The organism is Mucilaginibacter ginsenosidivorans (assembly GCF_007971025.1).
Classification (GTDB): Bacteria; Bacteroidota; Bacteroidia; order Sphingobacteriales; family Sphingobacteriaceae; genus Mucilaginibacter; species Mucilaginibacter ginsenosidivorans.
This window is the reverse complement of sequence record NZ_CP042436.1, coordinates 4,898,449-4,955,313: the sequence shown is the minus strand read 5'-3', so window position 1 is coordinate 4,955,313 and position 56,865 is coordinate 4,898,449. Positions and strand designations below refer to the sequence as shown.

Genomic DNA, 56,865 nt, shown 5'->3' with positions numbered 1-56,865 from the left:
CGGCATTATGGCTACGGTGGTTGCGGTGAACCGGGGCTGGATTGGTCGCGATACCGCTTTGAAGCGTTTGGTGAAGATCGTCGATTTTTTAGCAAAGGCCGATTGTTACCACGGCATTTACCCGCACTTTATGAACGGGGTAACAGGCAAGACCATACCTTTTGGCCGCCTCGACGATGGCGCTGATATTGTGGAAACCTCCTACCTGTTTATGGGACTGCTTACCGCAAGAGAGTATTTTAATAAGGACGTTCCGCTTGAGAAATACTTTCGTAACCGCGTTGCAGAAATGTGGCGCGATGCCGACTGGAACTGGCACAGCAAGGGCGACAACAAAGCGCTTTACTGGCACTGGAGCCCCAGGAATGATTTCGACATGAACTTCCCGGTGTTTGGGTACGACGAGGCATTGATCACGTACATTGTTGCTGCTTCATCCGAAACGCACCCGATATCCAAAGAATTATATGAAAACTCGTGGGTGAAAAGTGGCGGCTGGAAGAACGGTAAATCGTACTACGGCATTAGGCTTCCGCTTGGTAATTACGAAAAAGGCGGGCCTTTGTTCTTTGAACAATATACCTACATGGGGATCGACCCGAACGGGTTGAAAGATGACCATGGGATAGATTATGCCGAGCAGGTAAAAAATCATACCCTTATCAATCGAGCTTATTGCATTGAAAATCCAAAGAAATTTAAAGGTTATGGCGCTAATTGCTGGGGCCTTACCGCCGGCGACAGCTGGAAAGGCTACGTGGCCCATTGTCCAGAGGATGACCGCGGGGTAATTCAACCTACTGCAACTTTATCATCGTTCCCCTACACGCCTGAATATTCCATGCAGGCGCTGAAGCATTTCTATTACGACCTGGGCGATAAAATTTGGGGCCCTTACGGCTTTGCCGATGGTTTCAGCGAAACGCATAACTGGTACGCCAAAACTCATTTGGCAATAGACCAGGGGCCAATAGTGGTGATGATAGAGAACTACCGCACCGGGCTGATATGGAAATTGTTTATGAATTGCCCTGAGATAAAAAAAGGGTTGAAGGATTTGGGGTTTGAGAGTAAGTATAATTAAGTTAAACATTAGGAGCTCCCGTTAAATACGGAGCTCCGGTATATGATGGGCCACAATGCTGTGGAAATGAATGTTCAGCAATTATGCTGTATCTCGACATTGGAGCAAACCGAGTTGCCTTTGATAACCAGCAACTTGTCGGAATTGCGGCTTTTGTAAATGTCGTTGCGGTAATCGTCTACAGATGCGAGCACTTGACTAAGATCGGTTTCCACGCGCCAGTCGCAGGGAACGGTGATGCTGATAGCGCCGAAGGCCAGTGATAGGTCGAGCACGGCGTGACCTTGCAGGTCGGCGTTGGTAAAATCCAGCTCGGTATTGCCAAACACATTGGTAATATGCCCGCCCTTGAAATCTTTTGACAGGATAGTTTTTTCGATGTTGCTGAAAACTGAATTCAGGAAGACCATATCTTCCTCGTTGGGTATCACTGTTGACTCGTAATTCATGGCTTTGCGTTTTAACATGATCAAAACTACAACACGCCCGTTAAGCCGGGTAGCCCTACTTTGTAAAGGAATAAAAATTCCCGGTGAACGGCAGGATTGGGTCGGTGAAAGTTTTTCCTATCTTGTGGTATGAATAAATACCTAACCCTCGTTATCCTGTTCTTCGCAGGCCTTATCATTTCGGCAATAAACCCACATGATTACTTTACCTGGATACTGGAAGTTTTTCCTGCTATATTGGGCTTCCTGGCGTTATTGCTTACATTTAAGCGGTTCAGGTTCACTTATCTAACCTATGTTTTTATCCTGCTGCATTGCTACGTGCTGTTTATCGGCGGGCATTACACTTATGCGATGGTGCCTGCGTTCGACTGGATACGCGATGTGTTCCATCAAACACGGAACAACTATGACAAAGTGGGCCATTTTTTCCAGGGATTTGTTCCGGCAATGATCATCAGGGAAATATTCATACGGCGCGATGTTATTCAAAGAAAAGGCTGGATAGCTTTCCTTACCATTTGTGTTTGCGCCACTATCAGCGTATTATATGAACTGTTGGAATGGTTGGTATCTGTCACATCCGGTTCGGCGGGCGATTCGTTCCTTGGCACACAGGGCGATATATGGGATACACAGTCAGATATGTTGTTCGCAATTATCGGCGCAACTTGTATGGTGCTGCTGTTATCAAAGGTACAGGACCTGCGTATATCCAAAATGCAAACCTGACAAAAAGTTGTTTTCCACAGCATATTTGGTTAAGTGGAAATGTTATTTAAGTAAAAAGCAGGCAATTAGCCTACTCCAGGTGGATAATTGTGGATAACTCATCGCTGAATATTACCGGAATCTTGCCGAATTTGCTGTTCAGTAAATAGACTACCCCAGGAATGTTTGAAAACAGGATGAAGACGCTGGCCGAATTGCAGAAGGAAGCAAGCGAAATTCAATTGAAGATTCGACGACTTTTACTGAATAACTACAACTACGACGATGGTATTGCCGACCAGCTTACCAAAATAGCCACTATTGCCGATCTTCGTAAGAAATTCGTTGCCCTTGAGCGTGAGATAAGGGAACGGACCGGCGAATAAGGCTGTCTCATCCTAACTCGTCTTGCAAAAAAATATCGTTTATTACAAATCAAAGTCCTCTCCTTTGGAGAGGATTTAGGTGAGGCCATTTATTTGTTTTTCTCAGCGTAATCCATCGCTTCTTTAAAAGTTGCTACCCAAATATTCTTTTTATTTTCTTTCAGGTAATTCAGTAACTCGCGGTGCGCCGCTGCTGATGTGGTGATATAATCGCCGCCCACGCCGTGGAACATAAAAATACCCATGCCGCCGCTTTGCTCTACTTTTTTTACAAATTCGATTAGCTTTTCTCCGGATGTTCCCTGTTCCAAACCATACGAAGGGACTTTTAAAGGGTCAAGATCTTTGAAATCGGTTATAATCGCGTTGGTATCGCCACCGATGCGGGCATACCTGACAGTACTATATTTCCGGATAGAATCCACATAATCTTTGCCGCCCACGCTTGTTTCAGTACAAGGGTAGGCATAGGTATAACTGCTTCTGCCATCCACGGCATACAGCAGGTGGTTCATTACCTCCATTTCGTGAATGATCTGGTGCACGGTATAATGGTTTGATGCCACGGGGTTGTCTTCGCCGCTAAGGCAGGGGTGAAACAAAGTATGGTTAGCCAGTTCGTGCCCCTCTTTGCTTGCTTTGCGCCAGCGCGGAATGGTGAGGCTGTTGATCTCGCCGGTAAGGAAAAAGGTACCCTTTAAACCTGCTGAATCGAGTTGGGGGATGGCAACATCCAGTTGGGAGGCGATGGCATCATCATACGTCAGCACGATGCACGCCTTGGCATGTTTTGGCCAGGTCATTTTTTGCTGGGCCTGTGCAGCAAAATTCAGCAACAACAATAGCAATGTGAGTTTTTTCATAAAGATGATAATTGGTGGTTAAATATAACAATTACTTAATTCTATGCTTTTTTCAAAACCCCTACATTTAACGCTTTAAAAAAGGCAGCTATTATGCGTATTCACTATAAGTTATTAACGGTATTGCTATTGGTATCCTTTCATGGATTCTCCCAAAACCGGGTAAAGAAAGCCGTGTTCATCATAGCCGATGGCATTCCGGCCGATGTGATAGAACAAGTGAATACACCCAATTTGAAAGCAATTGCCGCAAAAGGGTGCTATATGCGGGCTTATGTGGGTGGTGAGAAGGGCGGCTATTCGCAGACGCCAACCATTTCGGCCAATGGCTATAACAGCTTGCTTACTGCTACCTGGGTTAATAAGCATAACGTTTGGGGTAACGAGATTAAAGCGCCAAATTATAACTACTGGACTATTTTCAGGATGGTAAAGAATGCGGATGCCGCAAGAAAGATAGCTGTTTTCTCGAGTTGGACCGATAACCGTACTAAGCTGATGGGAGAGGGTTTGCCACAGACCAACAATTTGAAGACGGATTTTAAAGCCGACGGGTTCGAACTGGATACCAATAAATTTCCCCATGATAAGGCAGGCAATTATATGCATTTGATTGATGAAAAAGTATCGGAAGAAGGGGCCGGATGCATTAAACAAAACGGACCGGACCTAAGCTGGGTTTACCTGGAATATACCGATGACATGGGGCACGCGCACGGTGATAGTCCGCAGTTTGAAGATGCGATAAGGAAGATGGATGTACAGGTTGGCCGTATATGGGATGCCATACAATACCGGGAGAAAAACTTTAAGGAGGATTGGCTGATATTTATCACTACCGACCACGGCAGGAGTGAACTAAATGGCAGGGATCATGGCGGGCAATCGCCACGGCAGCGCAGCACCTGGATGGTGACCAATGCGCATTTGCTTAATGACTATGCACGGTATTATACGCCTGGGATCATCGACATAACACCATCCATACTCAGATTTATGAATATCCGGGTACCCGAAGAGCAGCAACGCGAAATGGATGGCACTTCGTTGATAGGGCCGGTATCTGTCGCCGCGCCGCAGGCAAATTTTATACAGGGCAAGCTGGATATTGCGTGGAAGGCACTCGATGTAAAAGGCAATGCTAAAATATTAGTTGCGGCCACCAACGATTTTAAGGAAGGCAAAAAAGACGGTTACCAATTGCTTGCCGAAGTGCCGGTTAGTGATGCGCATGTCAAAGTAGATGTGAGTAAGATGCCTTCCCAGTTTTATAAGGTTTGCATACAGGCGCCGGGAAACACCGTAAACCGATGGGTTATACTGCCATCAAAACCAGCGACTAAATAAGTATAACCTGCAAACACAGGGCATTACTTATCTCCAATAAAATGCGATGCAATAGAAAGACTACGAAAAAGGCGCCTGTTCTTGAAATTGTTTTTGCGCCCACGTTTCAGGATGTCTTTCAAAGTGTGCAGCACTTGGAGGGTGTAATCTCCTTTGTTTATCATCACGCAATCGGCCTGAGCAGCATGGGCAGCATCGGTAATTTCACCGCGCGTAGCTATGCCTTGTTTCTGCATATTTTCCAAAACCTGCGTGGCCCATACCACAGGCGTATGCGCCGCCTCGCATATCCACAATATCTCGTCCTGTATCTCACTCATTCGTTCAAAGCCGATCTCGATAGCCATATCACCCCTGGCCACCATCACACCGGTCGGCCCCTGTTTCATGCCCTGCAAAATTATTTCGGGCAGATGGTCGACGGCCTGCTTTGTTTCTATTTTTGCAATAACAGGGAACGCGGACTTATTTAACCGGGACAACTCCCTTTGTAATGCCTTCATATCAGCGGCGCTGTTTACAAATGAGAACCCCAGCATATCCGCATGCTGTACAATAAAAGGCAGGCACTCCAGATCATATTTTGTAACCGGCGTGACGCTAAAACCGGTATCAGGGAAATTTATTCCCTTATCACTTTTAATAACCGGTTTTTTTGTGGCGATGTGGGTGATCATCAGTACTGCAGATTTATTTTCGGCGTTTTGTACCACCGCTTCAAACAAGCCATCGTCAAAAAATACCCGGTGCCCGGGCTGCAGGTATTCCACTATACCCGGCAGGGTACAATGGATAACTTTTTCCGACTTCTTAAAATGATTTTCCTGGTCCGTCAGGATCACTTCGTCTCCTTCAGCTACCTTCAGCTTACCCCGCTGATGTTTACGGCCGACGATGTGTGTCCGTATTTTTGGTCCGGCCAGGTCCATATACAATTTGCAGGGCTGGGCAGTTTGTTTTTTTGCCTGCTCAAGGTTAAGGATCATCCTGGTCCAGGTTTCCGGGTTGTCGTGGGCGCAGTTAATGCGGGCTACGCGCATGCCGTTTTCCAACAAGCTGCAAATCAAATCAAAATCATTCTCAAAATTAGTATCGAAAGTAACCATCACCGGGATAGTCTGATCGGTGGGGGCACCTCCGAGTAACCCGGTAATATTATGTTGTAAATGCCTGATGCCACTTTCTACATCCACCTCGCAGCCGCAGGACGGTTTATCGCCCAGCCGTTCCATTACCTGCATTAATTGCGATTTGATATGGCTCTCGCTGCTTGCCAGCGATGATAAACCGCTTTCATGGAGCTTTACCTGTAAAGTTTCAACATTTTTTGACCGAAGTGACAAGTAGTCGATGAGGTTAATTGCACTGTTACGATAGCAGACTTTAACTCCTTGTATGGTATCCCGGTGTTTCAGCTCGGCGTCGAGCATTTCTTCATAAATCTTTTTGAGGTCCTTCAGCACTTCTTCGGTGTGCTTCATCGGTGCGGTATCAAGTTGTTCTATTAACATATATCGTGACAAGTGGTTGTTTTATTGAGGTTGATTTAATTAAAGGCAGATAAAAAACTCCCCGGAAATTCTCCCGGGGAGCCTAGCACATGATCTGTTCTTTACCCATGGTCCAGATCATTCTTCGTTGGTCAATATCACCTTGAGAGCTTTTTCTTTTGCCGCATTGCCGAAGGTTTCGTAAGCATCCATTACGCGGTCGAGCCGGAAATGGTGTGTTATCAGCTTATTAGGATTCAGTTTTTTAGATTTTACGGTTTTTAACAGCATCGGAGTGGTTACCGTATCCACGAGCCGTGTGGTTATCGTAATGTTTTTTGCCCAAAGCGTTTCGAGATGAAGTGTTGCGCTTTTTCCATGAACACCGATGTTGGCAACATGACCGCCCGGCGCTATGATATCCGTACAAAGTTCGAACGTTACCGGTATTCCCACCGCTTCAATGGCAGTATCAACTCCTTTACCTCCCGTAAGACTTTTGATCCGTTCCAATACGTTTTCGGTGCTGTTGTTGATCACCTGTGTGGCACCAAATGTTTTGGCTACATTTAGCCTGTTGTCGTCGGGGTCAATCATAATAATTTCGCCCGGAGAATAAAATTGGGCCGTTAGCAAAGCTGCCAAACCTATTGGCCCCGAACCTACTATTGCTACAGTATCGCCGGGCTTTACCTGTCCATTTAAAACGCCGCATTCAAAACCCGTAGGTAAAATATCGCTTAGCATAACCAGTGCCTCTTCATCAGCGCCTGCAGGGATGGGATATAAACTGTTATCGGCATGCGGTATCCGCACATATTCGGCCTGGGTGCCATCGATCAGGTGACCCAGTATCCATCCGCCGTCCTCGCAATGCGAATACATACCTTTTTTGCAATACTCGCATTTGCCGCAGGATGTAATGCACGAGATAAGCACGTGGTCGCCTTTTTTGAAATTGCCTACGGCGCTCCCGGTTTCTTCTACAATGCCTACACCTTCGTGTCCGATGATCCGACCGTCGGTAACTTCAGGCACATCGCCCTTCATAATATGCAGGTCGGTACCGCAAATGGTGGTTTTAAGTATTTTCACTATCGCATCGGTAGGTTTGACGATCGTCGGTATTGGCTTTTCTTCCCATGCTTTTCTACCAGGCCCGTGATAAACCAGGGCATGCATTGTTCCGGCGAAGTTTACTTCGGGCGATTTTTCGTCCGGCTGATATACTAAAGTTTCCATGATTGAATGTTTAATGTCATAAATAATGATGATGATGATACAAATGTCGGGTGTTATGGTCCCGAAATAAATGATGGCTGTCATTTCAGAAGGTGATCTTTGCTTTGTTTACCGCCCGGTTCAGCGGCCGCACCGGACTTTGTAACAGCCTTGAGACCATAAGCTTAAAACAAAAGGCAATAAATCGTACTTTGTATTAAGCTTTATGCCACGCACGCTAAAAATAATTTTGAAGGTAATTGCAGCATTTGTTGTGGTTATCATCCTGCTGTTCTTCGGCAGCCTGTGGTATATTACACATAATAAGAGTAAAGTTTTAAAGCTGGTAAATGACGAACTGAACGCCAAGTTCGACGGCACCGTTATCATAGGCGATATGAAGCCAAATTTTTTCCAGCATTTCCCTAATATTTCGCTCGGCCTTAAAGATGTGCTGATACGCGATAAGCGCTTTGCCGAACATCACCGCACCCTGCTGGATGCTAAAGACTTTTCGATATCGGTAAAAGCCTGGCCGCTGTTTACGGGTAGTCTCGATATAAATCACATCGATATCAGCAATGCTACGGTCGACCTGTTTACCGATAGTACCGGGTATAGTAACCGCTCGGTTTTCAGGAGCGGGCATCCAAAAAGGAAGGATACATCATCGACAAATAATTACGATTCGCAGCTGGGCCGGTTTTCGCTAACTAATGTCAATTTTATAGTAGAGGACCTCCATAAAAAAAAGCGTTTCGACTTTATCGCCAACCGGCTGAACGGTACAATGCGTAACCCGGATACAGGCTGGAATGCGGCTTTCCACATGGATGTAACTGCCAAAAGCATGGCATTCAATACAAAAAATGGCAGCTTTATAAAAAATAAGGTGCTGGAAGGCGACCTGACCGCAGGCTATAACAGCGAAACCGGCAGGCTCTGGGTCAAATCACCCTCGCTGGATATTGCAGACGATCCGTTTGTGGTGAACGCTGTTTTCCAGACGTTGAAACAGCCTTCGAGCTTCAATATTCACCTGGAAGCAAAAAAGGCAATGTGGAGGCGTGTTTCGGCTTTACTTTCGGAAAATATTCAAAAGAAGCTCGACCAATTTAATATTACACAACCCATAGCGGTCAGGGGAATTATTTCGGGCAGTTTTGCCGGCGGGGGCGATCCCTCGTTGTACGTTACTGCTACTGTTAAAGATAATACCGTAATAACACCAGGCGGCACGATAGAACATTGCAGTTTTGGCGGTGTGTTCAGCAACGAATATAAAAAGGGCGCAGGATTTAGCGACGATAACTCAGTCATCAGGCTCGTTAATTTCCAGGGTACTTACCTTCAGATGCCATTTTGGATGGCCGAAGGAGATATTATTGATCTAAAGCAGCCTATAGCCATGGGCGATTTTAACGCCGACTTTCCGCTGTCTTATGCAAATGGCGTAATGGCAAAAAGTGTCGCCCGGTTTACCCGCGGTCGCGCCATTATGCATCTTAAGTACAGGGGCGACATCGTAAACTACCAGTTAAATAAACCGGTTGTTGCAGGCAGCATTATTTTAAGGAACGCCAACTTTAAATATCTGCCCGAAAATATCAGCTTTGTAAATAGCGCCATTTCCCTTCTTATTAAAAAGAACGATCTTTTTCTGCGGAATATTCGCCTGCAAAGCGGTAAAAGTGTGGTGAGCATGGAGGGAAGGGTTAATAATTTTATGAACCTGTATTACAGCGCGCCCGAAAAAATACTGGTACACTGCGATATAAGCAGCCCGCAGCTTTACCTGGGCGAGTTTTTAGGCGTTATAAGTGGCAACGCGCAGGACGGCACCCCAACAGAACAGCCAGCCGGGGATGATAACAGCGGCAATGTAGTTACGCAACTGAACACCGTATTGCAAAAATCACGTGTTGATATGAACCTGAAAGTGAACAACGTTTACTATAAAAAATTTGTAGCGACGGATGTGCACGCGGAAGTGCTTACATCGGAAGATAAAGTTGTTATCCGGGACGTAGGATTAAAACACGCGGGCGGCTCTTTAAAGATGAACGGATCGGTGTCCAAAGGGCGAAAATCAAACCAGCTGGACCTGAACACAGTAATAAGCCATGTAAATATCCGGGAGTTTTTTAGCGCGTTCGATAATTTCGGGTTGCAGGATTTTACAGCCGACAACCTGAAAGGATATTTGTCAGCTAAAACACAGATAGCCGCTTCGATGTCGGATCAGGGCAAATTAATGCCTAAATCTATTAACGGCACGCTCGATCTGAACCTGCAGGACGGCGCCCTTGTGAATTTTAATCCAATAGGCAGCATAGCCAAATTTGCGTTCCCGCGGCGCGATCTGAAAAACATCCAGGTACGCGAACTGAACGGCCGCTTTGACGTGCACGGTGATATGATAACGGTTTACCCGTTAAAATTCAGCTCGAGCGTGTTGAATATGGATGTGGCTGGTGTATATGGCTTAAATGGCGGAACAAACCTGGCGCTGGATGTACCGCTGCGTAACCCCAAGAACGATACAACCATAACCAACCAGGCCAAACTCGAAAAGAAAAGGTACAAAGGCATTGTGCTGCATATCCGCGCGATATCCGATTCGACAGGCAGGATCAAGATCGGCTGGAACAAGGACCGGAAAAAAGAAGAAGGTAAATAAGTTACGGCCAGCTAAATATGGTCCAACGCTTTGCGCAAGTGGATCCCTTGTGTTTTGAATTGTGACGGCGTTAACCCGGTAACTTTTTTGAATTGCGCCGATAAATGAGCAACACTGCTGTAGCCTAATTTGTAAGAGATCTCGTTCAGGTTCATTTGGTTATAAGCCAGTAGTTCCTTAACTTTTTCTATTTTCTGCTGTATCACGTAATGTTCTATAGTGATGCCTTCAGTTTCTGAAAATAGTTTGCTTAATTGTGAATACTCCTTGTTAAGCTCGCGGGACAACACTTTGGGGAAAGAGAATTTTTCATCTTCGAGGTAATGAATATGATCGACTATGATGGATTTTATCTTTACGATCAACTGGCTGCGGTTGTCATCCAGCAATTCAAAACCAGCCTGCGACAATTGGGCCCTGAATCGCTCGGTGTCGCCCGGCGAAAGGGGTTGAGTTAACAGGACCTCGCCCAGGCGGATATCTGCAATGCCGGCATCCAGGTTACCAAGGATACTTTCTACCGCTTTAACGCAGCGCAGGCAAACCATATTTTTAATATAATATTTCAAGGTCTGATAATATGAAATGAAGATAGTAGCAAAATACGGGTTATTTATAACCGATTCAATTTGTTTTGTCTCATAAAGCAGTTTAATAAAATAGCCACCCCGGTGTGGAGCGGCTATCTGAACCAAATTCGAAACACATATTATTTGCAATTTTTGCAGGTGCAATTGTCACCGCAGTTGCAGTTTGTGCAAGTGCAATTTGGGTTTGAACATTTTTGCCCGTTTTTCTGAGATATTTCACTCACGCTGATTTCTGATTTCATGATCTTTTTTTAATTATTTGATGGAACAAATGTCGCTGCACCGGGGCACTTCGCTATTATATCGTGTTGGGAAAGATTTACAGAATTCGGGCGAAAATGCTTTTATGCTACCTGTCTCCTTTCTATGGTTTCATCTGCTTTTTTATTACCTTCTATTCCCCTTAATATCGTTCGATAGAACTGGGAGAGGGCAAACGCCGAAACACGGCTTCCGCTGATGCAGATATAATCGGCAAAAAAGAACTTGAGTACTTCAACGAATATTTCTTCCTTGCTGTTGAAATATTTACGTATGGTTTGTTTTGTTACGCCTGCCTGGTCGGCAATTTCTTTGACAGAAACTTGTTTGTGATTCTTACTAAGAAATAATCTTAAAGAAGATGTAAGAATGTGTTGACGTTCGTTTGTCATTGTAATAGGTTATTGATCGTTAATAGGACTTGCCTGAACGACTTCGTTAAATTGAATTGATTATTGATTGGATTAATTGCTGCCGGCAAAACAGGTGAGCCTGATACCTGTTGACGACCCGGGGTTTGATCGGAGACTGTTGACGGAGCAGATGGGGTGCGTTAATCTATTACTACGTTTTGTGTTTGGAATTAGCTTTCAAAACCCGGCCGGTGCGATGCCCGGCTGGGTTAAAACTGAATTAACTATTACTTGCTTATTTTCAAAAATCCAAATAGTCCATGAGTTTCTTCTTTAGGACCGGCGGTAAAATACAAGGGGTCATTGACACTCGCGTTGGTTTTCAGGAAGTCGAGCGCCCATAAGCCCTCGATACCTAAGGTATGACCATTACTTTGCAATTGCCCTTTGTACTTTCCAGACATGTCGAATATGTTTACGCGCCCGTCGCCAAAGTTACCTACCAGGATAGTAGCTCCGTCGCCGGCAAAACCCGCTGGTGCCTGGGTAATACCCCAGGGCGAATTTAGCGTGCCTTGCGAAGCAAAGCGCTTCACCAGGGTGCCGTCAGGTTTGAAAATATTAATGTATCCATTTCCGGGTGCCGCATCGTCATCTTCGTTATCCGGCCCTTTCAGTTTGGCATAGGAAACGTACAGCATACCTCCGATATTCTGGATGTTAAACGGCCCGAAACCATCCGGTAAATTAGGGTCGGTGAAAGGTTTAGTTGTTAAATATTGGAAATTGCTGTCGAAGACATCGATTTTTTTGCCCTTAAAATTGGCAGCATACAAAAAATCGGCATTCCCGTCCTTCGCCATTGCTAAACCTTTGTATACGGCAGCAAATTGCGAGCGGTCTGCGACTTTTTTTGCACTGTCGTTCATTATCCAGGCTGTTATAATGCCATCCTCACCAGCGAAAATAAATTTGTTACTTCCAAATGAAGTTCCGCCATTAAATACGATACCGGTGGGCGAGCCCGGTTGATGTGCGTCAATTGAGGGTATCAAAGCAGGCTCCCGCAGCGCCTGGCCTGTTTGATTATAAATTGTGCTGAGCCCTTTGTGATTGGATACGGCCCATATGATACCATTGGGATTCGCAGCCAGGCCCCAGGCATTGACAAGATCTGTGTCTATTTTTGCGGCATTATACCCGGCAGTGTCGGCTACAAGATTAGTTTGAATGACATCGATCAGTTGCTGCTGACGCGGCGGCTGATTTTTTTTGCACGAATAGGTGCACACGACAGTTGCGAGGCCTGCAAGCAGGGCTTTGGTAATGTTTAATTTTTTCATTCTATATAAATTTGTTGTTAATCAGCCGTGGCATACCATAGTATGCTGCTTAACATCCCGTGCATAAGTGTCCCTCTCAGCGGTCCTTTACGATCACATTAAATTGCTTTTCGTTATCGGGCAAATGTTGTCAAGCATAAAGATCAATCCGAAGAAAATCTTTATGCTGCTAAAGAAGATAAAAGGGAGAATTGAGGTAAATTATTTACACAAAACAGCCAATATTCTTGACAAATGAGATGGTCACAGCCGCTTTGGTTCAAACGGCTTCTTCTTAAATAACACTTTCAGCCGTTTTGTTGAAACATGCCCAGCATGTGGTCAAGTCCATCAGGCGAATGCAGTGCTGCGGTCTGTTCCATGGTCATGCGCGCGGTTTCAACTGCGCGAATACGCATTTTGCTTTCATAGGCCGCTATCGCACAATGGACACTGGGAATGTCTTTGCTTAGTAGACATTCGGCAAGTTCCAAAGCATCCAGCATAGCCATATTTACGCCTTCCCCGGCATAGGGCGGCATCAGGTGAGCAGCATCGCCCAGCATAGTAAGGTTCGGCAGGGCAATCCAGTTCTGGTCGAACGGCATACAATATTGCAGGCGGGGAGTAAATATAAAAGAGTTTTCAAACAGTTCGTCCCATATATCGGCCCACCCGGCAAACTCTTTTTTGAACCAGGCGAGCACCTGTTTGTTGTTCGAAAAATCGACTCCGCAATCTTTTGCCCACGATTCGTCGGCATAAAAACCGGCATAAAACACAAGGCTGCCGTCGCCTTTGGAACTTACGATGAGTGATTTTCCGTCGGCCAGGGCAAATATCTTTCCCCCGCTTAATAGTTGATGAATATTGGGGCTCACACTTTCAGAATTATAAACGGCACCTTCCAATGCTGTAATGCCCGCGTAAAATGGTTTAACAGGGGTGATATATGGGCGTATTTTTGAATTGGCGCCATCGGCTGCGATCACAATGTCGGCGAATGCTTCGGAGCCGTTCTTAAAGTCCAACCTGAAAGCGCCGTTCTGTTCGTTCATCGAAACGAAGTTGCTGTCCCAAATCACGGTTCCTGACTGCAAAGAATCGAGCAATATTTCACGCAGCGGCCCGCGGTCTATTTCGGGTCGGGCTAATTCGTCATCGTCGGTTGCCGCAAAATCATCCTCAAAAAGTATGGTTGCATCCTCGCCCGTTATGCGTGTCTTGTCGGCGCCGGGGCGATAGTTGGCTTTAAAATGGTCCATGAGACCGGCTTTGGACAGCGCTTTTAAGCCCGAATCGTAGTGCAGATCGAGCGTAGCGCCCTGCACCCGTACCGAGCGGTTTTCGTCGCGCTCATAAACTTTTACATCGGCGTCGTTCATTTGTAATAGGCGTGCCAGTGTCAACCCACCGGGGCCGCCGCCAACAATCGCTATGCTTTTATCCTGTATAGAATTCATTTTGTGAGTTTTCATATCCTTACTTAGTGAGACGAACGATCAGTAAAAACATTTTAACTTTTCCAAAGAAAAGCACCCGAAATAGACGCCTAAAAAACATCCTCGGGATTCAATAATCAGAAGTGCACCGCAACTATGTCATGTGCCTGGTAAGTCCAGGAAATTGCCGGTAAAGAGAGGTGTTAACAAATTGGAGCTGTCTTATATTAAAAAATTTGCATGTTTCATTTTTATTGGTAAGTTTGTACTTACGGTAAGTTTATACTTACTAATTGATGAAATTTTATGAGCGCAAGTGAAAGAGCATTCAACGCCCTCGGTGACCCCACACGCAGGGCGATCTTCGAGAAATTACGCGATCGGCCCCTGGCGGTGGTAAATATTGCCGACGGTTTGCCTGTGAGCCGGCCGGCGGTGTCGCAGCACCTTAAGGTGCTAAAGGAAGCGAAACTCATCAGCATTAAAACCCATGGCACCAGGAACGTTTACGAAGTGAACCGCGAAGGTATTTTGGCGATGCGTGAATACCTCGACAAATTTTGGGATGAAGCACTGGTCAATTTTAAAAAACTTGTTGAAAACACTGAAAAAGAAAATAGCAAACCCCAATGAGTATGGAAACCATCAGCTTAACTTCTATCAAAAAAGAGTTCACGGTAGCGGCCACCCAGGAAACGGCCTTTAAAGTTTTTACAGAACAAATGGATATGTGGTGGCCGCGAACACACCACATCGGCAGTGCCGATATGACCGAAATTGTAGTGGAGCCTTTTGTTAACGGACGCTGGTATTCTAAACACGCCGACGGTAGCGAAGCCAATATCGGCTATGTTTCAACTTACCAGCCTTACGACCTGTTTGTGCTGGCCTGGCAGATAAACGGCGAGTTTAAGTGCGACCCTAATCTTATTACAGAAGTAGTGACGCAGTTTATCCCCGAAGGACCGAATATGACACGTGTGAAATTTGAACATAAGGACCTCCATAAGCTGGGCAGCGGTAAAGCCGTGGAAAGCATGAATGAAGGCTGGGGAACCATCATGGAACTTTACAAAAAGCAAGCTGAACAGTGAAGCCGAAAATTTTATTGCGCATAGCGAGCATTATTATGCTGCTGCATACACTTGGGCATACTATGGGTGCCCTAACCTGGAAGGACGCGCCAAATGCGGCCGTGAAACAGGTGATAGACGGGATGCTTGGTAACCGCTTCGATTTTATGGGGTGGTCGGTAAGTATGGGAGATTTTTTTGCGGGTTATGGTTACGGTATGATCGGCGTATTATTGCTGATCAGCATTTTATTGTGGCTTTTGTCTGCCGAACCAAACCGTCGCTTCATTTTGGCATTGGGCTTGTTTTTACTGTTCTTGTCTATTATCGAATTTATTTATTTCTTCCCTTTTGCTGCTGCGTTTTCGTTCGTGGCGGGCATAGCAACTTTATTGGGTATGAGTGGGGGTGTAAGAAAGTCAAACATTTGAATTGAAATCAATTTCTAACATTTAAAATCATGGTAAAAGTAATTTTTAACAACTATTCTACGGTTGCTGAAAGAAGCAATGCGGAGGCAATGAAAGGGGGCAGCTATGAATGAACATGATTTCACTACAAGCTTCCTGGTTGATCAAAGTCCGAAAGACGCTTTTGAAGCGATCGCAAATGTCCGCGGCTGGTGGACAGAAGGGGTGGACGGCAACACTGAAAAACTAAATGACGAGTTTTCGGTCCAATTCTGGGATGTGCATTATTCCAGGCAAAAACTGGTAGAAGTTGTTCCGTATACCAGGATAGTTTGGCAGATAACCGACAGTAAGCTCACTTTCATTGCAGATGAAAGCGAATGGACCGGTACTAAGATCATTTTTGATATTGCCGAAAAAGGTGATCAAACCGAAGTGCGGTTTACGCAGATCGGCCTGGTACCTGAAATCGAATGTTATAAGGATTGTTCAAACGCCTGGGGAGGCTATATCAACGGCAGTTTGAAAAGCCTTATCGCCACTGGTAAAGGAAAGCCGACAACCAAAGAAGAACTGAATCGATAATCGTCAATAATTCACGATTCGTTGGTCCGCCGGCGTTTTAGTGGTTGGCTAAAGCAACAAGTTCTTTCATTGCCTTCTATGTTGTGATTTGTACGACCTGGTAAAAATCCGTGCGGCAGTCTTTAAGGTTTCTTACACTGACTTAAGCGTGCAACTGGTCCAATAATTTTAGGTCGACATCCGCTATCAGGATCATTTCTACATTGGCAGTGGCCTCGCTTTTTACGGCGTTGGACAGAAAAGCGAAATTGCTGGGTGGGAGCAGGTAGTTTGCGGACACCGTTGCGGGACAAACAATCATTCCGTATTAACCTCCCAAACCTTCGGTTATTCCCTCAAATTTGATATTTTCGGCCTTTGGAATAACCAATATGCTTACAGTAGAAAAGATCGGCGGTACTTCGATGAGTGCGCTTGCCGAAGTGATCGATAATATTATTTGCTATAACCGTACGGCTGCTGAATTTGGCAACCGGGTATTTGTGGTGTCTGCTTTTTCGGGCGTGACCAACCGGCTGCTGGAGAACAAAAAGACCAAGGCGCCCGGCGTTTACCATAAGCTGGCCAACGGCGAGGATTACCATGAGGCTATCGCCGAAATGGGAACATACCTAAGAGGGCTTAATCATCAATACGCCCATTTGGGGCTGGAAATACAGAAGGCAGACGACTTTATCGATGCGCATATTGCCAAGGCGCTATCTTACCTGGAGAGCGCTACGACCATGCTTGCATCGGGCTACCTGAACGAGGGCATCCTGCTGGCGGCAAGGGAGATCCTGGCTTCGATAGGGGAAACACATTCGGGCTATGTGCTGGCAAGCATACTGCAGCAGCGCGGTATGCCGGCAAAATTTATAGACCTGGCCGGTTTTGATGACCGCCGGGCTTTAACCATCAGCGAGCGGATATCGGATGCTTTTAAAGATGTGGACCTGGAAAGTTGTGTTTGCATTGCGACAGGTTACGCCAAAGGCACCGAGGGTATTATGCGCGAGTTTGACCGGGGTTATTCTGAAGTTACTTTCAGCAAGATAGCGGAGATATTAAAACCGCAGGAGGCCATTATCCATAAAGAATATCATTTATCGACCGCCGACCCGGCGTTGGTGGGCATTGAAAACGTGCAGCCGGTTGGTAATACCAATTATGATATTGCCGACCAATTGGCGGATGTGGGTATGGAGGCCATCCATCCCAAAGCCGCAAAACCGCTGGAGATGGGGGGCATACACCTGCGGATTAAAAATACTTTCGAACCCGCACATCCCGGAACGCTGATCACCCGCGACTATGTGTCGAAAATAAAACGAGTGGAAGTTATTACCGGAAGCGAACAGCAACTGCTTATCGACATCTACGATCCGCGTATGACGGGTAACGTGGGCAGCGATCTGCAAATAATGCAGCTTTTTTACACGCATGGCATCAGTTATACCTTCAAAGTAACCAGCGCCAACAGTATCAGTATTGTTATATGGGAAAGTGACTTTAAACCCGGACTGATCGACGATCTGCAATTGCAGTTTGAGAAAGTGACCACCGAACCCGTTGCCATGGTTTGCCTGCTCGGAACCAATATGGATCAGCCGGGCCTGCTGGCGAAGGCCGCTACGGCGCTGGCCAAAGCAGAGATCAACATCATCAGCGCCGGCGTAGCCAAAGGCAAGGTGAATATCCAGTTCCTGGTTGCCCGCGACCAGTTTAAAAATGCCATCGTGGCGCTGAATAAGGCGGTGGGGTAAGGTTTTGAGTGGCAATGGCGAGGGGCAGTTCTTTTTGGGCGGGGCTGATTCGGTGTCAGTGGTAAGGACGGCGAAGTAGCATGCGGGCCACAAGGGCGGACCCTTGCGGCGGCAGCCTGACAATTTCTGACAGCGTGACCATTTTACTTCATTTTAACTACGACTTTTCCTTTGGCGCGGCCGCTTTCAACATAGGTTATCGCTTCCCTGATCGATTCGAATGGGAAAACTTTGTCCATAACCGGTTTTATGGTACCGGAATTTATAAGAGCGGTAATTTCCTTTAGCTGGTCTCCATTTGCTCTCATAAAAAGAAAGGAAAAGCCCACCTTAAGCCGTTTTGCTTTTTTCCTTACTCCGGAACTTAAAAGACGCATGATTAATTTCACAAACCAGGGAGCTCCGATCTCATCCGCGAAGTCCGGATCTGGCGGGCCAGAGATCGAAATGAGTCTTCCACCAGATTTTAACACGCGCAACGATTTTTCGAGTATCTTGCCATCCTGACTATTCAAAACTAGGTCGTACCTGTGCAGCACTTTTTCAAAGTCATCTTTCTTGTAATCAATAGCGACATCTGCACCTAAGCTTTTCACTAACTCCATATTTTCTGCGCTTGTAGTTGTAGCCACAGTAGCACCGAGATGTTTAGCCAGTTGAATGGCAAATGTGCCTACACCACCTGATCCTGCCTGTATGAAAACGTTTTGCCCTTTCTTTAAGTTGCCTTTTTCGATCAAAGCTTGCCAGGCCGTTAGTCCTACCAGCGGAATCGATGCGGCTTCTTCCATGCTCAGCTTTTTCGGTTTAAGAGCCATATCAGCTTCCTTAATTGCGATGAAATCTGCAAACGTTCCAATTCGGTGATCTGCCGGCCGTGCATAAACCTCGTCTCCAACTTTAAATTGTTGCACCCGGGCTCCAACTTTAGTTACAACGCCTGCCACATCATGGCCCAAAACGAATGGTGTTTTGTACGGTAAAATGAGTTTAAACTCCCCGTTTCTGATTTTGGAATCCAGGAGGTTTATACCGGCAGCGTATACTTCTACCAGTACTTCATCTGGTTTCAATTCCGGAACGGGCATTTGCCCAATCCGGCCACCATCCTTGCTTTTATATTTGTCTATAATAAATGCTTTCATTTTTTTCTTTTCTATTGTGATGGGAATAATTTCTATGAGACTAACACCTTGTAAATTTTGTTAATACTATTTTGAAGCGTTGATCGATTTCAGAATGGATTTCTCGAAAAGCTTATAGGCGAAATGTTGAAGCAGGAGTACGATTGATGATCCTTTTCCGACAGGGTAACCAAACGTTGGATTTTTTTCCTTTACTGCCCGCAATAAAGTAGCGATAACCGGCGCAGGATCGGGTGCCTTATCAAATGCCGTTTTGGTATACGCGATAACCTTTTGCCTGAACTGATCATAGTCTGCGATCGTTCCTTTCGCTACAGTTGCGCTTTCGCCGATATTGGTTTTGAAACTGATTGGCTCAACCATAACCACCTTGATGTTAAACTGGTTCAATTCAGACCGAAGTGCCTTAAAATAGCCTTCGAGGGCGTGTTTGGAAGCCGAATAGTAGGAAGTATTTGGAAGACTCACTAAACCCAGCAGGGAACCAAGCGTAATTATTTTTCCATGTTTTTGCCTCCTGAAGTATGGCAGCAACTCGTTGGTTATTTTGATCGTTCCCCAAAAGTTGGTCTCAAACTGCTGCTTGCCTAAGTCAATAGGGGTTTCCTCGGCGAGTCCGTTTACTAAGTAACCTGCGTTGTTGATCAGCACATCTAAAGTTTTGACCTGACTGAATAGCTGCTTGCCAAAAGATGCTATAGAATGGTCATCATTTAGATCCAATGGCAGTAACTTAAATGGTAATTTTGCCTGATGTTTTTCGGGATCCCGGCTTGTGCCAATTACCTGGTAGCCATTTTCGTGAAGCTTGCTGGCGACAAGCAGCCCGATGCCCGATGAGGCACCTGTGACTAATACCGTTTTTTCTTTTAATTCCATGGTTTTTTGTTTTAGACTTTTTAGTATATTTTGTTGTGATTTTGTGCTTTTATTTCCTTAATTAGAATGATGTATTTGTGCTTGGTTCTTAGTCGTGTTTATATAAAAAGACCTTTTAGTATATTTTATATCAAAAAATTATATTGCATAACTTTCTAACTCTGCTTTCAGGCTCCTGAGCAAACCAGCCATCGGTTTTGCAGTATTCATCGCCCTGCACATCACAACGGCGCCTTCAACAGCGGATACCGCTTTGAATGCGTAAACAGCCGGATCAAGTTTGTCGGAAAATTCACCATCGGCAATGCCTTGACTTAAAATACTGACAAACAATTCCTGTCCATGTCGGATGACACTCGCTATCTTTTCCTTAATGGTTGGAAAATTATCATCGGATTCCACCGCGATATTAAATACAGGACAGCCGCCTTTAAGGTAAGTATTCAAAGGATCTTTATAAAAATCAAGAAAAGCAAATACTTTAGCTTTCGCCGTTTTTCCCTTGCTGATAGTTAACAACATTTTTTCGCCGTTAGTATTCAACATGAAATCAACAACCTGTAAGGCAAGGTCTTCCTTGCCTTCAAAATGGCCGTAAAGGCATCCTTTGGTCAGTTTTGCCGCATCAAGCACATCGTCTATATTGGCGCCTGATATCCCTTTTTGATTAAAAATTGGAGCCGCTGTTTCCAGAATAAATTGTTTTGTTCTTTCTGCCTTTGTAAACATTTTATTTAGATTAACGTTGCAAAAATATACTAAAAAGTCTATTTTTAAATTGAAACTAACATTTTTCAATGTTTATGACCTGAAGATGATATTTATTGTGAAGTTTATCGGGAGGAGATGCTCAAAGAAACCGCTCCACCAACTGCCCCCATTCCTCATCCAGCGACATGTTGGGGCGGCTTTGCCGGGCTTTGCTGTACCAGTAGTCGGCGTTGGCGATGTCCCCTTCTTTACGATGCAGGTAGGCATGTACCCACGCTGAGTCGCGGTCGTCCAGGTAATCGACCTGGGCGTGCGCCCGGTGCCAGTCGCCTTTACCATCATACCACAGGCTTTTTAGCTGCGCAGAAAGCTCGCCGACCGGCTGCTCCAGCGTTAGTGATTCTCTAAATTCGGTTAGCGTTTTCAATTTTAGAGGAGAATTTTTAAAACAGATACTACATGGGTATAACTCAAAACCAATCAAAGTTAGGAACTTCCAAACAGTATTTGCGCATTTGCCTTAATCCTGCGCTAATAATATCTATGCTAAATAGAAGTTTTTGAAAAGTCAAATGTAGAATAAGTGAAAAATATCAAAATTATTGGAAACCAAAATTTTTCTATTATATTGCCACTGCAATTGTTGCTACCTGCTTCCCACATGGTGAGTGATAATATTAGTATTACTCCAGCCTCTTGCGATAATAAAAATACGGCACCCCAACGAAATAGACCTGGCTATACCGCCAGGGTGAGTGTATATGTGCTGTTGCGCCGTGTTTTTAGATATTAAAAGATTTAAGCGTTAGTTGTATAAACTTTAGCGCTAAGATATTTAAGGCAACTGACCAGTTTCTGCCTGGTCGAAGGTTGTTGATTTTTTTACTGTTTTACTTCTTAATTAACCTTAAAAAAGCACTGGAACTGCTATGACTGAGGCTAAAAGTTATTTTCATTCACATTTGTGGAAGTTTATTGCCGCGGGCGCATTGCTTGCATTTATGGGCTTTTCGTGGAAAAACGCCCGGCTAAAGATACTGCCTGTTTACAACGACAGTGACGGCCTTTATTTGCCGGATGGTTTCCAGGCGCTGGTTGTCGTTGACAGCTTAAAGGGCCAGGCCAGGCACATAGCTGTTAATAAGAACGGTGATATTTATGTAAAGGCCAGGAATCACAATTTAAACGGAGGCTATGGCAATATAGCCCTAAGAGACACTAATGGCGACGGCAGGGCTGATATTATAACTCCTTTTGGCAAATATGACGGACATACTTACGGTACGGCTATGCGGATACATAATGGCTATTTGTATTTCAGTTCGGAACTGATGGTTTACCGGATGAAACTGAAAAAGGGACAACTGGTTCCGGACAGCAAAATAGACACGATTGTTATAGACAATCCGCCGTATCATGAACATCAGACCAAACCCATCGCCTTTGACAACAAAGGGCACATTTATGTTGGCTGGGGCGCCGGCTCGAACGCGGGGCAGGTAAACAACCGACAGCCTGGATCGCCCGGGGTTGGCGAGCCGGGATCGCCTAATAAAGGTAATCCCTGGTTAAAGGATCATGGCGGCATATGGATGTTTGATGCCAATAAAACCGGCCAACATCAGGCTGATGGAGTAAAATATGCTACCGGGCTGCGAAGCACAGTAGCACTGGATTGGGACCCAAAGAGTAAATCGCTGTATACGGTAGCACATGGCCGCGACGATTTTCGTATGCTTTGGCCCGATATATATACACCCTGGGAAAGTGCGATGCAACCGGCAGAGGAATTTTTTAAGGTAACCAAAGGGTTTGACGGTGGCTGGCCTTACTATTATTACGACCAGATCAAAGGGAAGAAACTGCTTAATCCTGAATTTGGCGGCGACCAGGTTAAGGAGGGCGAAGGCGCAAAATTAACGCAGCCGCTTATTGGCTTCCCGGCGCATTTTGCACCAAATGACCTACTATTTTACCGTGGTAAGCAATTTCCCGCGCATTACAAAAACGGCGCTTTTGTGGCCTTTCATGGTTCGACTGACAGGGCTCCGTACCCGCAGGCTGGCTACATTATTGCATTTGTTCCATTTAAAGATGGCAAGCCTTCAGGACCCTGGGAAGTATTTGCTGATGGGTTTGCGGGGGTTGACCCGATAGTCAATGTAAGTAATGCGGTATATCGTCCTATGGGGCTGGCTGAGGGCGCGGATGGCTCTTTGTATGTGAGCGATACCGAAAGAGGCAGGATATGGCGGATCATGTATACAGGCGACAAAAGGAAATTCGGGGCGCCCGAACTGGCGGCTATGGAAAAGCGCAAGCAAACGGCATCCAATATCAAAACGCCCGACGAAATAAAGGATAACCTGTTCAAAGGCATGGCCACCACATCGGTGGTGTACAGCACTTATTGCATTGCCTGCCACCAGGCAGACGGGAAGGGCGACGGAAACAGGTTCCCGCCGCTGGCGCAGTCCGAGTGGGTGAATTACAACACACCCCGGTTGATAAGAGTGATCCTTAACGGGTTAAAAGGTCCTGTGAAGGTGAAAGGGCTGTCCTATAACGAGGTGATGCCGGGGCACGGCAGTTTCCTGTCGGACGCCCAGGTAGCCGAGGTGCTTACTTATATAAAATCAAATTTTAACAACCTGCCTGAAATTGTTACGCCTGAAGAAGTGGGCGCAGTAAGAAAAACATTACCGAAAGAAACTCATGATTAGACAGGTCCATAACCCCGCTTTCACTAAGCAGCTATTCGTATTGGCATGGCTTACAATAGTTACAGTAAGCGCAAATGCCCAGTCTGCGGATACGGCGTTGCTTTTTAAATCAGTCTTATTTACACCTGTTAATAGCTTTACCATAGGGGTCGAAGGGCCGGCGGTTGATAAAGATGGCAATATTTACGCTGTGAATTTCAGTCACGATGGGACCATCGGCAAAATGACGCCGGACGGATCGGCTTCTGTTTTTATCGAATTACCCAAAGGCAGCACCGGTAACGGGACCAGGTTTGATAGCCATGGGAATATGCTGATAGCGGATTATACGGGGCATAACATTATTAAAGTGAACATGGCTACCAAACAACAAACCATTTTGGCCCATGAGGTGACAATGAGCCAGCCCAATGATATCGCTATTGATAATAAGGACAGGATATATGCCAGCGACCCGAACTGGAAAGCAGGGACAGGTAAAATATGGCGTATCGACCCGGATGGAAAAATAACACTTTTGGATAGTATGGCCACCGTTAACGGTATAGATGTGAGTCCGGATAATCGTACCTTGTATGTAAACGAAAAGCGTAAGATATGGGCCTATGATCTTTCGTCAAAAGGCACAATAAGCAATAAACATCTTGTAACCGAATTTACAGATTTTGGAATGGATGGATTAAGATGCGATGTAAAGGGTAACATTTACCAGGCACGTTTCGGCAAAGGGACCATAGCCAAAATTTCGCCCGATGGGAAAATTATCCGTGAGATTGCCCTCATCGGCAAACGGCCAACCAATATTGCCTTCGGCGGACCGGATGGTAAAACTATGTATGTCACATTGCAGGACCAGGGCAACCTGGAAACCTTTAGGGTAGATGAGCCGGGCCGTGAATGGAAAATGTCGCAAAAACAGAAATAACTATGAAGTTTAAAAGATCAATAACAGGCATTATAAGTATGGTATTTATTGTTTTTGCCTGGCATGCACCAGCGCAGGTAAAGAAAAAAGGCGCCGTAAAAAGGAAAGCGCCTGCATCCGTGGCCAAAGTGGTACCCCCGCCTGCGCCGCCTTTTGCTGCTGCGCCCGAACTTGAAGAGGGCAAAACACTGATATCCAAATCGGACTGCCTGGCGTGCCATAAGATAGACGACAAACTGGTGGGGCCGCCATATTCGGCCATTGCTGGAAAATATCCTCAAAATCAAAGCTCGGTTGACGAACTTTCGCAAAAGGTTATCAAAGGCGGCAGCGGCGTCTGGGGACCGATCCCGATGGCGCCGCATCCTGCAATAGCGTTGGCCGATGCCAATAAAATGGTCAAATATATACTTACCTTAAATCCAAAGAATTTACCCGTCAGTTCGAAATAAATAGCTTTACTCATAGAAAAACAAACGATCACTAAAACTTAAAACAACATGGAACAAAGAAGATCTATTTTGAAAAAAATGCTGGCCTCGGTGGTAGGTCTGTCCGTATTCGGAATAAGCAGGGATGCCATTGCAAAACCTGCGGACGAAAAGGTAGCCAACAATGTAACCACGTTACAGGATGTGCCCTTGTTTTCGGGTTCAACCAAACTGGGCAATATGGTTTTTATTGCCGGTAAAGGGGCGCATGTGGAGCCGTTTGAAATTAAGGCGCATACCGAAATTGTATTGAAGGAACTAGAGAAAGAGCTTATTAAGGCTGGTTCTTCGATGGAGAAGGTACTGAAGGTTTCTGTTTTTCTGAATGATATTGCCGACTACCAGGGTATGAACGAGGTGTACAAGGGCCGTTTCGGCAACAATCCGCCGGTGCGCACTACGGTTGCCGTAGCAAAGGGCGGTGTACCTGGCAACTCGCTGGTGGAAATGGATTGCATAGCTTATATCTAAAACTATCGAAAATGAACCGTAGAGATATATTAAAAGGCCTTACCATTTTACCCTTAACAGGCGGTATTGTTGGCAAGGCTGCCGCGTCGATTGGCGGAAAAGCGCCGGCGTTACCGGTAAAGCCGGAACGCGATCTGTTTAAAGAGCTTGGTGTTACGCCGGTTATCAATGCATCGGTAACCATGACGTTTTTGTCGGGTTCGCTGATGTTGCCAGAAGTGTTGGAGGCTATCAATTCAACCTCGCACGATTTTGCCAATATGTACGAATTGCAGGATAAAGTAGGCGCTAAAATTGCCGAAATGCTTCATGTAGAGGCTGCTATGGTGACTTCAGGTGCGGCTTGCGCCATATTATTAAGTACTGCGGCTGCTATAACCGGGACCGACCCGGAAAAGATCAAACTATTGCCAAACTTGCCTGGCCCAAGGCCAGAGGTTATCATGCAAAAAACACACCGCTATCTTTTCGACCAGGCAGTCACTACAACCGGCGCTAAAATTATTGAAGTTGAAGGTGCCGATGAAATGGAAAAGGCGATCAATGACAGGACGGTAATGGCATTATTTTTCAATGCAGCGGAAAAAAGCAGTATCCAGCACGCCGATTTTGTGGCAGTTGCCAAAAAGCATAATATCCCTACCTTATTAGATGCCGCTGCGGACGTGCCACCTGTAGAAAACTTGTTCAAGTATCAGAAGATAGGCTTTGACCTGGTTACTTTTTCGGGCGGAAAAATGATACGCGGTCCGCAAAGCGCCGGCCTGCTTTTTGGACGGAAGGACCTGATAACCGCCGCGCGCGCCAATCATAGTCCTAACGAAGCACCTATCGGCAGGCCCATGAAAGTAAATAAGGAGGAGATGTTCGGCATGTACGCTGCCCTGAAAGCTTACCTGGAGAGGGACCATAAAAAAGAATGGGAAGACTGGCTGCAACGTGCCAAACATATAGGTTCGCAGCTCGAAACGGTACAAAGCGTTAAGACCGAAACGTTGGTTGATCCTGGGCCGGCTAACGCATTTCCGAGCCTGAAGGTGACATGGGACCCGGAGAAGATAAAAATAAAGCCCGAAGACGTAGTGAAAGCCCTGAAAGGCGGCACGCCAAGCATTGTTGCCGGCGGCAGAAAAGATCACTTACTCGTAGGTGTGGTGCTTTTGCGGCCCGACCAGGTGGATATTGTGGCCGGCAGGGTAAAATCGATATTGCAACAGGCCACCTGAGATAAGCCGTAAACTAATTATAGACCTGAAATGCTGAAGAATTTTTTTCTGTTAATGGCTCTTTTGTTGGCCCTTGGTCCGGCGGGTATGGCGCAATCCTATGATATCGTGATCAAAGGCGGCCATGTCATCGATCCCAAAAATGATATTGACGCCGTGATGGATGTGGCGGTAGATGGCGGCAAAATCGCGCTTGTTGCAAAAAACATCGACCCCAAACAGGGGGGGCAGGTAGTTGATGCAAAGGGGATGTATGTAACCCCGGGATTGATAGACATCCATACGCACGATTTTTACGGTACACAGCCCGACCATCAGTACGAAGACGGAAACCTGGGGATAGCACCTGATGGATTTACTTTCAGGAACGGCGTTACTACGGTTGTAGATGCGGGCAGTTCGGGCTGGCGAACATTTCCAACGTTTAAATCGCAAACGATAGATGTTTCTAAAACCCGGGTGCTGGCATTTTTGAACATAGTGGGCGAGGGTATGCGCGGCGGATACGAGCAGAACCTGAACGATATGGATCCGAAAATGACCGCGCTGATGGCAAGGAAATATAAGGATATTGTTGTAGGCATTAAGCTGGCTCATTACGAAGGACACGATTGGGCACCTACCGACCGTGCCGTGGAAGCGGGCGCGCTTGCAGGCGGCATACCAGTGATGATCGACTTTGGTGGAAGTAACCCACCGCTGTCGATCGAAGAGTTATTTATGAAACACCTGCGCCCCGGCGATATTTTTACACACTGTTTCGGTCAGCTTGGCAGCAGGGAATACATTGTGGACCTGCAAACAAACAAGGTGAAGCCCTTTGTTTATGAGGCCAGGAAGCGCGGGATCATTTTTGACGTCGGCTACGGGGGCATCAGTTTCGCGTATTCGCAGGCATTGCCGGCAACTAAAGAGGGCTTTTTCCCCAACTCCATCAGCACCGATATCCACGTTGGCAGCATGAATGATGCCATGAAGGATATGCTAACCTGCATGACCAAATTTTTGCAACTGGGAATGTCGCTGCACGATGTGATACAAGCCAGCACATCAAACCCCGCGAAAGAAATAAAACATGAGGAACTGGGTAACCTGTCCGTGGGTGCCGATGCCGATATAGCCGTGCTGAGCATTCGCGAAGGTAAATTCGGCCTTTTTGATTACACAGGTTACAAAGTAGAAGCCAGTAAAAAGCTGGAATGCGAGCTTACCGTAAGGGCCGGAAAGATATTATATGACCTTAACGGTATCGCGTCGCCGGTTTATCCCTCTAAAAAGGTTGCTTTGAGCAAGCAGGCAACTTTAAAAGGAGAAACACACTAACTTAGCTATATCGCACCATTTTATAAACCATGAGAAGACACTACAAAATTTTATTGTTATCGTTACTAACCAGCGCTTGCTGCTGCCAGGCTGCCAGGGCGCAAACCATTTCGAGGGATGAGCTCATCTTTTATACATCTGAATGGAAAGGTGAACGATTTCCTGATGGAAGGCCAAAGATCCCCGATGCTTTGATAGAACGCGCAAAAAAGATAGGGATAGAAGAAGCATGGACCGTATTGCGGAACGAGGGCTATAATAACCAGTTTGAAGGCGACTGGAAGATGGTTAACGATACCATACCTGTGGTTGGCCGGGTGGTTACGGCGATGTATATGCCGAGCAGGCCCGATATTGAAAAAAATATTAAAGAGAGAGGAGCAAAACAGGGGCGTAAAGGGAACACCAATTCGTGGCCGATAGATGTCTTGACCAGGGGCGACGTTTATGTGGCCGATGGTTTTGGGAAGATAAGGGGCGGAACGCTGATAGGCGATAACCTGGGCAATTCGATATTCAGTAAATCGGGTAACGGGGTTATTTTTGACGGCTCGGCCCGTGACCTGTCGGGTTTAAAGGATATCAAGGGTTTCAACGCATTCGTGCGCGATTTTGACCCGTCCTACCTTGAAGGAATGGTTTTGATGGGACTTAATACGCCTATACGCATAGGCCACGCTATTGTTTTGCCCGGCGACCTTGTGATATCGGAAAAGGAAGGCGTGCTTTTTATTCCGGCCCACCTGGCCGAAAAGGTTATTGCCACAGCAGAGTTTATAGCTGTACGCGATGATTTTAGTCATGCCATGCTGAAATCGGGCAGGTTCTCGCCCGGTGAAATTGATAGCCAATGGACCGGCCAGCTAAAGGACGCCTTTATGAAATGGCTCGATGAAAACCCTAAAGAACCAAGAATAACCAGGGCGCAATTAGATGCCTTTACCGAAAAACGTACCTGGTAATAAAATCAACCTAAATTTAAGCCATTGAGAAATACCGATATTTATAAAGTTATAGCCGGTATAGCTATACTTTGCCTGCTCGTAGCCTCTATCCGCATCGGGCAGGACGGAATTGCCCACGCCGGGCCTTTTATCATCGCTTTTTTTGTCCTGTTATCCGTCGCCTTTCGCGGGTCCAAACGGTTAAAAGGTTTTTCATATACGGTGGTTATTTTTGCTGCTGTAACCACTGCCTTATATTATCCGCAATATTTTATTACTGTAAACGGCTTTAAGCTTTCGGGCCTTATTACGCCGCTTTTACAACTTATTATGTTCGGCATGGGAACTTCCATGGGGCTGAGCGATTTTGCAGGCGTAATTAAAATGCCAAGGGGAGTGTTTGTAGGTGTTGGCAGTCATTTTATTATTATGCCGCTGCTTGGTTTTGCGCTGGCAAAATTAAGCGGTTTTCCACCCGAGATAGCGGCCGGTATAATACTGGTGGGCTGTTCGCCAAACGGTATGGCTTCCAATGTCATGTCGTACCTGGCTAAGGCAAACCTGGCTTTATCCATTACCATAACAGCGGTTTCTACTATGCTGGCCCCAATTTTTACCCCGTTGCTAATGAAACTTCTCGGCGGGGCATTTATCAAGATCGATGTATTAAGCATGATGTGGGACATTGTCAAAATCGTCATCATACCGATAGGCGCTGGCATCCTTTTTAATAAGTATCTGCTAAAACGGGCGTTATGGCTGGAAAAATTAATGCCGCTGGTATCCATGTTCGGCATCGCGCTGATCATTGTGATCATTACAGCCGCCGGTCGAAGCAGCTTATTGAACATTGGTTTTATGCTGATCCTGCTTATGCTGATCCACAATTTGTCGGGTTATACACTGGGCTACTGGGCCGGCCGCTTGTTCAGAATGCCCGAACGCGATTGCCGTACGATGGCTATAGAAGTAGGGATGCAAAACGCCGGACTTGCGTCGGGCTTGGCAAAAGGATTGGGAAAAATTGCCACAGTGGGCCTGGCGCCTGCCGTATTCGGCCCGCTTATGAACATCACAGGGTCGTTGCTGGCTAATTACTGGCATCGTAAACCACTTAAGGAACAAGTATAGTAAGATTTGTCTGTTTCGAATAAAAGTAAAGAGTATCAGGTACTATTTATCCCAGAAATAGAACAGGAGAGCTATAAGGTGCAGGTAATTACCCATGGATGTCCTTAATATCCGTAATGCCTTACGCATATGCTGCTCCACGGTATTCACTGAAATATCAAGGTGCGCGGCAATTTCTTTATGGGGCAGGCCCTCGCTGCGGCTCAGCAGAAATACCGTACGGCATTGCAGCGGAAGTTTTTTTATTTCTTCGTTTATCTGCATTTCCAATTCTTTACCCTGAAGTTGCGAGATGGCGGTTTCTGTTACGACGGGCTGTTGCAGCACAACGTATTGTTCATATCGTTTTTGAACGCTTTGGTGACGATAGTGATTTAAAATGCGGTTTTTTAGCGCCACATATAAGTAAGCCGGTAAAGAAGTTTTGGGGTCGAACGAATCTCGACGCTCGAACAGGCTAATAAACACATCCTGCACAAATTCCTGCGCTGTTTCAGTGTCGTCAATTTTCTTTGAGGCAACAGACAGCAGTTTTACAACATGCCTTTTATATAAAATTTCAAATGCATATTCGGTGCCTTGCTGCCAAAGCGCAATTAATTCAGCGTCGCTATATTGATCAATAGGGTTGATACCAGCTAAAATTAATAGTTAAAAAGGGCAAACAGTTCCTTTTCAAACACTTTCGAATGCACGGGAAAGTTTCGAAAACGATATTAATAAAAATATTCCGAGTCTGGATGCTTTATAGGCAATTTTTTTAATAAGTAGCAGTACAATTGCTTATTTTTTTAAAATGAGCGGAGCTTCAAAAGAAAATTTCAAAAAAAGCCGATGTTAAGTAACGGTGATGCCAGGGTTAAGTGTTTTATATTTTGTAAACGCTTACAATGGAAACCAAACGACTGAATTATTTACTGGATCGTTATTATAAAGGGATATGCACACCTGATGAAGATGCCGAATTAAACGCCTGGTATCAATCACTCGATGTTAATGACCGGTCATTCGAAGATATTATCCGCTCGGCAGGAGGTGAAGATGAATTGGCGAAAGATATGTTCGTGCGGTTCAGGGGCCGTATCGATAAGGAAGCCGGTATTCGCCGCATCAACCCCATTAGGTGGATAACCCGCGTCGCTGCGGTATTGGTAGGGTTCGGTTTATTGGCCGGAGCATATTATTTATTCAACAGGGTAGAACCGGCGCCAAACCGGATAGCGGTTGCGGTACCCGAAAAGAAAAACGAAAACCAGTTTATTACACTTGCGGATGGAAGTAAAGTGGTATTGCGGCACGGCAGCACACTTCACTATCCCGCGGCCTTCAATAGGAGCAAGCGCGAGGTGGAGCTGATTGGCGAAGCGTATTTCGATATTCATCACGACGAAAATAAGCCGTTTGTAATTCATACAGGCACTATAAAGACCACGGTTTTAGGTACAGCCTTTGACATTGCGGCCTATCCTTCACAAAAGAAAGTAGTGGTTACTGTTACCAGGGGAAAGGTAAAAGTTGAAGACGACCATAAGATATTGGTAATACTTACGCCGAATGAACAGGTAGTTTGTGATAACCGGACCGCAGTGGCTCAGAAAACGAAAGTTGAGGCATCGAAGTCGTTAACGTGGGCGGGTAGCGATATGGTGTTCGACGGCGAGTCGTTCAAATCAATTGCAACTTTGCTAGGTAAACGCTACCAGGTAACCATCGAATTTAAGAACCCGGCGCTTGAACAATGCCCTATCACGGCATCATTTACCGGTACAGAAACCCTGAAAGAGATTCTCGAAATATTATGTACTGCCCGCGGCACTACCTATAAGTTTGAAAATGCACAAAAAATTACCATTGATGGCAATGGCTGTAATTAAAATGATCACCGTTAAAAAAAAACCAACGCGTATGGATAAATAAAAGAAAAGCAGGTACAACTTAGCAAAAAAAGCAAGTGATTCTCTGGGGAAGCAGGGAGTTCACGCAGAAAAAACAAACTCCCAGCCGGGAAGCAATGGGAGTTTGAAGTCGAAAAATTTTGGTGAAAACTTTTAAACTATACAAAGAATGCAAAAAAATACTGCTTTTGCAAAGCGGCCGTTTAGTGCCGCTCAATTATGCACACATATTGGTTTTCCGTTTATCATGAGATTAAGTGTTTGCTGTTGTTCCATTATGCTGATTACGGCCCAGCTGCTGCTGGCAAAGACGGGTAATTCGCAAAATATAAAGGACGAAACGATCACGATAGAAGCGAAAAATGAACCGCTGAAGAAAACCCTCAAAAAAATTGAAAAACTTTCAGGTTTCCAGATGGCCTATCCTTCTGAAAAAATTGTTCTATATCAAAACATCACAATACCAAAAGAAACCCGTACCGTCGAAAAAACCTTGAAGTTAATTCTCGACAATACTGATCTCGATTTCAAGCAGTTTGACAAAAAGATCATCATCTTTGAGAAAAGCGACGTCAAAAATAAATCGTCCGACGCCATTGGTCCGCCGAACAGCAGGGCAGAATATACGGCGGGGGTGCTGAAAGGCAAGGTTTATTTCGATGACAATTCGCAGCCTGTTCCGGGTGCGTCGGTGATCTTAAAAAACGACCCCGGCGTTGGGACCACTACAAATAATGCAGGAGAATTTGAATTAAACATCCCCGATAAATATAACGGCAAGCCGGTTACCGTTGTTGTGGCCTACATTGGGTACAACAAGGAGGAGGTAACGGCGGCTAACCTGAGTTCGCTGTTGATCATCAGGCTGAAACCGGCCTCGAGCGCATTGAGCGAGGTTGTGGTAACAGCGCTTGGTATCAGGAAGGAAAGAAAAGCCGTAGGTTTTTCTGTTACCGAAGTTAAGGGCGAGGATCTTGTGCAGGCCCGTGAGGTAAACGTTGCCAACGCGCTGGAAGGTAAAGTGGCCGGCGTTAATGTATCAAGCCTTGCAAGCGGGCCGGGTGGTTCGAGCAGGGTGGTGATACGGGGCAGCGGAAGTATTGCGGGTAACAACCAGCCGTTGTACGTAGTTAATGGTATGCCTATCGATAATGTACCATCCACGCCCAATACAACCAATGGCTCGGGAACCAGCCTGAACGTGGATAACGGCGACGGTATAAGCGGTATCAACCCGGACGATATTGAGTCTATCAGTGTTTTGAAGGGCGGCACGGCATCCGCATTGTATGGTTCACGCGCATCCAACGGTGTCATCCTGATAACTACCAAAAAAGGGGCCGCCCAAAAAGGGGTCGGGGTTGAATACAACTCCACTTTTGCAGCCGAAACGCCGCTGGTTATACCCGACTGGCAGTATCAGTACGGCGAAGGGAAGTTCGGTACCGTGGTTACCAACCAGCAGGACGCCATTTCATACGGACGTTTATCCTTCGGCGCAAAACTTGATGGTTCAAGCGTCATACAATTCGACGGCGTGTCGAGACCCTACATTGCACAGAAAAACAACATCAAAAACTTTTACAATACCGGAAAAACTTTTACTAATACAGTTGCATTTACGGGTGGTTCAGAGGCGCTCAATTTCAGGTTCTCGGTTTCCGATCTGAATAATAAAGGCATTGTGCCGAACAATTCGCTGGATAAGAAGATATCCAACCTGAATGTGAACGCCAAATTAGGCAAGAACCTGAGCATTGAAGCCGTAGCTCAGTACAATGTTGAAAATAATATCAACCGGCCCGGTTTGGGCGATGCATTGGGCAACCCCAACTGGGGTACTTATATGATAGCCAATTCGGTGGATATCCGTAACCTGGCGCCAGGCTACGATGCCAACGGCAATGAGACCTTATGGAATGTTTCGGGCTATGCATCAAACCCTTATTTTGTTGTTAACCGGTTCCAGGAAAAAGACACCAAGAACCGTTTTATCGGCTACGCCAGTGTTAAATATAATTTGCTGGACAACTTATTTATCAAGGGCCGTGTGAGCGACGATTATTTGTCGTACGATTATACAGGCATTACGCCAACCGGTACAGCTTATGCACCGCAGGGGGTAATGAACGTAACGAAGTACAGCACCTCTGAAATAAACTCAGAACTTACACTGAACTATAACACTAAATTCCTTAAGGATTTTAATGTGAATGTGCTGGCAGGCGGTAACAAGCAGCAGCATACACTTGATGGTGTGGAGGTTGACGGAAGTAACTTTAATATTCCCTTCTTTTATAGCCTGTCCAATGTAAACGCAGTGGTTACCCTGCCCAAATACACCAAAACTGCGGTCAACTCGGTTTTTGCATCCGCAGATTTTGACTATAAGGGTATCGCTTACCTGAGTGTGACCGGGAGAAATGATTGGTTCTCGACCCTGAGCATTGAGGACGATCATATCTTTTACCCGTCGGTGAGCGGAAGCTTCATCCTTTCAGAAGCCACCAGGCTGCCCGAATGGATCAGCTATGCCAAATTAAGAGCCTCGTGGGCCCAGGTAGGCGGCGGCGCACCGAACCCTTATGGTATTAACCTCACCTACAGCCAGCTGGCGGGCAGCACCATTCCGCTTCAGCAGATAAGCCGCGACGTAAACGGCGACCTGGTTGTGCCCAACAGCAAGTTAAAGCCTTATATCTCGCAAACCTTCGAGGTGGGCACAGAGCTGAAATTCTTTAAGAACCGTTTGGGGCTGGACCTCGCGCTGTATAACCGGACAACGATCAATGACATCGTTCCGGCTAACGTCGACCCATTATCCGGGTTTAGTTCGGCATACCTCAACATAGGTAAAATAAGCAACAAGGGTATTGAACTGTTGCTGACGGGCAGGCCCGTGAAGGCGGACCACTTTACCTGGGATGTAACTTACACCTACTCGTACAACAAGAACACGGTTGAGAAACTGGCCGCCGGCCAGAACAGTTTCTTCCTGGGTACAGCGGTCAATAGTTATGTTTCTATCTACGCCGAAGTTGGTAAGCCCTATGGACAGTTACAGGCTTATGCACTTAAAAAAGATGCGCAGGGTCGCACGGTATATGCGGCAAACGGCAACGAGGAACAGGGCGCCCCTGTGGACCTGGGCACTGGCGTAGCGCCTTCGGCAATGAGCATTACCAACAGCTTTAACTATCACAGGTTTAATTTCAGCTTTTTGATAGACGGGAAATACGGCAACAAAATATATTCGGGTACCAACCTTTACGGCGACCGCTTCGGTTTGTTGAAGAGTACCCTGCCTGGCAGGGAGAGCGGGTTGGCACTCAGCGGTGTGGACGACGGCGGACAGCCGTTCAACTACACCGTTCCGGTGAGCGACCTTGCCAATTTTTATGATAACCGCAAAAATATATCGAGCTTTTTTGTTTACGACGGCAGTTTCATCAAGTTAAGGCAGGTGATATTCGGTTATAACGTTCCGGCAAAGCATATCGGATCGGTAAAGATCCAGTCGCTGAACGTTTCGTTTGTTGCGCGAAACTTGTTGATCCTGTACAAAAAAGCGCCGAATATCGACCCGGAATCAACCTTTACGGCGGGTAACGAGCAAGGTTTGGAAATGTTTGGCGTTCCGCGTACCCGCAGTTACGGTTTAAACTTAATGGTGAAATTCTAATTTTTCGAATGATGAAAATGAAAAAAATATATTTAGGCGTATGCCTGGTATCCATAATTGCCATTATGACGCCGGCATGCAAAAAGAATTTTGTGGCTATCAATACCGACCCCAACGCCATATCATCGCCTACGGTTCCTTACCTGTTCTCAAAGGCCGAACTGGACGCCTTTAACGCAAATTATTATGCTTCGCAGATATCAAACGTGGCGGGCTTTATCCAGCACTTTGCCAATTATAAACTCGCATCGGGTTTTGGCGATAAATACCTTACCAATAACGAGGGCGGCGCAGCATTAAATGTTTACTATCAAAACACAGTGAGCGAGATCAGCGATGTGATCAGGGCAAGTTCAGACCCTGCAGATGTAAACAAATTAGCCGAGGCACGGATATGGCGCGTTTATGTGATGCACCGGATGACCGACCAGTTCGGCGATCTGCCTTACTCCCAGGCTGCGCAGGGGTACGTTAACAATACGTTTTTCCCGGTTTATGATGCGCAGTCGGATATTTACAGTGACATGCTGAACGAACTGGATGCGGCTGCACAGGCCTTCGACGCCGGTAAAGCTACTTTCGGCACGGCGGACCTGCTATACGGGGGGAATATCAGCAACTGGAAAAAATTTGCCTATTCGCTGATGCTGCGCCTGGGCATGCGCCTGACGAAAGTGGACCCGGCAAACGCACAAAAATGGGTTCAGAAGGCGATAGCGGGCGGTGTGATACTGAACGATGCAGACATTGCGGTAATGAAATATCAGTCGGGTTCTATCAATATCAACCGCAACCCCATCGCTGTCGAATTGATCGGAAACGACTATTCGGCTACAGCCTATGGCCTTAACCTGATAGAAGGCGATAAATACAGCAATACCTATATTAATTACTTGAAAAACAATAACGATCCGCGTTTGAGTGTGCTGGCGGTTGTATGGAACTACCAGGACCCGAATAACCCGGTGCCCGACACTACTGCGGCGAACCAGAAAGGGATGCCCAACGGGCTAACTTCGCAGCCGGTCAATTTCGAGTCGTACTCCGAGCCTAATCCTGCTACCATACTGCAATATACCGCCCCCCTGATGGTGCTAACCAATGCGGAAACCAACCTGCTGCTTGCTGAAGCGACGCTGAGGGGCTGGACCACCGAGGGCACGGCCGCCACATATTATAGTGCCGGTGTAACAGCGGCCATGCACCAGTGGGCGCTTTATGGCAGTGCAGGTGCTATTTCGGCAGTAAAAATAGATGCTTACCTGGCAGCGCACCCGTTAGCGCCGGGTACATTCGATCAGCAAATGGAACAGATACATACCCAATTTTGGGCCTCGCTGATCTACGACGAATACGAGTCGTTCTCAAACTGGCGCCGGACCGGTTACCCTGTTCTGACGCCCGTTAACTACCAGGGAAATAACTCCAACGGCACCATACCACGCAGGATGATGTACCCGCTTTCGGAGGCATCCATCAACACTGCAAATTACAATGCAGCCGTGTCCCGGCAGGGTCCCGACCTGCTAACCACGCATGTATGGTGGGATAAATAACCACGTCGTTAATTTGGTTACATAGTTAGTTGATTACCAGGGGAGGCCGAAAGCTTTTCCTGGTTTTTTTATGGCCTGATTTAGGTGGACGGGTAACCATGTTTTCTACACTTAGTTTCCGCGCGGGCAAACCAAACGAAAAAAGCCTTCAGCTTTACACTGGAAGGCCTTCTGAACGGCAAAAGCAACCGATAGTTAGGCTTTCTTCACAAACTCAGATTTGAGCGCCATGGCGCCGAAACCATCTATCTTACAGTCAATGTTATGGTCGCTGTCCACCAGGCGAATATTTTTGACCTTAGTGCCGGCCTTTATGCTTTGGGATGAACCTTTTACCGGGAGATTTTTTATGATCACCACAGCATCGCCATTTTGTAAAATATTACCATTGCAATCTTTTACAACAAATTCATTCTTGCCGGCGTCATCTTCTTCCGGGCTCCATTCGTGACCACACTCCGGGCAGACAAGCAGGCCATCCATTTCATAGGTGAAGGCCGATTTACACAATGGGCAGGGGGGTAGCTCTGTCATAAACTTTTATAGATAATATCGTTTGTAAAGGTTCTCTCGGCTTCCATTACAAAAAAACCTTCAGACTTGCGGCTGAAGGTTTTTGACTTTTAAGAGTGGTATCAGCTGGAATCGAACCAGCGACACAAGGATTTTCAGTCCTTTGCTCTACCAACTGAGCTATGATACCGTCCCGTTGGGGCTGCAAATGTAAGCTGTTTTTTTGTTTATGAAAACTTTTTTTGAAAAAAGCTTTTTGGAAAACGAATTTCAACCAATCAACTTAATCAACCATTCAACTCCCCTTTGACATTTCAAGTTTAAAATTAACTTTGACAAAAATTACTATGCACGCATAATGATCGGGCAAATCATATTCATCATCATACTGGCTGCCGCCATTTGGCTTTTCAGCAAAAATGTTGGCAAGATCAGGCGAAATATTTTATTGGGAAGAGATACCGACCGCTCGGATAACCCGGGCGAAAGGTGGAAAACCATGGCGCTGGTAGCGCTGGGTCAAAGCAAAATGGTGAAGCGGCCGTTCGCCGCAGTGATGCACCTTTTTATTTATGTGGGGTTTGTGATTATTAACATTGAGGTGTTGGAGATACTGGTAGATGGGGTATTCGGCTCGCACCGGGTGTTCTCGCATCCCCTCGGTGGCTTGTATGGCCTGCTGATTGGCGGGTTCGAGATACTGGCGGTGCTGGTGCTGGTGGCTTGTGTTACTTTCCTTATCCGCCGGAATATCGGTAAGCTGAAACGCTTCAGCGGGGTGGAGATGACGGCATGGCCGAAGTCGGACGCTAATTATATCCTCATCATCGAGATATTGCTAATGACGGCTTTCCTGACGATGAACGCTGCCGACCATAAGCTGCAATTGCTAAACTTCGGGCACTATATTAAAGCGGGAAATTTTCCGGTAAGCGATCTGCTCGGTCCGCTATTGCCGGATCGCGCTTCAGCGCTTGAAATGATAGAACGCGGTTGCTGGTGGTTCCATATCATCGGCATACTGGCGTTTTTGAATTACCTGCCTTATTCCAAGCATTTCCATATCCTGCTGGCTTTCCCGAATGTGTATTATTCCAATCTGAACCCTAAAGGGAAATTTACCAATATGGCTTCGGTTACGAACGAGGTGAAAGCGATGCTCGATCCGTCTTTCGTACCCGAACCGGCGGAAGTAAGCCGTTTTGGCGCCAAAGACGTAACCGACCTCACCTGGAAGAACCTGATGGAGGCCTATACCTGTACGGAATGCGGCAGGTGTACGTCGGTATGCCCGGCAAACCAGACGGGGAAGCTGCTGTCGCCGCGAAAGATCATGATGGATACCCGCGACCGCATAACCGAAATAGGGAAGGGGATAGACCAAAACGGCAAGGATTTTAAGGACGATAAAACCCTGCTTGATAACTACATTACCCGCGAGGAGCTTTGGGCCTGCACCACCTGTAATGCCTGTGTGGATGCCTGCCCTGTGAATATTAACCCGCTGGAGATCATAACCGAAATGCGGCGCTATGTGGTGATGGAAGAATCGCAGGCGCCGGCGAGTTTAAACAACATGTTCGGCAATGTGGAGAACAACGGAGCGCCCTGGAAGTATTCAGCGGCGGACAGGTTGAATTGGAAGGAAGAGTCTTAAGTCGGAAGTCTTGAGTTGATAGTCCATGGTCGATAGTCCATGGAGCTTTGTGTAAAATAATAAAACTATGGTCTATGGTCTATCGTCCATCGACACTATGACGCATATATGAGTGAAGTACAAATATTGACCATGGCCGAAATGGCCGCCGCAGGCAAGGAACCCGAGATACTGTTTTGGGTGGGCTGTGCCGGTAGTTTTGATGAAAGGGCACAGCGCATTACGCGTGATATCTGCAAAATACTGAACCATGTGGGCATCAGCTTTGCGGTGTTGGGTACCGAGGAAAGCTGCACCGGCGACCCGGCCAAACGCGCGGGTAACGAGTTCCTGTTCCAGATGCAGGCCATGATGAATATACAGGTGCTGGACGTCTACAATACCAAAAAGATAGTTACAGGCTGCCCGCATTGCTTTAATACCATTAAAAACGAATACCCTGGCCTGGGCGGCAATTACGAGGTTATACACCACACGCAACTGATACAGCAACTGATCGACGAAGGCAGACTGAAAGCCGAAGGCGGCGAGAGTTTTAAAGGCAGGAGGATTACTTATCATGATCCTTGTTATTTAGGCAGGGGGAATGATGTCTACGAAGCGCCGCGAAAGGCTCTGGAGATTTTGGACGCCGATCTGGTGGAGATGAAGCGCTGCAGAAGCAACGGCCTTTGCTGTGGTGCGGGCGGTGCGCAGATGTTCAAGGAGCCGGAAAAGGGAACTAAGGACATTAATATAGAACGTATGGAGGATATACTGGAAAGCAAAGCCACAATTGTGGCCGCTGCCTGCCCCTTCTGCATGACGATGTTGCGCGATGGTGTAAAAGGCAAGGACAAAGAGCAAGAGATACAGGTGCTGGATGTTGCGGAGATTACAGTGAGGGTGAACGGGTTGTAATGCCCGACGTACACGGGCTAACCCCTTCCTGCCCTTCCCCGGGGAGAAAGAATCGCGCAAGCTGGCGCTTTTTATAACCCGCCTGTCTTAAAAAATAACAACGCACTTCGCAAACTATCTAGCCTTTCGGGTTCCATATTCTTAACCGGAAGGTCCAATGCGGTAGCCATTGAATCGACATTGCCTTTGGGGTCGTCGTACGTTTGGACGATGATATCGTCCTTGTCGGCCTTTAGCTCCAGGGTGCCGTGGCTGATGTCGCCGAAATAATCCAGGTCGTTAAACAGATGCAAATGCAGCGAAAAATATTCCTGCTTGCCATGTTGAAAAGTTTTCCGAAGGCGCAGAAAATGTTCGGACGAGATGGTAAGTTCCCAATTCTTCAATTTAGCTTCGCCGGAAGGGTCGTAGCATTCGTGGAGGCATTTGTTGCTCCATTGCAGCCATTCCTGTTCATCCATTTTGGGCTTTCCATGATATTTGAAGGCCAAAACAGGTATAATGGCGAGTAGTATCACAAATTTCGGAGCCTTTGAAAGAAGTGATTTAAACATGACAACGATCACCTATCCTAAATTAATAAATTGAGTATTTTTGTAAATGCAATTTTCTGAACACTCCCGGGTTTGGGTGTACCAATCCGACAAAGAATTAACGGACGAACAGGTTTTAGGGTTACTTAGCCGGCTAAATAAATTTGCCGCTGAGTGGACCGCTCACAACCACCAACTGAAAGCTAAGGCCGAGGTGCGGTACAAGCGGTTCCTAATCCTTATTGTTGATGAAAGCCAGGCAGGGGCAAGCGGTTGCTCCATTGATAAGTCGGTGAATTTTATGAAGGGCATAGAGCGGGAATTCGGCATTAACCTGTTCGACCGTTTCAATTTTGCGTATCGTGACCGCGAAAAAGTGCTTTCTGCGCCACGGAGCGAGTTTGAGGAACTGCTCAAGTCGGGGCGGATAGGAACAAATACGATCGTATTCAATAACCTGGTTCAGGACCTGCTTCAATTGGAAACCAAATGGGAAGTGCCCTTTAAAGAAAGCTGGCACCCGGCTTTGTTTGGAGATTTGGTTGCAAATTAGAAAAGCCTGTCATTTCCCTGCACGTTTTTAATAATCCGTTTCCAGGTTAAATCGCCGTTTCAATTCAGTAAGTTGTGGATTCTTGCTTGCCATGTGCTGAAATTTCTCCGTATTGGTATAGGGCCTTTTGGTTGCCTTTATTTCGTCGACACGGGTATGAACTTCCAGATCGAAATTCTTCAAATTTGTACGCAGGTAGTTTAAAATATTGTGCTTATCGTCCCTGAACAGTGTTTCCTGCGATTTATTTCCAACGATCACCTCAAATTTATAAGACTCCAGCATTACCGGGGTATTCGAAATAAATACCGTGAACAAACTCATGTTCCCTTCCCCTTTTATCTTCGCTGCGTAATCGGTCCAATGCTTCAGGAAGTCGTCCATCGTAAAATCTTCCTTGTCGTCTCCCTTTAAATAAGGATCGTCCTCTTCAACCGCTGCCACCGCCTGGTTGCTGAGGTCCTTTAAAGAGGGGATTTTTACCGATGTCGACGCACTGCCCGAATTTGGAATGAACACTTTTGGCTTTTCCACAGGCGCTGGCTCTGTTACAGGCTTTTGAGGCTCTGTTTTCGGGGCTTCTGTTTTGGCGTAAACCGTTGGCTGATCACGCAGCACGGGCACTTCATCCTTCGCGGTGTTCTCCGCTTGTGATTTTAACTCTGGGGTATCAGGTTTTTTTTTTAACTGCTCCTGTGGGGCAGCCGGCGCGGTAAGCATATTGAATGCCGAAGGCAGATGACACATTTTAAGCAGGGAAAGCTCCACCTGCAGCCGCTGATTTTTACTAAGCTTGTAACTTAGGTCGCACTGGTTAGCGATGTTCATAGCGGATAGCATGAACGAAACCGAAGCCGCCTGCGACTGCTGCAAATACTTCGCCTTTATGCCTTCGCTTACTTCAAGCAGCTTAATGGTGGCTGCATCCTTACTTACCAGCAGGTTGCGGAAGTGTTCCGACAAACCCGATATAAAATGTGACCCGTCGAATCCTTTCGATAATATCTCGTCGAAAAGCAACAAGGTTCCGGCCGTATCTTCCTTCAACAGGCTGTCTATGATATTGAAATAGTAGTCGTAGTCGAGGATATTCAGGTTGTCAATTACCGTGCGGTAAGTAACCTTGCCGTCCGAGAAGCTGACGATCTGGTCGAACATCGACAAAGCATCCCTTAAACCACCGTCGGCCTTTTGGGCGATGATGTGCAGTGCATCGGCTTCGTAGCTTATATTTTCCTTTGCCGCGATGGATGCCAGGTGGCCGGCCATATCTTCAACTCTTATTCGGTTGAAATCAAATATCTGGCAGCGCGACAGGATAGTTGGCAGTATCTTATGTTTTTCGGTAGTGGCTAAGATGAAAATGGCGTAGTGCGGTGGTTCCTCCAGCGTTTTAAGGAAAGCGTTAAAAGCCGCCTGGGACAACATGTGCACCTCATCGATGATATATATCTTGTACCTGCCCGCCTGTGGTGGTATGCGCACCTGTTCTATCAGGCTGCGGATATCATCCACCGAGTTGTTGGAAGCAGCATCCAGTTCGTGGATATTGAACGAATTTCCGTTTTGGAACGACACGCACGAATGGCAAATGCCGCAAGCCTCGCCGTTAGGCTGCAGATTCTCGCAATTGATAGTTTTGGCCAGGATACGCGCACAGGTGGTTTTGCCCACACCACGCGGGCCGCAGAATAAAAACGCCTGGGCCAACTGGTTATTCTTAATAGCGTTTTTTAACGTATTAGTTATATGTTGCTGACCCACAACGGTATCAAACGTTGCAGGGCGATATTTGCGTGCCGAAACTATAAAATTATCCACTGCTGCTAAAGTAGCAAGAAACAGGTGCAGGTGCAAATTATAAAGCTATTCCGCTTTTAATTGTTTCAACACTTCGTTCTTGTACAGCCTGCCTATCGGCAGTTCAGAATCTGCCACCTGTATGTGTAAGCTTGTAAACGACCGTATATGGTCTATAGCTACTATAAACGAACGATGTATGCGCATAAACATGTCGTCAGGTAGTTTTTCTTCGAGGTGACTTATGCGCTCGTAACTTACTATGGTTTGTTCTTTTGTGATGATTTTGATGTAGTCACGCAGGCTTTCCACCCACAAAATATCTTTCAAAAATACCTTGATCATCTTCTTGTTCGACTTAAAATAAACAAACCGTTCCTCGCTCAGTGCCAGACCGCTGCTTACAGAGCTTGCACTTACCTGCACGGGCTGGAACTTATTGATTGCAATAACAAATCGTTCAAACGATATAGGCTTTAAAAGATAATCGAGTACGTTCAGGTCATAGCTTTCGAGAGCATAATCGCGGTAAGCGGTGGCCAAAATTACTTTAGGTGGATTTGAAAGTGTCTTGAGAAGGTTGATGCCATTAAGTACCGGCATTTTAATATCCAGGAATAGGAGGTCGATATGCCTGCTTTTTAATATGGAAATGGCATCAAGCGGATTGGTGCATTTGCCTGCCAGCTCCAGATGCGGAAATTGCAGGATATAGCTTTCCAACACGTTAAGGGCAAGCGGTTCATCATCCAGCAACAGGCATTTGATTTTTGCCATTTACGTTAAATTTATTTTCAGGTCAACTTCAAAGTAATCACTGTCAGATATCATTTCAAGCGAGTGCCTGTCTGGGTATAACAATTCGAGCCGGCGACGGATATTTTGCAAACCAATGCCATTTGCCTGCGGCGCAACCTGGGGTGTTTTGTTAAGACTGTTTTTTATTTTCATGTACAGCATATCATCCTTCAATTTAATATCTATGGTTATCCAGATATTATTCAGATCATTATCAAAGCCATGTTTGAAGGCATTTTCGACAAAGGGCAACATGATCAGTGGTGCAATTTGCCTGCCCTGCATATCGCCCGACCTGTTGAATGAAATATTCAAGCGATTACCATACCGCACGCGTTCCAGCTCCAGATAGCTTTTTAAGCGTTCAATATCTTTCAATAGCTCTATCCTTTCTTTTTCCGAATCGTAAAGCATATAGGATAGCAGATCCGATAACTTCAATACCACCCCGGGCGCAAGGTCTGATTTATCGAGGCAGAGGGAATAGATGTTATTTAAAGTATTGAACAAAAAATGCGGGTGAAGCTGCGCCCTAAGGTAACCCAATTCGGCTTTTAGCTTCGCCTGCACGAGTTCGTTATTTAATTGCTGCTGGTAATACCAGTAATTGAACAGCCTGAACCCGGTGGTGATGATGACCACACCGTTAATATTGTAAAAGATGTATTTAAGCAGACGGTAAGTATGAAAAAAGGGCAGATTGACCGTATCGGGAAAATATATTGGCGCGAGCCACAAGACATAGATTGCACGCATAATGAAAGCCATACCTAGGATCATTACGGACAGGCTGATCCCATACTTCCAGTATTTTCGCTTCATCAAAAATGCGGGTATTAGCCAGTAAAGGTTTAGGTATGCCACCAGCATCTTCTCGGGCAGCTCGTAAAGTTCAACATAAAACTGCCGTAAATAGGTATTTTCGTACGAACCCAGGAATATTGTGTTCATGGCTATCCACGCTACCCAGAAAATAACATGCGACAGCGTCCTGCTATTAGCGATATAAAAACTTTTTACCACTTTTCCGCCTTGTCAATAACACTTTTGCGGCCAATTAACCCGCCTGCTAAATTGTAAAAAACTATCTAATTTAACACTTTGACCGATAGGCAAATACGCTGAAATGCAGAAATATTAGACCAACAACATTTAACACAAGCCAAACAACAGGCAACAGGACGAATATGCCTTATGCATTTTTCGAAACGCAGTATAACAAGGCTTTGACTATACTGGTCTAAATTCACAAATCCGCATAGGCCGAAAGGTTTATTTCGCACCTGATTAATCCCAACGGAAATGCGAAATTCAATCTTTATTATTTCAGCTTTTATTCTCGCTATCAGCAATATCCCGCATCCTTTGCAGGCCCAAACCGCGGATCAAAAGGTCTTAAAGATCATGAAAACAAACGAGCCCGTAATTGTGGACGGTGCTGATGATGAGAAAGCATGGGCTGGTGCCATAAAAACCGATTGTTTCATTAATAAATGGCCGGTCGATACTGGTGCCGCCCCATTACAAACCGAGGTAAAACTATTATACGATGACAAATACCTGTATGTGTTTGCCAAATTACATGTAAAAAACTCGGGCAGTTGGTTATCCAATCCCTAAAAAGAGACGTAAACCCCTATTACAGTGAAGGCTTTTCGATAGTACTCGACCCCAGTAACCAAAAATCGTCCGGGTTCACATTCGGCGTCAACGCAAGCGGTGCACAGTTTGACGGCATCGTTCAATTAAACAGCGATTCATTCGAGATGGACGCTAAATGGTATTCGGCCACGAAAAGATATGACGGTTATTGGACGGCCGAAATGGCCATACCTTTTAAGTCGTTGCGGTTCCCGGCAAATGCGACGCAATGGGGAGTGAATTTTATCCGGAATGACATGACGAACAATTCCTTTTCAACCTGGAACAGGGTCCCTGTTGCGTATTTCGGGGCTAACCTGGGTTTTTTAGGCAAAGGAATATTTGAAGCGCCACCGGCAAAACCCGGCAGCAACAACGCGATATTACCTTATATTAACACGGGCATCAGTAACAACGGCAACAAAACAATCACTAAACCCAATGCCGGGTTAGATGCCAAGCTGGCGCTTACCTCATCGCTTAATCTTGATCTTACATTCAATCCCGATTTTTCGCAGGTGGATGTGGATCAGCAGGTCATCAACCTCACTCGTTATGATATTTCCTTCCCTGAAAAAAGGTCTTTTTTCCTGGAGAACGGTGATCTTTATTCAACTCTGGGTTCGCCTATCCTGCGCCCTATTTTTTCACGAAAAATAGGGCTAACTGAAAATGGCCAGGGCATATCGCTTATCGGGGGTACCCGCTTGAACGGTTACCTCGATTCGAAAACGAGGATCGAAGTGATGGATGTGCAATCAGGCCGTCAACAAAACAATCTTTATCAAAACTATTTTGCCGCTATTGTTCAACGGGAGATCCTTCAACATTCTAATGTAAGGGCTTTTTTCACCAATGTGCAATCAACTGGAGGCAAACAGGCACGAGCTTCGGATACGGGCCGGTTCAACCGCGTGTTTGGGACCGAGTTTAATTATGTAGCGCCCGGGAGCAATTACGATTTTGGAGCCAAATTTTCGGGTTCGCTTAGCCCCACGCATTTGGGCGACAACCTTTATAATACGCTTTATGTCGATTATTTCAGCCCAAAGGTAGCTGCAACAGTTGTATTTAACAGCGTAGGTAAAAACTATATTACCTTAACAGGCTTTACGCCGCGCATTAATAATTTTGATGCTGCGCGGGACAGTACGCTGCGGCTGGGTTATTATGAAAACACCAACATTGTAACCTATAGTATTTATCCTAAAAACAAAAAGGTTATAAATACACATGTTTTAACTTTTAACAGTTCGGTTTTCCTGAACGAGAATGGCAGCATGAATGAAACCGATCTGAACATGCAATACGCTATATTGTTTGCAAACAGGCGTACAGCGTCCATCACCTGGGCGCACCAGGACATTCACCTCCCGTTTGAAACGGGCATCCTGGCCGGCCTCGATAATTTCAAACCCGGGCATTATTCCTTCGGCTATTATACGTTCGATTACGAATCCAATTTCCTGCGGCCCTTCTCGTGGAGCGCCAGCGCCCAGGCAGGCAGCTACTTCAGCGGTAGCAGGGTATCGTTCACAGGGGGCGTCAAGCAGCGCATACAGCCCTGGGCCTACCTCGGCCTGAGCTTCAACTACAACTATGTAAAAGTGGCCGGTAACTCAGTGAAGCCCTTCATTGCCGCCCCCACGTTCGAATTCGATTTAAACAACAACATGTACCTCACCACTTTTGTGCAGTATAACAGCAGCTTGCGCAACGTCAACGTTAACAGTCGTTTCCAGTGGCGCTTTAAACCGCTGTCCGATATATTTCTGGTATACGCTGCCAATTACGCCTCGGTACCCACACCAGGCACAAATAATTATAAGTTGACTTTAAAAGTGGATTATTGGATAAATTAGAAGGAAAATACGAGACCGCTCTCCGGCACTGGTTTACTCGTCGTCCTCTTCCTCCTCGGGCAGGTGGTCGTCGTCATCCGGGTCCGGAGCGTCAAAATCCTCCTCCTCTACCTGTACCTCGTGCAGGTCGTCCAGATCCTCCAGTTCGTCGTCAAAGTCTTCATCATCATCGTCGTCCCAGCTTTCATCTTCCGGGCCCCATGAACTGTTGAATGCCGGGGCATCGTCGTTCAGATATTCGTTTTCAAGGTCAGTAAGCATAATAGTATAATTTAGTAATAATACGGGTCGACCGGTTTACAAGTTTAAATTTATTAAAAACTTTTTGCAATACGTTATTATACTTTTTTTAAGAATTTTTTGGCAGAACAATTACCTGTATGGGCGGCTAAAGCCCAGAGTGGGGCACCAGCATTCAGCTGTCTGTTGAGAGGCTACTTTAAAACCCGATAATAGTCATAGCAGTCATTCAACATATAAATCATAGTTCAAGCACTCCGCGACAACTTTTTTCATAAAAATTCTTAAAAATTCACTTTTTTCTTCCTACATTTGCAGCCCCGTAATAGCGGGTAAAACATTAAAACAAAGCAAGATAATGCAACAGTACGAAACCGTGATCATTCTTACCCCGTTGCTTTCGGAAGAAACTGCTAAGGAGGCTATTGCCAAATTCAGCAAGATCTTAACCGATGGCGGAGCCGAAATTGTCCAGGAGGATAATTGGGGTTTGAAGAAACTAGCGTACCCGATCCAAAAAAAGACGACAGGGTACTATCACTTAACAGAATACAAGGCTCCGGGTGATTTAATTAACAAATTGGAGGTTGAATTCCGTCGTGATGAGCGCGTTCTGCGTTTCCTCACTATTGCATTGGACAAACATGCCATTGCTTACAACGAGAAAAAACGCAGCGGTGCTTTCAACCAGAAAAAAACCGTTAAAGCAGAGGAGGCAGCAAAATAATGGCAAACGACCAGATCCAGTACGTTACCGCTCCCAAAGTGGAGGATAACCGCAAAAAATATTGCCGCTTCAAAAAGAACGGCATCAAGTACATCGATTACAAAGACGAGAAATTTCTTTTAAAGTTCATCAACGACCAGGGTAAAGTATTACCACGCCGTTTGACCGGTACTTCACTGAAATTTCAGCGTAAAGTGGCACAGGCTGTTAAGCGTGCACGCCACATCGGTTTACTTCCGTATGTAACAGATTCGTTAAAATAACCAGGAGGCAAACACAATGGAAGTTATTTTGAAACAAGACGTTAAGAACCTGGGCGAAAAAGACGATATCGTCAATGTAAAACCAGGCTATGGCCGCAACTACCTTATCCCAAAAGGCTTTGCGCAACAAGCCACTGAATCTGCCCGCAAAGTTTTGGCCGAAAACCTGAAACAGGCAGCATTCAAACAAGAGAAAATACGCAAGGACGCTGATGCTATTGCTGCTAAACTGGAAGGTGTAAAACTGACCATTGGCGCTAAAGCAGGCGAAACCGGTAAAATATTCGGTGCCATCAACACTATACAGATAGCCGACGCTTTGAAAAAAGAAGGCTTTGAGGTTGACCGCCGCCGCATCACTTTTGATACCGAACCTAAATTTGTTGGTGAATACACCGCAAACCTTAACCTGCACAAAGAAGTGAAGGTGAAAGTTCCGTTCGAAGTAGTAGCAGAGTAATTTTGATTTCGTCCCGATAGCTATCAGGATTAGATCTATAAAAGGTGTTTAGTAAAAGCTGAACACCTTTTTTGTTGAACAAAGTCTCTGTATACTCTGTGCCTCCTTCGTGCACTCCGTGGTAAAATTTGTAACCACAAAGGACGCAGAACTTTTCACGGAGGCGCTGAGATGTTCCATCTAAATAAATTTCGAAATTGAACCTCCTACATTCGGAATAATTCAGATATTTTCGCTTAATGAAATTTAAACCCGGCCTGCTGAAGCTTATCCTGAGAATACTCAAACTCACCATTATCCTTTTCTTCGGCATTTCTATTTTCTGGGTTATTCTTTACCGTTTTGTAAACCCTCCTGTTACCTGGCTGATGATTTCGCGCGGGTTCGAACGCAAAGCCGACGGCAAGGACTGGAAGATCGATAAAAAATGGATAGACTTTGACAGTATTGCCGACCCGATGAAGCGAGCAGCCGTAGCGGCCGAGGACCAAAAGTTCCTGGACCATTTCGGGTTCGATTTTAAGGCGATGGAACGCGCCATCGATAAAAATGCGCATAGCCACAAGCTACAGGGCGGCAGTACCATATCGCAGCAAACAGCCAAAAACGTTTTCCTTTGGCAGGGCCGATCCTACGTACGCAAAGGCTTTGAGGCTTATTTTACCCTGCTGATAGAGATATTCTGGAGCAAAAAGCGCATTATGGAGGTGTACCTGAACGAGATTGAAATGGGCGATGGCATTTACGGTGTCGAAGCTGCCTCGCAAGCCTACTTCCACAAGTCGGCCGCCGACCTTAACCAGCACGAAGCCGCCGCTATAGCGTCCATCTGGCCCGACCCGCTCAAATGGTCGCCTACCAACCCCAGCGGTTATGTGCAGCACCGGCAGTATTTGATCAGGAAGAATATGCGGCGGTTGGGGCCGCTGGATTTTTGAAGTGGTCGGGAAGTCCCCTAAGTCCGTATAAGTCGAGAAGACTTTTCTAATATTTTTTTGTCTTGAAAATTAATATTCTTTAAATAATGCAATTAATAAGGGCACTAAGCCGAAATATTCGTAATCAATAACTGGCTTTCTTTTTGAATAAATACCGAACAATACCTCCAATAATATTTACAATAAAAGCAAGCTGGCCTATAATGAATATAATAATCACCGGCCTCCAAAACATTGTCTGTCTACTGTTGTTTTCCAGATAATCCTTGGGGGAATAAACTGTTATCTTAGTATGTGATAATATTACGATCCATACCTTTATTAGTAAGAAAACGAGAATAGTTGCCCCTACATGCAGCCAGGAAAGTCGTTTACTCAAAAGCATGTTATCTAACAATCTGTATAAAGTCCATACAATTAGCAATACCGCCACTAAAGCCCATATTTCATAATTTAGCGGAATGACGTAGTAGCCGTCATGCAAGATTATATCCGCCACTTCGCCAAACTGGAATAAAGAAACCATCAGCAATATCATAGCTATCAAAAAAAACCAATTACAGGGTCGTTTTAAAAATCCTTTAACACCGGTCAACATTAACACAATCATAAAATCAAGTAATCAGCAAACCTACCTTTGATACTTCCAATTCCTCGATTTCCCCTCGGCTATCCATTCCAGCGCCTGGTCTATGCGTTTCTGGCGGGTGGCTTCCGATTTGGCTTCGGCAAACCATTCCAGGTATTCGCGTTTTTTTGAAGGGCTGAATTTTTCGAAATTATCCATGGCCGCCAGATTATTCCGCAGCAGTTTATCAAAGTCGGCGGGCGTTTCCAGTTCAGCTTTGGGTACTGCTGGTTTCTTTGGTTCTTTAACGCCGCTCTCGTTCAGTTTGATCATCTGTTGCACAAAATCGATGATAGCCTCGTCCGATGGCAGGTCGTTCATGGTAACGATACGGCCAAAGCTGCCGGCGGCTGCTTCATCGTCGCTGCCCTGCAGTAACTGTTCCGGGTCATTTAACCGGGACGCCTTCCAGAAGCCGAATCCCAGGTGTTGCTTAAAAGCAGCCATCATACAAATAGGTCCCTTATAATCGAAAAAAGGCATGCCCCATTTTACGGTTTCGTTTATTAAAGGTGAGGCGCGGTGAACCACTTCCCTGATATGTATGAGTATTGGTTTCGCAAAATCGGCTGATTTGGCGATGTAGGCATCAACCCGTTCATTGTATTGTCCCATGTAATTGTTTGAAATGAAAATAAAATTAGCAATATTTGATCAAATACATCAATACCTGCCTCCTATTCTGTTATGAGAACCTTATTCTTCGTCTGCTTTATTTTTATTTCTACAATTGCCTGTGCACAGGTAAATATTTCCGGAAAAGTCATTAGTTCGGTGGGCAGCCTGCCTGTAGCCGGGGCGTCGGTCTACATCAATAACAGTTCGGTAGGCACCACCACGAACGACAAGGGCGAGTTTACCTTAAAGGCCGACTATAGCGGCAGGATAGACCTTGTAGTGTCACATATATCTTTTAAAAAGAGGGTATTATTACTCCATACCGGGCAGCCGGAGGGTGTATTGATCATCGCCGTCGACCCCAAAAATGCCGTGCTAAATGAAGTAGTGATCACTGCCGACCCGTTGAAAGGCTGGCAGAAGTGGCGCAACCTTTTTACCGATCATTTTATAGGTACATCGGCGTTTGCAAAAAAATGTACCATCAAAAACCCCGAAGTGCTGGTTTTCCACTACAGTAAAGCGGACGGCGAACTGACCGTCACTTCGCGAAATACGCTGCTGGTCGAAAACCGGGCGCTGGGTTATTTATATAAGATCGACCTTAATACGTTTCATTATTCTTTCAAAACGCTGCTGGTTAGCACGGATATTACGGCGCTTTTTGAACCCCTAACTCCTGTCGATTCGGCCGAGCAGAATAAGTTTATCAGGAACCGCAAAATAGCCTACAGCGGCTCGAAGATGGATTTTATCCGGTCGGTGTATAAAAAGAACTATTCCCGCCGGGGCTTTACAGTTATTGCTATTCATTTAAAGAAGAATCCGGAAAAACTCAGGGTACAGCATCTTGAGTCGGACGCCCTTGCAAAGGCTTACCAGGAGAACCGCAGCCCAAATACAGTTACGCTGGCATCCATGGCCAACGGAAATCGTGACAGTGTATTTTATTATGAAGCAAAACTTGGCGAACCGGATTACGTGATCAGGGACACCACATCCGTATCGTTGCGGGATAGCCTTACACTCGACCTGCAAACCCAGAACGCCCGCCTGCACATGCACGATACAGTGATGATACAATATGCCGAAAATCACGGGGTGAAACAGGTGCACTTCCAGCTGCCCGTTAAAAACGTTGGCTTTAATGTGACGGAAAAACAGGTTTACTTCCGCCGGAAAGAGCCGCGTAATATGCAGTATTCGCTGATGATACTTACCCCAAAAAAAGAGTTGGTGATATACCCCAACGGAGGGTACAACGAAGGCGAAATATTTACCGACGGCTATATGGCCAATGGAAAAGTGTCGTACCTGTTACCCTGGGATTATAAGATTAGTAACTAGCTACCCAGCAAGCCATCTAAAGCGGGGTTATGGCGGGCATGCAGGAACTCAGTAATGGTCATTTCAGCCACTTTATGCTGGTAAAAAGGGTCCTCGGTAATGATCTTTTCAACCTCCTCCTTCGATCCGGCATTTGCGATAAGGATGCCGCCCGTGCGCGGCACTTTACGACCGGTGACAATAAAAGTATTATTTCCGATGTATTTTTGCAAATAGGCGGTATGGCCCTCGATATGCTTATCTACTTCTTCAAGCGGGGCGGTGTAATGGATGTCGATAATAAACATAGTGGTAGATATTAGTTAATAATGTTAATCTATGTCATTTCCTTTAGATTACCTTCAACAAGAATAAACGATATGCACTTTGTCTAAGGTTTCTCTCCGCTATTCAGCAAATCGAAATGACATTTGGTTTGGAATTTTTAGGGATGTTTTGGCCTGTCATTTTTTGGGTAACCTTCCTCATCGAGGTCGGGGCGGCTATCCTCCGGCGTTCGGGAGATGATCTCATCTATAGGGTCCAGCCTAACGATCTTTCCTTTGTCGATATGCATAGCAAGATCGTCCACATCGGTTTCCAGCGATTCGTTTGGAATATATTCGTCAACAGCATCAAAAGGATTCGCCTCGTCGTAGGTCGAATCCATATCAGCGCCGTTCTTAACCGAAGTGTTATACGGATCGGGGTGCTGATAGTCCGGGTCGTCACTTTCAACGTCGTATTCGAAGCTGTCGTCGTCAGCGTTGTATGAAAGATCTTCAGTCTCAGATTCTTCGCTTAAACTGTCTTTCAAATATTTGTCCCTGTCGTCATCATCGTTATCGAAGCGGGAATGCGGTCTTTTGGCGCTCATGATCTATGGTTTTAAATAGTAAACATTAGCCGTATAATTTAGTTTGTGCTGCAGGAGTGGCACAAGCATAAAATTACGCAAATAATATATTTACCCGCTTTTTTTAAAGGCAATAAAAACCATTAGTGACGAATATCAATATTTTGCCGGCTGACCTGCTTTCGGTATCGCGCCTAAAATAAATTTCCGCAAATTCTCTGTCGCCGTTGCCAGGTCCTCTTTACGCAGGTACATCATGTGCCCGCTTTTGTAACCTTCCCATTTCAGGCGGTCTTTCAGTCGCCCGCTCGGATCGAGCTGCCACATGCTGTATTTGGCATTGAAATAATCGCAGGCGCCGTCAAAGTATCCCGATTGCACCAATAAGTGCAAATAGGGGTTTTGAGCGATGGCCTGGCGCAGGTTTTCGCCGGTGTGGTCGTTCTTATTATCCCATGGCCATACATTGCCGAACATGTTGTATTTCAGGTCGGTTTTATAATTCAGGTCGTTGCGTAGGTAAATGTTGATAGCGGGGGTAAACTCATGCAGCCAGGCGGTGAGCTCGGCGTTATAATCCGGGCCGTCACCAGCTGTCTTACTGTCGATACCCCTGTAGCGTGAGTCGAGCCTGCCTACGGTAAAGCCCTGGTCGCGCAGCAGTTCCTTCCAGAACAAGTTATAGGATATAACCAGGTTGTTATCCATGATCACTTTTTCGGACAGGCCGCTGTAGCGTGATATTTTAGCGGCGATAGCTTTTTTCTGATCATCGTCCAGCGATCCGCCTTTGGATAAGGCCGGTAAAAGCTCATTAACGGTAAAGCTTTCAACTTCGGGCAGCATAGCTGTAAGGTCTTTTTGCTGCAGGTCGGCGGGTAGTTTTTTATGATACCACGCTGTTGCCGAGAAATAGGGCAGGCTGAGCGCTTCCTGCACCGGACCGCTGCGCTCGATACCCAGGTCGGTGGGTGATACCAGGATGACGCCGTTCAGGTACATCCATTCGGCATCCTGCAATTGAAGCGCCAGACCCGAAACGCGCGTGGTGCCATAGCTTTCCCCGATCAGGAATTTGGGAGATGCCCACCTGTTCTCGCGGGTTACGAATGTGTTTATCCACTCCGCCAGGTATTTGATATCCTCGTTCACACCAAAGAAGTTGGATTTTGGAATATCCGCACTAACCGGGCGGGAGTAGCCTGTATTAACCGGGTCGACATACACAATGTCAGCTACATCAAGAATAGAATTCGGGTTCTCTTTAAAGCCATATGGCTGTACAGGGTAACCTTCGTCGTCGGTATTGAGCAGTCGCGGGCCGGTGTAGCCCAGTTCCATCCAGACCGAGGGAGTGCCAGGGCCGCCATTGAACGATATAACCAGTGGGCGCGATGCCCTGTCCTGCACATCGTCGCGTTCGTAGTAAGTATAGAAAACGCCCGCTGTTGGCCTGCCGTCTTCTTCCCAAACCGGCATCATGCCGGCAGTGGCGGTATAGGGAATGGTTTTACCTTTGATGGTAACGGTATGTTTGGTAACTACGGCCGTATCGACGTGCACTATACGCCCTGGCGATATTTTTTGTGTGTTCTTTGGAGGCGCCGGAGCCGGTGTTTGCGCTTTAACGGTTAAGGCAAGCAGGCTGATGCCGATGAAGGTGAGTAAAGTTTTTCTCATTATCTTGGGTTTACAGTAAATCAGCGTAAATATAACCGGGCAGCAAATGAAATTACAACAATTGCTTGCTTAATTTGGCAAGAAGGGTGTTTATAGCCTATTTTTTACAAAGGTTTAGTATTGGATATCCTTGCGGTAGGAAGTTACGCCGCCAATGGAAAACTTGACCCCTATGGTAAATTGTCCGTAAGCGTCGTTATGGGCGCCGGCTTTAAAACCGTCGAAGTTATCGCCAAAAATGAAGTTGTATTGGTAACCAACGTCGACCTTGAAATCGGGGCGCTTGTATTTATTGTAAATTTTTAGTTCGTAGCCAATACGGGCGGGAAAAAATAACTGGTTAGCTTTATTTTCGCCGGGGGTATAAAATCCGGGTAGCTGAAGTGAGTACCGGTTGATCTCTTTTATATTGCTATAGATGATGCCTATACCGCCCCCGACATATAAATTCTTAAAAGCGTTAAGCACCTTGCTTTGCGAATAGTCTATCAGCTCGCCGGCCTGTAACTGTATCCTAAAGGCATAAGATGTATAATCGGCAGAGAATTGCCTGCCTAACAGATCTTTTGTCGAATCGCCACCCATCACCTTACCAACCTGGATCTCCAGGATATAGTTGATAAAGGCACTTTGGTTATAATCAAAGTTCAGGTTAAACGAATTGCTTGATTGTGATGTCACTACATCGCCATAATAGGAATTAAAACCTACTGATGCGCCGACGTCGTATTGTGAATAATCGTATCCTACCTGCGCTTTTGATGCCAAAGCTGTGAAGCAGGTGAGCAAGGTCAAAAGCGTAATTCTTAGTATAAATTTTGTCATAATTTACTATCAGGTATTACAAGTAGGATCAGATACTGCTATTCTTGTGCCACAATTTTATAAAAATAACTTCATTCTTCAATAAAACAATACTAAAACGTACGAATTAATTAGTTAAGTATCGATAATTTCAATATGGTATTTAGTACAATAGCTATTGTCAATTTTATATATTTGAGACCTTTTACGAAAAAAAACGAATACCTGTTATGTCAAAAATCAAAGTAGCAAATCCCGTAGTTGAACTGGATGGGGATGAAATGACCCGCATTATATGGAAATTTATAAAGGATAAGCTGATCACTCCTTATCTCGACCTCGATATCAAGTATTACGACCTTGGCATTGAATACCGCGATGAGACCAATGACCAGGTTACTATCGATGCAGCCAACGCCATCAAACAATACGGCGTAGGCATCAAATGCGCCACCATTACGCCTGACGAGGCCCGTGTGGAAGAGTTTGGTTTAAAACAAATGTGGAAATCGCCAAACGGCACTATCCGTAATATACTGGATGGTACGGTTTTTCGCGAGCCTATCGTGATGTCGAACGTGCCGCGCCTGGTGCCAAACTGGACCGCACCGATATGCATTGGCCGTCACGCGTTTGGCGACCAGTACCGGGCTACCGACTTTTTGACCAAAGGTAAAGGTAAACTGACCATCACCTTTACTCCCGAAGACGGCGGCGAACCACAATCATACGAAGTGTTCAACTTTAAGGGCGATGGTGTTGCCCTGGCCATGTACAATACCGACGAATCGATAAAAGGCTTTGCCCGCGCGTGCTTTAACCAGGCATTGCTGAAAAAATGGCCCTTGTATCTTTCAACAAAAAATACCATCCTGAAAAAATATGACGGCCGTTTTAAGGACATTTTCCAGGAGATATATGAGAACGAATTCAAACTGGAATTTGAAGCTAACC

At 45.9% G+C, this 56,865-nt stretch carries 58 protein-coding genes and 1 tRNA gene (2 of these 59 cut by a window edge); 32 read left to right on the top strand and 27 right to left on the bottom strand.

The features are described from left to right. On the top strand, positions 1-1,084 hold the 3' portion of the coding sequence (locus tag FRZ54_RS22620; RefSeq protein WP_147034075.1) for a glucoamylase family protein. The gene continues 335 nt to the left of window position 1, outside the view; only the last 1,084 of its 1,419 coding nucleotides appear in the window; the start codon falls outside the window, past its left edge; it ends in the stop codon at positions 1,082-1,084. Between the two features lie 74 nt (positions 1,085-1,158). Here the strand turns inward: FRZ54_RS22620 and FRZ54_RS22615 are convergent, their stop codons facing one another. Beyond that, positions 1,159-1,533, bottom strand: a complete 375-nt coding sequence (locus FRZ54_RS22615) for a LiaF domain-containing protein (RefSeq protein WP_187359699.1) — start codon at positions 1,531-1,533, stop codon at positions 1,159-1,161. A 129-nt stretch (positions 1,534-1,662) separates the two neighbouring features. On the opposite strand from FRZ54_RS22615, the gene FRZ54_RS22610 reads away from it, so the two are divergent. Both FRZ54_RS22610 and FRZ54_RS22605 read left to right on the top strand, forming a co-directional pair. Beyond that, complete coding sequence (locus FRZ54_RS22610; RefSeq protein WP_147034073.1) at positions 1,663-2,265, top strand: DUF2238 domain-containing protein; 603 nt, start codon at positions 1,663-1,665, stop codon at positions 2,263-2,265. Positions 2,266-2,426: 161 nt separating this feature from the next. Continuing rightward, the gene (locus tag FRZ54_RS22605; protein ID WP_147034072.1) at positions 2,427-2,630 is read left to right on the top strand and encodes a hypothetical protein; all 204 of its coding nucleotides are present in this window, start codon (positions 2,427-2,429) and stop codon (positions 2,628-2,630) included. A gap of 89 nt (positions 2,631-2,719) precedes the next feature. Here the strand turns inward: FRZ54_RS22605 and FRZ54_RS22600 are convergent, their stop codons facing one another. Further along, a complete protein-coding gene (locus FRZ54_RS22600) occupies positions 2,720-3,493 on the bottom strand; it encodes a polysaccharide deacetylase family protein (protein WP_147034071.1) in 774 nt (257 codons plus the stop codon). 93 nt (positions 3,494-3,586) lie between these two features. Here FRZ54_RS22600 and FRZ54_RS22595 point away from each other — a divergent pair, with 93 nt between their 5' ends. Beyond that, entirely contained in the window at positions 3,587-4,840 is a 1,254-nt protein-coding gene (locus FRZ54_RS22595) for an alkaline phosphatase family protein (protein WP_147034070.1), read from the top strand. Between the two features lie 23 nt (positions 4,841-4,863). Here the strand turns inward: FRZ54_RS22595 and FRZ54_RS22590 are convergent, their stop codons facing one another. Continuing rightward, positions 4,864-6,351: a pyruvate kinase gene (locus FRZ54_RS22590; protein WP_147034069.1), complete on the bottom strand. Its 1,488-nt coding sequence runs from the start codon at positions 6,349-6,351 to the stop codon at positions 4,864-4,866. A gap of 117 nt (positions 6,352-6,468) precedes the next feature. Then, the gene (locus FRZ54_RS22585; protein WP_228462572.1) at positions 6,469-7,656 is read right to left on the bottom strand and encodes a zinc-dependent alcohol dehydrogenase family protein; all 1,188 of its coding nucleotides are present in this window, start codon (positions 7,654-7,656) and stop codon (positions 6,469-6,471) included. A 121-nt stretch (positions 7,657-7,777) separates the two neighbouring features. On the opposite strand from FRZ54_RS22585, the gene FRZ54_RS22580 reads away from it, so the two are divergent. Then, positions 7,778-10,231, top strand: a complete 2,454-nt coding sequence (locus FRZ54_RS22580) for an AsmA family protein (protein WP_147034068.1) — start codon at positions 7,778-7,780, stop codon at positions 10,229-10,231. An 11-nt stretch (positions 10,232-10,242) separates the two neighbouring features. Here FRZ54_RS22580 and FRZ54_RS22575 read toward each other — a convergent pair whose 3' ends face one another. From FRZ54_RS22575 to FRZ54_RS22560, 5 genes are all read right to left on the bottom strand, one after another. Next, positions 10,243-10,800 carry a helix-turn-helix domain-containing protein gene (locus FRZ54_RS22575; RefSeq protein ID WP_228462571.1) on the bottom strand — a complete coding sequence of 186 codons (558 nt, stop codon included), beginning with the start codon at positions 10,798-10,800 and terminating at the stop codon, positions 10,243-10,245. 82 nt (positions 10,801-10,882) lie between these two features. Then, positions 10,883-11,041, bottom strand: coding sequence for a hypothetical protein (locus FRZ54_RS24570; protein WP_187359698.1), 159 nt, complete (start codon positions 11,039-11,041; stop codon positions 10,883-10,885). A gap of 124 nt (positions 11,042-11,165) precedes the next feature. After that, positions 11,166-11,474: a TetR/AcrR family transcriptional regulator gene (locus FRZ54_RS22570; protein WP_147034067.1), complete on the bottom strand. Its 309-nt coding sequence runs from the start codon at positions 11,472-11,474 to the stop codon at positions 11,166-11,168. 248 nt (positions 11,475-11,722) lie between these two features. After that, positions 11,723-12,778, bottom strand: a complete 1,056-nt coding sequence (locus FRZ54_RS22565; RefSeq protein ID WP_147034066.1) for a TIGR03118 family protein — start codon at positions 12,776-12,778, stop codon at positions 11,723-11,725. A 287-nt stretch (positions 12,779-13,065) separates the two neighbouring features. Next, the gene (locus FRZ54_RS22560) at positions 13,066-14,235 is read right to left on the bottom strand and encodes an FAD-dependent oxidoreductase (RefSeq protein WP_228462570.1); all 1,170 of its coding nucleotides are present in this window, start codon (positions 14,233-14,235) and stop codon (positions 13,066-13,068) included. A gap of 270 nt (positions 14,236-14,505) precedes the next feature. Here FRZ54_RS22560 and FRZ54_RS22555 point away from each other — a divergent pair, with 270 nt between their 5' ends. From FRZ54_RS22555 to FRZ54_RS22540, 4 genes are all read left to right on the top strand, one after another. Beyond that, a complete protein-coding gene (locus FRZ54_RS22555) occupies positions 14,506-14,832 on the top strand; it encodes an ArsR/SmtB family transcription factor (protein ID WP_147034065.1) in 327 nt (108 codons plus the stop codon). A gap of 2 nt (positions 14,833-14,834) precedes the next feature. Then, the gene (locus FRZ54_RS22550; protein WP_147034064.1) at positions 14,835-15,293 is read left to right on the top strand and encodes an SRPBCC family protein; all 459 of its coding nucleotides are present in this window, start codon (positions 14,835-14,837) and stop codon (positions 15,291-15,293) included. Beyond that, the gene (locus FRZ54_RS22545) at positions 15,290-15,703 is read left to right on the top strand and encodes an LIC_13387 family protein (protein WP_147034063.1); all 414 of its coding nucleotides are present in this window, start codon (positions 15,290-15,292) and stop codon (positions 15,701-15,703) included. The genes FRZ54_RS22550 and FRZ54_RS22545 overlap by 4 nt, the downstream gene beginning before the upstream one ends. Before the next feature lie 105 nt (positions 15,704-15,808). Beyond that, a complete protein-coding gene (locus FRZ54_RS22540) occupies positions 15,809-16,267 on the top strand; it encodes an SRPBCC family protein (protein WP_147034062.1) in 459 nt (152 codons plus the stop codon). A 142-nt stretch (positions 16,268-16,409) separates the two neighbouring features. Here the strand turns inward: FRZ54_RS22540 and FRZ54_RS24565 are convergent, their stop codons facing one another. Beyond that, a complete protein-coding gene (locus tag FRZ54_RS24565) occupies positions 16,410-16,568 on the bottom strand; it encodes a hypothetical protein (RefSeq protein WP_187359846.1) in 159 nt (52 codons plus the stop codon). Positions 16,569-16,638: 70 nt separating this feature from the next. Here FRZ54_RS24565 and FRZ54_RS22535 point away from each other — a divergent pair, with 70 nt between their 5' ends. Further along, on the top strand, positions 16,639-18,012 hold the full coding sequence (locus FRZ54_RS22535; protein WP_147034061.1) for an aspartate kinase: 1,374 nt from the start codon (positions 16,639-16,641) through the stop codon (positions 18,010-18,012). 143 nt (positions 18,013-18,155) lie between these two features. Here the strand turns inward: FRZ54_RS22535 and FRZ54_RS22530 are convergent, their stop codons facing one another. The 4 genes from FRZ54_RS22530 to FRZ54_RS22515 all read right to left on the bottom strand — a co-directional run bounded on the left by FRZ54_RS22530 (position 18,156) and on the right by FRZ54_RS22515 (position 21,174). Then, positions 18,156-19,157, bottom strand: a complete 1,002-nt coding sequence (locus tag FRZ54_RS22530) for an NADP-dependent oxidoreductase (protein ID WP_147034060.1) — start codon at positions 19,155-19,157, stop codon at positions 18,156-18,158. Positions 19,158-19,223: 66 nt separating this feature from the next. Beyond that, on the bottom strand, positions 19,224-20,036 hold the full coding sequence (locus FRZ54_RS22525) for an SDR family NAD(P)-dependent oxidoreductase (protein WP_147034059.1): 813 nt from the start codon (positions 20,034-20,036) through the stop codon (positions 19,224-19,226). Positions 20,037-20,174: 138 nt separating this feature from the next. Then, a complete protein-coding gene (locus FRZ54_RS22520; protein ID WP_147034058.1) occupies positions 20,175-20,765 on the bottom strand; it encodes a TetR/AcrR family transcriptional regulator in 591 nt (196 codons plus the stop codon). A 121-nt stretch (positions 20,766-20,886) separates the two neighbouring features. Continuing rightward, the gene (locus tag FRZ54_RS22515; protein WP_147034057.1) at positions 20,887-21,174 is read right to left on the bottom strand and encodes a hypothetical protein; all 288 of its coding nucleotides are present in this window, start codon (positions 21,172-21,174) and stop codon (positions 20,887-20,889) included. Positions 21,175-21,676: 502 nt separating this feature from the next. On the opposite strand from FRZ54_RS22515, the gene FRZ54_RS22510 reads away from it, so the two are divergent. Genes FRZ54_RS22510 through FRZ54_RS22475 form a run of 8 tightly spaced genes read left to right on the top strand, consistent with a single transcriptional unit; the run spans position 21,677 to position 29,981 of the window. Next, positions 21,677-23,470: a c-type cytochrome gene (locus tag FRZ54_RS22510; protein WP_147034056.1), complete on the top strand. Its 1,794-nt coding sequence runs from the start codon at positions 21,677-21,679 to the stop codon at positions 23,468-23,470. Continuing rightward, the gene (locus FRZ54_RS22505) at positions 23,463-24,395 is read left to right on the top strand and encodes an SMP-30/gluconolactonase/LRE family protein (protein ID WP_147034055.1); all 933 of its coding nucleotides are present in this window, start codon (positions 23,463-23,465) and stop codon (positions 24,393-24,395) included. Before FRZ54_RS22510 ends, FRZ54_RS22505 begins: the two co-directional genes overlap by 8 nt. A 2-nt stretch (positions 24,396-24,397) precedes the next feature. Further along, on the top strand, positions 24,398-24,847 hold the full coding sequence (locus FRZ54_RS22500) for a c-type cytochrome (RefSeq protein WP_228462569.1): 450 nt from the start codon (positions 24,398-24,400) through the stop codon (positions 24,845-24,847). Positions 24,848-24,895: 48 nt separating this feature from the next. Beyond that, complete coding sequence (locus tag FRZ54_RS22495; RefSeq protein WP_147034054.1) at positions 24,896-25,357, top strand: RidA family protein; 462 nt, start codon at positions 24,896-24,898, stop codon at positions 25,355-25,357. An 11-nt stretch (positions 25,358-25,368) separates the two neighbouring features. Further along, the gene (locus tag FRZ54_RS22490; protein WP_147034053.1) at positions 25,369-26,583 is read left to right on the top strand and encodes an aminotransferase class V-fold PLP-dependent enzyme; all 1,215 of its coding nucleotides are present in this window, start codon (positions 25,369-25,371) and stop codon (positions 26,581-26,583) included. A gap of 30 nt (positions 26,584-26,613) precedes the next feature. Continuing rightward, positions 26,614-27,906, top strand: coding sequence for an amidohydrolase/deacetylase family metallohydrolase (locus FRZ54_RS22485; protein ID WP_147034052.1), 1,293 nt, complete (start codon positions 26,614-26,616; stop codon positions 27,904-27,906). Between the two features lie 29 nt (positions 27,907-27,935). Next, positions 27,936-28,868, top strand: coding sequence for an RraA family protein (locus tag FRZ54_RS22480; protein ID WP_147034051.1), 933 nt, complete (start codon positions 27,936-27,938; stop codon positions 28,866-28,868). A 24-nt stretch (positions 28,869-28,892) separates the two neighbouring features. Beyond that, positions 28,893-29,981 (top strand): bile acid:sodium symporter family protein, encoded by a 1,089-nt coding sequence (locus tag FRZ54_RS22475; RefSeq protein WP_147034050.1) that lies wholly within the window; start codon positions 28,893-28,895, stop codon positions 29,979-29,981. Between the two features lie 42 nt (positions 29,982-30,023). On the opposite strand, the gene FRZ54_RS22470 is transcribed toward FRZ54_RS22475, so the two are convergent. Further along, positions 30,024-30,578, bottom strand: coding sequence for an RNA polymerase sigma-70 factor (locus FRZ54_RS22470; RefSeq protein ID WP_228462738.1), 555 nt, complete (start codon positions 30,576-30,578; stop codon positions 30,024-30,026). 293 nt (positions 30,579-30,871) lie between these two features. On the opposite strand from FRZ54_RS22470, the gene FRZ54_RS22465 reads away from it, so the two are divergent. The 3 genes from FRZ54_RS22465 (at position 30,872) to FRZ54_RS22455 (ending at position 37,114) form a co-directional block, all read left to right on the top strand. Beyond that, a complete protein-coding gene (locus FRZ54_RS22465; RefSeq protein ID WP_147034048.1) occupies positions 30,872-31,855 on the top strand; it encodes a FecR family protein in 984 nt (327 codons plus the stop codon). 268 nt (positions 31,856-32,123) lie between these two features. Further along, entirely contained in the window at positions 32,124-35,558 is a 3,435-nt protein-coding gene (locus tag FRZ54_RS22460) for a SusC/RagA family TonB-linked outer membrane protein (protein WP_147034047.1), read from the top strand. 17 nt (positions 35,559-35,575) lie between these two features. Next, complete coding sequence (locus FRZ54_RS22455; RefSeq protein WP_147034046.1) at positions 35,576-37,114, top strand: SusD/RagB family nutrient-binding outer membrane lipoprotein; 1,539 nt, start codon at positions 35,576-35,578, stop codon at positions 37,112-37,114. 195 nt (positions 37,115-37,309) lie between these two features. Here FRZ54_RS22455 and FRZ54_RS22450 read toward each other — a convergent pair whose 3' ends face one another. Both FRZ54_RS22450 and FRZ54_RS22445 read right to left on the bottom strand, forming a co-directional pair. Further along, the gene (locus FRZ54_RS22450; RefSeq protein WP_147034045.1) at positions 37,310-37,648 is read right to left on the bottom strand and encodes a zinc ribbon domain-containing protein YjdM; all 339 of its coding nucleotides are present in this window, start codon (positions 37,646-37,648) and stop codon (positions 37,310-37,312) included. Between the two features lie 96 nt (positions 37,649-37,744). Then, positions 37,745-37,817 (bottom strand) — tRNA-Phe (locus FRZ54_RS22445). 168 nt (positions 37,818-37,985) lie between these two features. Here FRZ54_RS22445 and FRZ54_RS22440 point away from each other — a divergent pair. Continuing rightward, positions 37,986-39,284, top strand: coding sequence for a (Fe-S)-binding protein (locus tag FRZ54_RS22440; protein WP_147034044.1), 1,299 nt, complete (start codon positions 37,986-37,988; stop codon positions 39,282-39,284). A 108-nt stretch (positions 39,285-39,392) separates the two neighbouring features. Next, positions 39,393-40,184, top strand: a complete 792-nt coding sequence (locus FRZ54_RS22435) for a (Fe-S)-binding protein (RefSeq protein WP_147034043.1) — start codon at positions 39,393-39,395, stop codon at positions 40,182-40,184. Positions 40,185-40,255: 71 nt separating this feature from the next. On the opposite strand, the gene FRZ54_RS22430 is transcribed toward FRZ54_RS22435, so the two are convergent. Then, positions 40,256-40,738: a hypothetical protein gene (locus tag FRZ54_RS22430; protein WP_147034042.1), complete on the bottom strand. Its 483-nt coding sequence runs from the start codon at positions 40,736-40,738 to the stop codon at positions 40,256-40,258. A gap of 46 nt (positions 40,739-40,784) precedes the next feature. Here FRZ54_RS22430 and FRZ54_RS22425 point away from each other — a divergent pair, with 46 nt between their 5' ends. Beyond that, positions 40,785-41,270 carry an ABC transporter ATPase gene (locus FRZ54_RS22425; protein ID WP_147034041.1) on the top strand — a complete coding sequence of 162 codons (486 nt, stop codon included), beginning with the start codon at positions 40,785-40,787 and terminating at the stop codon, positions 41,268-41,270. Between the two features lie 27 nt (positions 41,271-41,297). Here FRZ54_RS22425 and FRZ54_RS22420 read toward each other — a convergent pair whose 3' ends face one another. Genes FRZ54_RS22420 through FRZ54_RS22410 form a run of 3 tightly spaced genes read right to left on the bottom strand, consistent with a single transcriptional unit; the run spans position 41,298 to position 44,819 of the window. Further along, a complete protein-coding gene (locus FRZ54_RS22420; protein ID WP_147034040.1) occupies positions 41,298-43,091 on the bottom strand; it encodes a DNA polymerase III subunit gamma/tau in 1,794 nt (597 codons plus the stop codon). Positions 43,092-43,136: 45 nt separating this feature from the next. After that, positions 43,137-43,847: a LytR/AlgR family response regulator transcription factor gene (locus FRZ54_RS22415; protein ID WP_147034039.1), complete on the bottom strand. Its 711-nt coding sequence runs from the start codon at positions 43,845-43,847 to the stop codon at positions 43,137-43,139. Next, positions 43,848-44,819, bottom strand: coding sequence for a sensor histidine kinase (locus FRZ54_RS22410; protein ID WP_147034038.1), 972 nt, complete (start codon positions 44,817-44,819; stop codon positions 43,848-43,850). A gap of 351 nt (positions 44,820-45,170) precedes the next feature. Here FRZ54_RS22410 and FRZ54_RS22405 point away from each other — a divergent pair, with 351 nt between their 5' ends. Both FRZ54_RS22405 and FRZ54_RS22400 read left to right on the top strand, forming a co-directional pair. Further along, a complete protein-coding gene (locus FRZ54_RS22405) occupies positions 45,171-45,488 on the top strand; it encodes a DOMON domain-containing protein (protein ID WP_147034037.1) in 318 nt (105 codons plus the stop codon). After that, positions 45,470-47,371: a DUF5916 domain-containing protein gene (locus FRZ54_RS22400; protein WP_187359697.1), complete on the top strand. Its 1,902-nt coding sequence runs from the start codon at positions 45,470-45,472 to the stop codon at positions 47,369-47,371. Before FRZ54_RS22405 ends, FRZ54_RS22400 begins: the two co-directional genes overlap by 19 nt. A gap of 33 nt (positions 47,372-47,404) precedes the next feature. Here FRZ54_RS22400 and FRZ54_RS22395 read toward each other — a convergent pair whose 3' ends face one another. Then, positions 47,405-47,632 (bottom strand): hypothetical protein, encoded by a 228-nt coding sequence (locus FRZ54_RS22395; protein ID WP_147034035.1) that lies wholly within the window; start codon positions 47,630-47,632, stop codon positions 47,405-47,407. 337 nt (positions 47,633-47,969) lie between these two features. Between FRZ54_RS22395 and rpsF the strand changes: the two genes are divergently transcribed. The 4 genes from rpsF (at position 47,970) to mtgA (ending at position 49,999) form a co-directional block, all read left to right on the top strand. After that, a complete protein-coding gene (rpsF, locus tag FRZ54_RS22390) occupies positions 47,970-48,338 on the top strand; it encodes a 30S ribosomal protein S6 (RefSeq protein WP_147034034.1) in 369 nt (122 codons plus the stop codon). Then, positions 48,338-48,601 (top strand): 30S ribosomal protein S18, encoded by a 264-nt coding sequence (gene rpsR / locus FRZ54_RS22385; protein ID WP_147034033.1) that lies wholly within the window; start codon positions 48,338-48,340, stop codon positions 48,599-48,601. Before rpsF ends, rpsR begins: the two co-directional genes overlap by 1 nt. Positions 48,602-48,617: 16 nt before the next feature. Further along, the gene (rplI, locus tag FRZ54_RS22380; RefSeq protein WP_147034032.1) at positions 48,618-49,061 is read left to right on the top strand and encodes a 50S ribosomal protein L9; all 444 of its coding nucleotides are present in this window, start codon (positions 48,618-48,620) and stop codon (positions 49,059-49,061) included. A 239-nt stretch (positions 49,062-49,300) separates the two neighbouring features. Beyond that, complete coding sequence (gene mtgA / locus FRZ54_RS22375; protein ID WP_147034031.1) at positions 49,301-49,999, top strand: monofunctional biosynthetic peptidoglycan transglycosylase; 699 nt, start codon at positions 49,301-49,303, stop codon at positions 49,997-49,999. Positions 50,000-50,630: 631 nt separating this feature from the next. Here the strand turns inward: mtgA and FRZ54_RS22370 are convergent. Beyond that, the gene (locus tag FRZ54_RS22370; RefSeq protein WP_147034030.1) at positions 50,631-51,242 is read right to left on the bottom strand and encodes a YdeI/OmpD-associated family protein; all 612 of its coding nucleotides are present in this window, start codon (positions 51,240-51,242) and stop codon (positions 50,631-50,633) included. A 72-nt stretch (positions 51,243-51,314) separates the two neighbouring features. Between FRZ54_RS22370 and FRZ54_RS22365 the strand changes: the two genes are divergently transcribed. Then, entirely contained in the window at positions 51,315-52,592 is a 1,278-nt protein-coding gene (locus FRZ54_RS22365; protein ID WP_147034029.1) for a carboxypeptidase-like regulatory domain-containing protein, read from the top strand. Here FRZ54_RS22365 and FRZ54_RS22360 read toward each other — a convergent pair. From FRZ54_RS22360 to FRZ54_RS22345, 4 genes are all read right to left on the bottom strand, one after another. Continuing rightward, on the bottom strand, positions 52,589-52,879 hold the full coding sequence (locus FRZ54_RS22360) for a YciI family protein (protein WP_147034028.1): 291 nt from the start codon (positions 52,877-52,879) through the stop codon (positions 52,589-52,591). The two genes, FRZ54_RS22365 and FRZ54_RS22360, sit on opposite strands and share 4 nt — an antisense overlap. 137 nt (positions 52,880-53,016) lie before the next feature. Further along, complete coding sequence (locus FRZ54_RS22355) at positions 53,017-53,448, bottom strand: hypothetical protein (protein WP_147034027.1); 432 nt, start codon at positions 53,446-53,448, stop codon at positions 53,017-53,019. Between the two features lie 135 nt (positions 53,449-53,583). After that, the gene (locus tag FRZ54_RS22350; RefSeq protein WP_147034026.1) at positions 53,584-55,107 is read right to left on the bottom strand and encodes a S10 family peptidase; all 1,524 of its coding nucleotides are present in this window, start codon (positions 55,105-55,107) and stop codon (positions 53,584-53,586) included. A 114-nt stretch (positions 55,108-55,221) separates the two neighbouring features. Beyond that, positions 55,222-55,932 carry an outer membrane beta-barrel protein gene (locus tag FRZ54_RS22345; protein WP_147034025.1) on the bottom strand — a complete coding sequence of 237 codons (711 nt, stop codon included), beginning with the start codon at positions 55,930-55,932 and terminating at the stop codon, positions 55,222-55,224. 209 nt (positions 55,933-56,141) lie between these two features. Here FRZ54_RS22345 and FRZ54_RS22340 point away from each other — a divergent pair, with 209 nt between their 5' ends. Next, positions 56,142-56,865: the 5' portion of an NADP-dependent isocitrate dehydrogenase gene (locus FRZ54_RS22340; protein ID WP_147034024.1), read on the top strand. 506 nt of this gene lie beyond the right edge of the window; the window shows 724 of its 1,230 coding nt (coding positions 1-724); its start codon is at positions 56,142-56,144; the stop codon falls past the right edge of the window.

What these genes read in the sequence shown, in the direction of transcription:
- FRZ54_RS22500 (WP_228462569.1), top strand. Translation starts at nt 24,398, where the DNA reads ATGAAGTTTAAAAGATCAATAACAGGCATTATAAGTATGGTATTTATT.
- FRZ54_RS22355 (WP_147034027.1), bottom strand. Translation starts at nt 53,448, where the DNA reads ATGAGCGCCAAAAGACCGCATTCCCGCTTCGATAACGATGATGACGAC.
- FRZ54_RS22460 (WP_147034047.1), top strand. Translation starts at nt 32,124, where the DNA reads ATGAGATTAAGTGTTTGCTGTTGTTCCATTATGCTGATTACGGCCCAG.
- FRZ54_RS22455 (WP_147034046.1), top strand. Translation starts at nt 35,576, where the DNA reads ATGAAAAAAATATATTTAGGCGTATGCCTGGTATCCATAATTGCCATT.
- FRZ54_RS22450 (WP_147034045.1), bottom strand. Translation starts at nt 37,648, where the DNA reads ATGACAGAGCTACCCCCCTGCCCATTGTGTAAATCGGCCTTCACCTAT.
- FRZ54_RS22350 (WP_147034026.1), bottom strand. Translation starts at nt 55,107, where the DNA reads ATGAGAAAAACTTTACTCACCTTCATCGGCATCAGCCTGCTTGCCTTA.
- FRZ54_RS22570 (WP_147034067.1), bottom strand. Translation starts at nt 11,474, where the DNA reads ATGACAAACGAACGTCAACACATTCTTACATCTTCTTTAAGATTATTT.
- FRZ54_RS22565 (WP_147034066.1), bottom strand. Translation starts at nt 12,778, where the DNA reads ATGAAAAAATTAAACATTACCAAAGCCCTGCTTGCAGGCCTCGCAACT.
- FRZ54_RS22510 (WP_147034056.1), top strand. Translation starts at nt 21,677, where the DNA reads ATGACTGAGGCTAAAAGTTATTTTCATTCACATTTGTGGAAGTTTATT.
- FRZ54_RS22560 (WP_228462570.1), bottom strand. Translation starts at nt 14,235, where the DNA reads ATGAAAACTCACAAAATGAATTCTATACAGGATAAAAGCATAGCGATT.
- FRZ54_RS22360 (WP_147034028.1), bottom strand. Translation starts at nt 52,879, where the DNA reads ATGTTTATTATCGACATCCATTACACCGCCCCGCTTGAAGAAGTAGAT.
- FRZ54_RS22465 (WP_147034048.1), top strand. Translation starts at nt 30,872, where the DNA reads ATGGAAACCAAACGACTGAATTATTTACTGGATCGTTATTATAAAGGG.
- rpsR (WP_147034033.1), top strand. Translation starts at nt 48,338, where the DNA reads ATGGCAAACGACCAGATCCAGTACGTTACCGCTCCCAAAGTGGAGGAT.
- rpsF (WP_147034034.1), top strand. Translation starts at nt 47,970, where the DNA reads ATGCAACAGTACGAAACCGTGATCATTCTTACCCCGTTGCTTTCGGAA.
- FRZ54_RS22585 (WP_228462572.1), bottom strand. Translation starts at nt 7,656, where the DNA reads ATGACAGCCATCATTTATTTCGGGACCATAACACCCGACATTTGTATC.
- rplI (WP_147034032.1), top strand. Translation starts at nt 48,618, where the DNA reads ATGGAAGTTATTTTGAAACAAGACGTTAAGAACCTGGGCGAAAAAGAC.
- FRZ54_RS22410 (WP_147034038.1), bottom strand. Translation starts at nt 44,819, where the DNA reads ATGAACACAATATTCCTGGGTTCGTACGAAAATACCTATTTACGGCAG.
- FRZ54_RS22615 (WP_187359699.1), bottom strand. Translation starts at nt 1,533, where the DNA reads ATGAATTACGAGTCAACAGTGATACCCAACGAGGAAGATATGGTCTTC.
- FRZ54_RS22555 (WP_147034065.1), top strand. Translation starts at nt 14,506, where the DNA reads ATGAGCGCAAGTGAAAGAGCATTCAACGCCCTCGGTGACCCCACACGC.
- FRZ54_RS22395 (WP_147034035.1), bottom strand. Translation starts at nt 47,632, where the DNA reads ATGCTTACTGACCTTGAAAACGAATATCTGAACGACGATGCCCCGGCA.
- FRZ54_RS22605 (WP_147034072.1), top strand. Translation starts at nt 2,427, where the DNA reads ATGTTTGAAAACAGGATGAAGACGCTGGCCGAATTGCAGAAGGAAGCA.
- FRZ54_RS22490 (WP_147034053.1), top strand. Translation starts at nt 25,369, where the DNA reads ATGAACCGTAGAGATATATTAAAAGGCCTTACCATTTTACCCTTAACA.
- FRZ54_RS22415 (WP_147034039.1), bottom strand. Translation starts at nt 43,847, where the DNA reads ATGGCAAAAATCAAATGCCTGTTGCTGGATGATGAACCGCTTGCCCTT.
- FRZ54_RS22610 (WP_147034073.1), top strand. Translation starts at nt 1,663, where the DNA reads ATGAATAAATACCTAACCCTCGTTATCCTGTTCTTCGCAGGCCTTATC.
- FRZ54_RS22525 (WP_147034059.1), bottom strand. Translation starts at nt 20,036, where the DNA reads ATGGAATTAAAAGAAAAAACGGTATTAGTCACAGGTGCCTCATCGGGC.
- FRZ54_RS22600 (WP_147034071.1), bottom strand. Translation starts at nt 3,493, where the DNA reads ATGAAAAAACTCACATTGCTATTGTTGTTGCTGAATTTTGCTGCACAG.
- FRZ54_RS22370 (WP_147034030.1), bottom strand. Translation starts at nt 51,242, where the DNA reads ATGGGACAATACAATGAACGGGTTGATGCCTACATCGCCAAATCAGCC.
- FRZ54_RS22540 (WP_147034062.1), top strand. Translation starts at nt 15,809, where the DNA reads ATGAATGAACATGATTTCACTACAAGCTTCCTGGTTGATCAAAGTCCG.
- FRZ54_RS22550 (WP_147034064.1), top strand. Translation starts at nt 14,835, where the DNA reads ATGGAAACCATCAGCTTAACTTCTATCAAAAAAGAGTTCACGGTAGCG.
- FRZ54_RS22495 (WP_147034054.1), top strand. Translation starts at nt 24,896, where the DNA reads ATGGAACAAAGAAGATCTATTTTGAAAAAAATGCTGGCCTCGGTGGTA.
- FRZ54_RS22480 (WP_147034051.1), top strand. Translation starts at nt 27,936, where the DNA reads ATGAGAAGACACTACAAAATTTTATTGTTATCGTTACTAACCAGCGCT.
- FRZ54_RS22425 (WP_147034041.1), top strand. Translation starts at nt 40,785, where the DNA reads ATGCAATTTTCTGAACACTCCCGGGTTTGGGTGTACCAATCCGACAAA.
- FRZ54_RS22535 (WP_147034061.1), top strand. Translation starts at nt 16,639, where the DNA reads ATGCTTACAGTAGAAAAGATCGGCGGTACTTCGATGAGTGCGCTTGCC.
- FRZ54_RS22365 (WP_147034029.1), top strand. Translation starts at nt 51,315, where the DNA reads ATGAGAACCTTATTCTTCGTCTGCTTTATTTTTATTTCTACAATTGCC.
- FRZ54_RS22405 (WP_147034037.1), top strand. Translation starts at nt 45,171, where the DNA reads ATGCGAAATTCAATCTTTATTATTTCAGCTTTTATTCTCGCTATCAGC.
- FRZ54_RS22520 (WP_147034058.1), bottom strand. Translation starts at nt 20,765, where the DNA reads ATGTTTACAAAGGCAGAAAGAACAAAACAATTTATTCTGGAAACAGCG.
- FRZ54_RS22595 (WP_147034070.1), top strand. Translation starts at nt 3,587, where the DNA reads ATGCGTATTCACTATAAGTTATTAACGGTATTGCTATTGGTATCCTTT.
- FRZ54_RS22580 (WP_147034068.1), top strand. Translation starts at nt 7,778, where the DNA reads ATGCCACGCACGCTAAAAATAATTTTGAAGGTAATTGCAGCATTTGTT.
- FRZ54_RS22435 (WP_147034043.1), top strand. Translation starts at nt 39,393, where the DNA reads ATGAGTGAAGTACAAATATTGACCATGGCCGAAATGGCCGCCGCAGGC.
- FRZ54_RS22440 (WP_147034044.1), top strand. Translation starts at nt 37,986, where the DNA reads ATGATCGGGCAAATCATATTCATCATCATACTGGCTGCCGCCATTTGG.
- FRZ54_RS22505 (WP_147034055.1), top strand. Translation starts at nt 23,463, where the DNA reads ATGATTAGACAGGTCCATAACCCCGCTTTCACTAAGCAGCTATTCGTA.
- mtgA (WP_147034031.1), top strand. Translation starts at nt 49,301, where the DNA reads ATGAAATTTAAACCCGGCCTGCTGAAGCTTATCCTGAGAATACTCAAA.
- FRZ54_RS22345 (WP_147034025.1), bottom strand. Translation starts at nt 55,932, where the DNA reads ATGACAAAATTTATACTAAGAATTACGCTTTTGACCTTGCTCACCTGC.
- FRZ54_RS22590 (WP_147034069.1), bottom strand. Translation starts at nt 6,351, where the DNA reads ATGTTAATAGAACAACTTGATACCGCACCGATGAAGCACACCGAAGAA.
- FRZ54_RS22530 (WP_147034060.1), bottom strand. Translation starts at nt 19,157, where the DNA reads ATGAAAGCATTTATTATAGACAAATATAAAAGCAAGGATGGTGGCCGG.
- FRZ54_RS22485 (WP_147034052.1), top strand. Translation starts at nt 26,614, where the DNA reads ATGCTGAAGAATTTTTTTCTGTTAATGGCTCTTTTGTTGGCCCTTGGT.
- FRZ54_RS24565 (WP_187359846.1), bottom strand. Translation starts at nt 16,568, where the DNA reads ATGATTGTTTGTCCCGCAACGGTGTCCGCAAACTACCTGCTCCCACCC.
- FRZ54_RS22430 (WP_147034042.1), bottom strand. Translation starts at nt 40,738, where the DNA reads ATGTTTAAATCACTTCTTTCAAAGGCTCCGAAATTTGTGATACTACTC.